At 64.0% G+C, this 57671-nt stretch carries 49 protein-coding genes (1 of these 49 running past the window's edge); 16 read left to right on the forward strand and 33 right to left on the reverse strand.

Features of this window, described 5'->3' with window-relative positions:
- Nucleotides 1–63: 63 nt before the first annotated feature.
- From ACP15K_RS10955 to ACP15K_RS10965, 3 genes are all read left to right on the forward strand, one after another.
- Nucleotides 64–1074 (forward strand): IS30 family transposase, encoded by a 1011-nt coding sequence (locus ACP15K_RS10955; RefSeq protein ID WP_424990000.1) that lies wholly within the window; start codon nt 64–66, stop codon nt 1072–1074.
- Between the two features lie 103 nt (nt 1075–1177).
- A complete protein-coding gene (locus ACP15K_RS10960) occupies nt 1178–1564 on the forward strand; it encodes a hypothetical protein (protein ID WP_193142746.1) in 387 nt (128 codons plus the stop codon).
- A 9-nt stretch (nt 1565–1573) separates the two neighbouring features.
- Nucleotides 1574–6364 carry a glycosyltransferase gene (locus tag ACP15K_RS10965; RefSeq protein ID WP_424990515.1) on the forward strand — a complete coding sequence of 1597 codons (4791 nt, stop codon included), beginning with the start codon at nt 1574–1576 and terminating at the stop codon, nt 6362–6364.
- On the opposite strand, the gene ACP15K_RS10970 is transcribed toward ACP15K_RS10965, so the two are convergent.
- The gene (locus ACP15K_RS10970; protein WP_193142744.1) at nt 6350–7453 is read right to left on the reverse strand and encodes an NAD-dependent epimerase/dehydratase family protein; all 1104 of its coding nucleotides are present in this window, start codon (nt 7451–7453) and stop codon (nt 6350–6352) included. The two genes, ACP15K_RS10965 and ACP15K_RS10970, sit on opposite strands and share 15 nt — an antisense overlap.
- 100 nt (nt 7454–7553) lie before the next feature.
- Here ACP15K_RS10970 and ACP15K_RS10975 point away from each other — a divergent pair, with 100 nt between their 5' ends.
- From ACP15K_RS10975 to ACP15K_RS10990, 4 genes are read left to right on the forward strand one after another with little or no spacing between them, the layout of a single operon-like run.
- A complete protein-coding gene (locus tag ACP15K_RS10975; RefSeq protein ID WP_193142743.1) occupies nt 7554–7766 on the forward strand; it encodes a hypothetical protein in 213 nt (70 codons plus the stop codon).
- On the forward strand, nt 7763–9616 hold the full coding sequence (locus ACP15K_RS10980; protein WP_424990516.1) for a caspase family protein: 1854 nt from the start codon (nt 7763–7765) through the stop codon (nt 9614–9616). Before ACP15K_RS10975 ends, ACP15K_RS10980 begins: the two co-directional genes overlap by 4 nt.
- Nucleotides 9613–10329 carry a formylglycine-generating enzyme family protein gene (locus ACP15K_RS10985; RefSeq protein WP_193142741.1) on the forward strand — a complete coding sequence of 239 codons (717 nt, stop codon included), beginning with the start codon at nt 9613–9615 and terminating at the stop codon, nt 10327–10329. The genes ACP15K_RS10980 and ACP15K_RS10985 overlap by 4 nt, the downstream gene beginning before the upstream one ends.
- Nucleotide 10330: 1 nt before the next feature.
- The gene (locus tag ACP15K_RS10990; protein WP_193142740.1) at nt 10331–11101 is read left to right on the forward strand and encodes a formylglycine-generating enzyme family protein; all 771 of its coding nucleotides are present in this window, start codon (nt 10331–10333) and stop codon (nt 11099–11101) included.
- Between the two features lie 86 nt (nt 11102–11187).
- On the opposite strand, the gene ACP15K_RS10995 is transcribed toward ACP15K_RS10990, so the two are convergent.
- The 7 genes from ACP15K_RS10995 to ACP15K_RS11025 all read right to left on the reverse strand — a co-directional run bounded on the left by ACP15K_RS10995 (nt 11188) and on the right by ACP15K_RS11025 (nt 20985).
- Nucleotides 11188–12123 carry a metallophosphoesterase family protein gene (locus ACP15K_RS10995; protein ID WP_193142739.1) on the reverse strand — a complete coding sequence of 312 codons (936 nt, stop codon included), beginning with the start codon at nt 12121–12123 and terminating at the stop codon, nt 11188–11190.
- Nucleotides 12113–13552 carry a hypothetical protein gene (locus tag ACP15K_RS11000; RefSeq protein WP_193142738.1) on the reverse strand — a complete coding sequence of 480 codons (1440 nt, stop codon included), beginning with the start codon at nt 13550–13552 and terminating at the stop codon, nt 12113–12115. Before ACP15K_RS11000 ends, ACP15K_RS10995 begins: the two co-directional genes overlap by 11 nt.
- A gap of 11 nt (nt 13553–13563) precedes the next feature.
- Nucleotides 13564–14232: a hypothetical protein gene (locus tag ACP15K_RS11005; protein ID WP_424990517.1), complete on the reverse strand. Its 669-nt coding sequence runs from the start codon at nt 14230–14232 to the stop codon at nt 13564–13566.
- Nucleotides 14233–14339: 107 nt separating this feature from the next.
- A complete protein-coding gene (locus ACP15K_RS11010) occupies nt 14340–15197 on the reverse strand; it encodes an SdiA-regulated domain-containing protein (protein ID WP_424990518.1) in 858 nt (285 codons plus the stop codon).
- Nucleotides 15198–15243: 46 nt separating this feature from the next.
- Complete coding sequence (locus ACP15K_RS11015; RefSeq protein ID WP_424990519.1) at nt 15244–15918, reverse strand: hypothetical protein; 675 nt, start codon at nt 15916–15918, stop codon at nt 15244–15246.
- A 373-nt stretch (nt 15919–16291) separates the two neighbouring features.
- The gene (locus ACP15K_RS11020; protein WP_226926006.1) at nt 16292–19735 is read right to left on the reverse strand and encodes an ATP-binding protein; all 3444 of its coding nucleotides are present in this window, start codon (nt 19733–19735) and stop codon (nt 16292–16294) included.
- Entirely contained in the window at nt 19735–20985 is a 1251-nt protein-coding gene (locus tag ACP15K_RS11025; protein ID WP_193142733.1) for a metallophosphoesterase family protein, read from the reverse strand. Before ACP15K_RS11025 ends, ACP15K_RS11020 begins: the two co-directional genes overlap by 1 nt.
- 366 nt (nt 20986–21351) lie before the next feature.
- Between ACP15K_RS11025 and hisD (ACP15K_RS11030) the strand changes: the two genes are divergently transcribed.
- Entirely contained in the window at nt 21352–22641 is a 1290-nt protein-coding gene (gene hisD, locus ACP15K_RS11030) for a histidinol dehydrogenase (RefSeq protein WP_424990520.1), read from the forward strand.
- A 58-nt stretch (nt 22642–22699) separates the two neighbouring features.
- Here hisD (ACP15K_RS11030) and ACP15K_RS11035 read toward each other — a convergent pair whose 3' ends face one another.
- The 17 genes from ACP15K_RS11035 to ACP15K_RS11115 form a co-directional block, all read right to left on the reverse strand.
- The gene (locus ACP15K_RS11035; protein WP_193142731.1) at nt 22700–23392 is read right to left on the reverse strand and encodes an RraA family protein; all 693 of its coding nucleotides are present in this window, start codon (nt 23390–23392) and stop codon (nt 22700–22702) included.
- Nucleotides 23389–24084, reverse strand: coding sequence for an alpha/beta fold hydrolase (locus tag ACP15K_RS11040; protein WP_193142730.1), 696 nt, complete (start codon nt 24082–24084; stop codon nt 23389–23391). The genes ACP15K_RS11035 and ACP15K_RS11040 overlap by 4 nt, the downstream gene beginning before the upstream one ends.
- A 37-nt stretch (nt 24085–24121) precedes the next feature.
- Nucleotides 24122–25246 carry a cobalamin-independent methionine synthase II family protein gene (locus tag ACP15K_RS11045; protein WP_424990521.1) on the reverse strand — a complete coding sequence of 375 codons (1125 nt, stop codon included), beginning with the start codon at nt 25244–25246 and terminating at the stop codon, nt 24122–24124.
- A 75-nt stretch (nt 25247–25321) separates the two neighbouring features.
- Complete coding sequence (locus ACP15K_RS11050) at nt 25322–26305, reverse strand: cupin domain-containing protein (RefSeq protein WP_424990522.1); 984 nt, start codon at nt 26303–26305, stop codon at nt 25322–25324.
- Nucleotides 26306–26470: 165 nt separating this feature from the next.
- Complete coding sequence (locus ACP15K_RS11055) at nt 26471–27427, reverse strand: ester cyclase (protein ID WP_424990523.1); 957 nt, start codon at nt 27425–27427, stop codon at nt 26471–26473.
- Nucleotides 27424–28407 carry a nuclear transport factor 2 family protein gene (locus ACP15K_RS11060; RefSeq protein WP_424990524.1) on the reverse strand — a complete coding sequence of 328 codons (984 nt, stop codon included), beginning with the start codon at nt 28405–28407 and terminating at the stop codon, nt 27424–27426. The genes ACP15K_RS11055 and ACP15K_RS11060 overlap by 4 nt, the downstream gene beginning before the upstream one ends.
- Entirely contained in the window at nt 28404–29414 is a 1011-nt protein-coding gene (locus ACP15K_RS11065; protein ID WP_424990565.1) for an ester cyclase, read from the reverse strand. The genes ACP15K_RS11060 and ACP15K_RS11065 overlap by 4 nt, the downstream gene beginning before the upstream one ends.
- On the reverse strand, nt 29414–30451 hold the full coding sequence (locus ACP15K_RS11070) for a LacI family DNA-binding transcriptional regulator (RefSeq protein WP_394355480.1): 1038 nt from the start codon (nt 30449–30451) through the stop codon (nt 29414–29416). Before ACP15K_RS11070 ends, ACP15K_RS11065 begins: the two co-directional genes overlap by 1 nt.
- Nucleotides 30436–31200 (reverse strand): SDR family NAD(P)-dependent oxidoreductase, encoded by a 765-nt coding sequence (locus tag ACP15K_RS11075; RefSeq protein WP_424990525.1) that lies wholly within the window; start codon nt 31198–31200, stop codon nt 30436–30438. Before ACP15K_RS11075 ends, ACP15K_RS11070 begins: the two co-directional genes overlap by 16 nt.
- 85 nt (nt 31201–31285) lie before the next feature.
- Nucleotides 31286–32617 carry a histidinol dehydrogenase gene (gene hisD, locus ACP15K_RS11080; RefSeq protein WP_424990526.1) on the reverse strand — a complete coding sequence of 444 codons (1332 nt, stop codon included), beginning with the start codon at nt 32615–32617 and terminating at the stop codon, nt 31286–31288.
- Nucleotide 32618: 1 nt separating this feature from the next.
- On the reverse strand, nt 32619–33110 hold the full coding sequence (locus ACP15K_RS11085; protein WP_424990527.1) for an ester cyclase: 492 nt from the start codon (nt 33108–33110) through the stop codon (nt 32619–32621).
- The gene (locus ACP15K_RS11090) at nt 33107–34162 is read right to left on the reverse strand and encodes an ABC transporter ATP-binding protein (protein WP_424990528.1); all 1056 of its coding nucleotides are present in this window, start codon (nt 34160–34162) and stop codon (nt 33107–33109) included. Before ACP15K_RS11090 ends, ACP15K_RS11085 begins: the two co-directional genes overlap by 4 nt.
- An 11-nt stretch (nt 34163–34173) precedes the next feature.
- Nucleotides 34174–35055 (reverse strand): carbohydrate ABC transporter permease, encoded by an 882-nt coding sequence (locus tag ACP15K_RS11095; RefSeq protein ID WP_193142721.1) that lies wholly within the window; start codon nt 35053–35055, stop codon nt 34174–34176.
- Nucleotides 35056–35067: 12 nt separating this feature from the next.
- A complete protein-coding gene (locus ACP15K_RS11100) occupies nt 35068–36096 on the reverse strand; it encodes a carbohydrate ABC transporter permease (RefSeq protein ID WP_193142720.1) in 1029 nt (342 codons plus the stop codon).
- Nucleotides 36097–36099: 3 nt separating this feature from the next.
- A complete protein-coding gene (locus tag ACP15K_RS11105) occupies nt 36100–37485 on the reverse strand; it encodes an amidase (protein WP_424990529.1) in 1386 nt (461 codons plus the stop codon).
- Nucleotides 37469–37630 (reverse strand): hypothetical protein, encoded by a 162-nt coding sequence (locus ACP15K_RS11110; RefSeq protein ID WP_424990530.1) that lies wholly within the window; start codon nt 37628–37630, stop codon nt 37469–37471. Before ACP15K_RS11110 ends, ACP15K_RS11105 begins: the two co-directional genes overlap by 17 nt.
- A gap of 131 nt (nt 37631–37761) precedes the next feature.
- Nucleotides 37762–38997, reverse strand: coding sequence for an ABC transporter substrate-binding protein (locus ACP15K_RS11115; protein WP_193142717.1), 1236 nt, complete (start codon nt 38995–38997; stop codon nt 37762–37764).
- Between the two features lie 402 nt (nt 38998–39399).
- Between ACP15K_RS11115 and ACP15K_RS11120 the strand changes: the two genes are divergently transcribed.
- Nucleotides 39400–40554, forward strand: a complete 1155-nt coding sequence (locus tag ACP15K_RS11120; RefSeq protein WP_424990531.1) for an ester cyclase — start codon at nt 39400–39402, stop codon at nt 40552–40554.
- Between the two features lie 69 nt (nt 40555–40623).
- Here the strand turns inward: ACP15K_RS11120 and iolB are convergent, their stop codons facing one another.
- The 4 genes from iolB to ACP15K_RS11140 form a co-directional block, all read right to left on the reverse strand.
- Nucleotides 40624–41436 carry a 5-deoxy-glucuronate isomerase gene (gene iolB, locus ACP15K_RS11125; protein ID WP_193142715.1) on the reverse strand — a complete coding sequence of 271 codons (813 nt, stop codon included), beginning with the start codon at nt 41434–41436 and terminating at the stop codon, nt 40624–40626.
- A 63-nt stretch (nt 41437–41499) separates the two neighbouring features.
- Nucleotides 41500–42294 carry an ATP-binding cassette domain-containing protein gene (locus tag ACP15K_RS11130; protein WP_424990532.1) on the reverse strand — a complete coding sequence of 265 codons (795 nt, stop codon included), beginning with the start codon at nt 42292–42294 and terminating at the stop codon, nt 41500–41502.
- A gap of 1 nt (nt 42295) precedes the next feature.
- Entirely contained in the window at nt 42296–43420 is a 1125-nt protein-coding gene (locus ACP15K_RS11135) for an ABC transporter permease (RefSeq protein WP_424990533.1), read from the reverse strand.
- Between the two features lie 77 nt (nt 43421–43497).
- A complete protein-coding gene (locus ACP15K_RS11140) occupies nt 43498–44448 on the reverse strand; it encodes a sugar ABC transporter substrate-binding protein (RefSeq protein ID WP_193142712.1) in 951 nt (316 codons plus the stop codon).
- A gap of 186 nt (nt 44449–44634) precedes the next feature.
- On the opposite strand from ACP15K_RS11140, the gene ACP15K_RS11145 reads away from it, so the two are divergent.
- Nucleotides 44635–45633: a LacI family DNA-binding transcriptional regulator gene (locus ACP15K_RS11145; RefSeq protein WP_193142711.1), complete on the forward strand. Its 999-nt coding sequence runs from the start codon at nt 44635–44637 to the stop codon at nt 45631–45633.
- A 4-nt stretch (nt 45634–45637) separates the two neighbouring features.
- Here ACP15K_RS11145 and ACP15K_RS11150 read toward each other — a convergent pair whose 3' ends face one another.
- Genes ACP15K_RS11150 through ACP15K_RS11160 form a run of 3 tightly spaced genes read right to left on the reverse strand, consistent with a single transcriptional unit; the run spans nt 45638 to nt 48803 of the window.
- Nucleotides 45638–46771, reverse strand: a complete 1134-nt coding sequence (locus tag ACP15K_RS11150; protein ID WP_424990534.1) for a Gfo/Idh/MocA family protein — start codon at nt 46769–46771, stop codon at nt 45638–45640.
- A 13-nt stretch (nt 46772–46784) separates the two neighbouring features.
- Nucleotides 46785–47678, reverse strand: a complete 894-nt coding sequence (locus ACP15K_RS11155) for a TIM barrel protein (RefSeq protein ID WP_193142709.1) — start codon at nt 47676–47678, stop codon at nt 46785–46787.
- 12 nt (nt 47679–47690) lie between these two features.
- The gene (locus tag ACP15K_RS11160) at nt 47691–48803 is read right to left on the reverse strand and encodes a Gfo/Idh/MocA family protein (RefSeq protein ID WP_424990535.1); all 1113 of its coding nucleotides are present in this window, start codon (nt 48801–48803) and stop codon (nt 47691–47693) included.
- A gap of 123 nt (nt 48804–48926) precedes the next feature.
- On the opposite strand from ACP15K_RS11160, the gene iolD reads away from it, so the two are divergent.
- The 6 genes from iolD (at nt 48927) to ACP15K_RS11190 (ending at nt 55665) form a co-directional block, all read left to right on the forward strand.
- Complete coding sequence (gene iolD, locus ACP15K_RS11165; protein ID WP_424990536.1) at nt 48927–50792, forward strand: 3D-(3,5/4)-trihydroxycyclohexane-1,2-dione acylhydrolase (decyclizing); 1866 nt, start codon at nt 48927–48929, stop codon at nt 50790–50792.
- Complete coding sequence (gene iolC / locus ACP15K_RS11170) at nt 50792–51775, forward strand: 5-dehydro-2-deoxygluconokinase (protein ID WP_193142706.1); 984 nt, start codon at nt 50792–50794, stop codon at nt 51773–51775. The genes iolD and iolC overlap by 1 nt, the downstream gene beginning before the upstream one ends.
- 27 nt (nt 51776–51802) lie before the next feature.
- The gene (locus ACP15K_RS11175) at nt 51803–52645 is read left to right on the forward strand and encodes a 5-deoxy-glucuronate isomerase (protein ID WP_424990537.1); all 843 of its coding nucleotides are present in this window, start codon (nt 51803–51805) and stop codon (nt 52643–52645) included.
- Nucleotides 52642–53481, forward strand: a complete 840-nt coding sequence (locus tag ACP15K_RS11180) for a class II fructose-bisphosphate aldolase (protein ID WP_424990538.1) — start codon at nt 52642–52644, stop codon at nt 53479–53481. The genes ACP15K_RS11175 and ACP15K_RS11180 overlap by 4 nt, the downstream gene beginning before the upstream one ends.
- Nucleotides 53482–53487: 6 nt before the next feature.
- Nucleotides 53488–54486, forward strand: a complete 999-nt coding sequence (gene iolG, locus ACP15K_RS11185) for an inositol 2-dehydrogenase (RefSeq protein ID WP_424990539.1) — start codon at nt 53488–53490, stop codon at nt 54484–54486.
- 198 nt (nt 54487–54684) lie between these two features.
- Nucleotides 54685–55665, forward strand: a complete 981-nt coding sequence (locus ACP15K_RS11190; protein WP_424990540.1) for a substrate-binding domain-containing protein — start codon at nt 54685–54687, stop codon at nt 55663–55665.
- 809 nt (nt 55666–56474) lie between these two features.
- Here the strand turns inward: ACP15K_RS11190 and ACP15K_RS11195 are convergent.
- Nucleotides 56475–57671 carry the 3' portion of an SBBP repeat-containing protein gene (locus ACP15K_RS11195; RefSeq protein WP_424990541.1) on the reverse strand. The gene runs 999 nt beyond the window's last position, so 1197 of the gene's 2196 nt are visible here — the last part of the coding sequence; its start codon lies beyond the right edge, outside the window; its stop codon occupies nt 56475–56477.

Consider the following 57671-nt stretch of genomic DNA (forward strand, 5'->3'; position numbering starts at 1 on the left):
GGTGGATTCACAAACGAAGTGCAAATTTTGTACGAATACAGAGAGTTGCATGGAGTATGAAGAATGGGAACCCACTATTGTCACCTGAAGCTGGACGAACGGCGCAAGCTCGCAAAGTGGCTGGAAGCCAAAATGCCGGTCTCAGAGATTGCGGATAGATTGTGCCGCGACCCCTCGACGATCTACCGGGACATTAAGCGGAACCGATATACTGACGAAGAAATACCGGAGCTGAACGGCTATCACGCTCTCGTCGCTCAAGACAAATACGAGCAGCGCCGTGCTGTCCATCGCAAGATGATCGCTCATCCTGAACTCAAGGCCGCCATCGAGGATCGGCTGAAGGCTGGCTGGTCGCCAGAGCAGATAGCCGGTCGCATGCGATTGGAACGTCATCCGATCCGCGTGAGCCACGAGACGATCTATCGCTTCGCCTATTCCAAGGACGGTCGCGAGGAGCAGTTTTATCGGCACCTTCCCGAACATCGCCGCCGCCGCAGGCCGCGTGGCTATCGCAAGCATAACCGGACCCACATCTTCGACGTTCAAAGCCTGTCCCACAGGCCTGAGCGCATCTCTGAGCGTGCCGAGTTCGGCCATTGGGAGTGCGACCTGATGATGTTCCGCAAGGAGCATGGAAAGGTGAACGTGACGTCTCTGGTCGAGCGCGTCAGTCGTTTCGCCGTTGTCATGCGCAATGAGGATCGCCAATCCAAACCGATCATGGAGGCGCTGATCCAGGGGCTAGCTCCCCTGCCCGCCGATGCACGCCAGTCGATCACCTTTGATCGCGGCACCGAGTTCTCCGCCTGGCGGCACCTGAAAGCCGGGATAGGTGCAGATGCATGGTTTTGTGACCCACAAGCTCCGTACCAGAAAGGCACAGTCGAGAACACGAACAACAGGCTGCGGAAGTATCTCCCCAGATCCACCGAACCGACGGCGCTGACAAATCGATACTTGAGGTCGATTTGCCACCGCGTCAATTCCACGCCGCGCAAGTGCCTCGGCTACCGAACGCCCGCTGAGGTGTTTCAAAGCGAGCTGATGGAGTTACAGAACCGGCTGGAGTAAAACGACATATCAGGAACTGCACTTCACCGTGAGCTCACACTGCGACAGCCAAAAATTGACCTGCGGCCCAAGTTGACGTAGGATCAAGCAGGAGGCCGGTAACATGGCGGACAATCACAATATTCGGAAAATCGGGGCTGCGGCACTTCTTGGCGCCAGCGTGGTCATCATCCCTGTCGGATGTGACATGGTCCCGACACCGGCCGGGAGTGCATCTTCCACTGCGCAGGATGCGGCCTATCAAAAGGCCCTTCAGTCCAAGTCCGCCGCCGATGTGACCGGCTTCATCGAAGCCTACAGCAGCAGTTCGCAATCCGCCAACCTGCTGAACGCAATGCCCGCGTCAACGCTTGCCAACGTACCGCGCAGCAGTGTTCTCGGGCTCTCGCGCGGCGTGCAACGGCAACTCGACTACTCGGTGCAGAACCTGTTCGGCTTGACGAAGGTTGCCGACTCCAATGGCGGCTCCAACGGGCGCAACGGGTCGTAGACCCGGCGCATGACCTGCCGACAGATGGCCGCCCCCAGCCTGAGCGTTGTCATCACCAATTTCAACTATGGACCGTACCTGGGCGCGGCGATCGACTCTGTCCGGGCACAAAGCCTGCCGGTCGATGAACTGATCGTCGTTGACGATGGCTCCGGTGACGCGAGCCGCGAAATCCTTGACCGCTATGACGACCGCCTGATCGCAATCCGCAAGCCGAACGGGGGGCAAGCCTCTGCGTTCAATGCCGGACTTGCCCGTACCACCGGCGAGATCGTCGTGTTTCTGGATGCCGATGACGTGTTGGAACCGGACGCCAGTGCGCTGATCCGGGCAAGCTGGAACCCCGCATTGGCGGCGCTTGGCTATCGCATGTCCCTGATCGATGAGACCGGCGCGCGGATCGGGGCCTATCCGCTTTGGCCGCCGTCCGGTGACATGCGGCCGGACCTGCTGTCTCGCGGCCAGTTTCCCTTCGTTCCCACGTCGGGAAATGCCTTCAACGGCGCGCGTCTCAGGCCGTTCTTCCCGCTTCCCGAGGCCCGTTGGCGGATCAGCGCAGATGCGGTTCTGTTGCGGCTTGCCGCAATGCTGGGGCCGATCCGTCAGTTGGACATTCCACTTGCGCGCTACCGGGTTCACGGGGGCAACGGGTACTATCGCACTGCCGAGCCGCAGCAGGCGGTTCTGGACCGGGCAGCGCATGATGCCGTCGATGCCTGCCTCGCGACCGCCGATGTTCTGGCGGCCGCAGGAGACAAGGGCGGCGCGACCCCGGCGGCGGTGTTCGAGTTGCGCCGCGCCGCGCTTGGCCTAGCGCTGGACGCCCGAAGAGGGGGCGATCCACGGATGACACTTGCGCGGATTGGCGGGATCGCGCGGCGCCTGAGCGGGGGATCGTTGCGGCTTGCGATGGTCATGACCCTGTTTCGCGCCACACTCCGCACGACTGGCGGTTTGACGGTCGGTCTGGCGGATCGATCGGGTCGATCGGCCCTTGCACGCGCTCTGGCAGAATTGAGCCAGGGTGCCCGAATGCTGGCCGCGCGCAAAGCCCTGTACCCCAGCCGCTGGCTTGTACCGTCGGCATCGCAAACCCGCCCTGCGAATCATCTGGCGGCGCGAAGCGGCTATAACCACTTCGATTGGACCCGCAGCGACGATGGCATGGTGTTGCACCGTCGGGCCGGAGAGATCTCGGTGCTTCCCGCCGACCCGCCCGACGACGGCCTGAGCATCGCCTTTGACATGCGCGCACTTGGCAGTGCGCCGATAGAGGTCGAGATCCGGGCCGGTGAAAAGCGCCTCGTTGTCGGGCGGATCGACGAAAGCGGCAGGCTGAAGGCGGTCCTGGGGCCCGCGCAATTCGGCACCGACGGTGTCGCCCGGCTGGTGGTGTCCGCCCGGTTGGCAGCAACCAGTTGGAGGTCCCGACTGGCCGCGCCCTTCAGACCCGCCGCCCTGCTGTCCGTCGAGGCCGTGACCTGCGCGCCGCTGATCCCGGATGTTTGCCTGCCGCTGCTGTGCAGCGGTGAGACCCTGGACGTTGACGCGTCCTTGCAGGGAATGATGAAGGAGGCGGATGGCACGCTGACCCTGCGGGTGGCGCGCCCGGATCCCATGCGCCGGACCGCCCTGGAGCTTTGCTTCGGGCCGGAACAACCATCAGGGCTGCTGACGGCCACCGCAGATGACGGCATGGTCACAAGGGCACATGTCACCGCCTCGGCACGCGTGGTGTTGGAGGTGCCACCAGCAAGGGCCGATCGGCAGGGTCCGGCAACCCTTGCCCTGCGGTTGACCCCGGAGGAGCCGGGGGATCCGGCGGAACTGCATCTGACTTCGATCCGTTGCCCTTACAGGACGCCGCCCTGGCCGCGCATGCTTGCCCCGGGCGTGATCCATGATGCGGCTGATCTCGCCGAAGAAGGGGGCATCTTCACGGGCGGCTGGGACACCACGCGCGGGGTGGAGCTTGCCGATTTTTCCGGGATGATCGCCTTTTCCCTGCCGCCGGATATTGGCCCGTCGCCCGAGTTGGAGATGGTGGTGCTGCTGCCGCAGGCCACAGACGACCGCCAGCCCCGCCTTGCGGTGACCGTCGGCGCAGAGGTGGTGGCGGGCGTGACAATCGCTGAAACCGGCGTGCTGCGCATTCCCTTGGATGGGGCTGTGTCTCAGGGATGGCGTCGCCTTGATGTTGGCGTTCATGTGGCGGGCGGCCCGGTGGAGAAACCGGAGCGTATCCGGTTGCGGATCCTGTCGCTGACGCTCAACACCAAGATGCCCGCGCTGCCACGGGTGCAGACAGTGGCCCGGCATGACACCCCGTTCACCCTGATTGCCGATGCGGCGGCTGCTCTGCGACGATCTCCGGACCTTGTCAGCGACGGCGAAACCGTGGCGCGGATCGACACGGCCCTGCAAACCTGCACGCGCTGCGGCGCGGTGCTGTCACGCCCGCAGATGCTTGAGGATCTGTTGACCATTGGCGCGGCACGGGCGGCGACGGATGGCGCCGGGACAATCCCGATCCCCGTTCAGGGGGCCGGGGAGGAGATGCCGCGCCAACTGGCGCGGGCCATCCTGCAAACTCCGCCCTGGCAGGCGCTGGAGGCGGGGTCGTTCCTCGACACCCTCGGCAATCCGCTGCTGTCCCGCCCTGAACAGATCGCCCGCTACCTCACCGCAGATTGGCACCGGGTGGAATCGGACGCGGACCTGCGGGCCTATGAACGGCATGTTCTGGCACTGGCGGGCTGGGTGGCCACCTGCTTTTCCGCCCGGCCGCCCGGCAGCCCCCGCTACCGGATGGCCGAAAGCCTGCTGCACCGGTTGCGTCCCCTGCCGCTGCTGTTTGCGGGTCACAACATGCGGCCTGTTTCCCAAGCCATGGGGCGGGCGCTGGACGCCTATCACCTGAGCCGCGATCGGCGGATCACCCTGACCGGAGCGCCCGTTGCAGGGCCGCGCATCCGCATTGCTGCGCTTCTGCGGCAGCAGGCCGATGTGCCGGAAACCCGCATTCTGGCAGGGATGCTGGGCGCTCTGCCATCAGCGGATTACGAGATCACCGTCTATACGCTGGAGCGCGAGGAGGAGCCGCATCCGCTGCCCCCCCAATTTCGGATCGTCCCGCTGGACTGGCTGGAAACCGATGCCGCCATGGCAACCATGCGGTCCTTGCAGCCGCATATCTTCTGGCTGGCCTCGCATTTCAGCGGCCCTGACAATCTTGCCGCGATCTGTGCCCATCGCATCGCGCCATTGCAGATTGCCACGACCGCCGTCTCGCCGGCCACCACCGGATTGGGCAGTTTCGACGTAATGCTCGGCGACAGGGAAACCGCCGATCCCGATCTTTCCGGGCAGTATACCGAGACGCTGGTTCTGGCCGACCACCCCGTGCAGCGGTTCGCACCATCGGAACACCGACCCGACCGGACCCAGGCCAGTCCGCTGCTTCGGGCGCGGTTAGGACTGTCCGGGCAGGCCGTGATCCTTGTCAGCACGGCGCACACCGACAAGATTTCGCAGGCACTTCTGACGGCTTGGCTGAAGGTTCTGGCCGCCGTGCCCGATGCGGTTCTGGTCCTGTATCCCTTCGCCGCGAACTGGCGTCTTGGAAGATCGCGGTCGGGGTTCGTCGCCCGCGTTCAGGCGGCCTGCGCGGAGCAGTCCATCCCGGTGACGCGTGTGCGGATCGAAGCGCCCGTTCCCGCCGGGACAATCCCCGACCTGCTGGCGGGCGCCGATGTGTTTCTGGACAGTTTTCCTTATTCCGGCGCGACCACGGTGGTCGAGGCGCTGCAAGCCGGCACCCCGGTCATCAGCCTTGACCGGAAACAGACCCAGGCGGGACGGCAAGGTGCTGCCTGGCTTCGGGCATGGGGTCTGGGCCACCTTGTTGCCCAGACGCCGGATACCTATTGCACCCTCGCGGCAAGCCTAGCCGGGTCACAGGAAGCCCGCGCCGCAGCCCGTGCTGCCATCCACCCGCCCCGAAGCATGGATCGCGCCATCTATGGTGCCGCGCTTGCCGCGACCATTGCCGGTCTGCCCGGCGTGCCGCGCCCCGAACAGCGCCCCCGGTACGTGTTTCACCACATGGCCAAGGCCGGCGGCACGACCTGCCGCAAGGTCTTCGCGGACTGGTTTGACGTGGTCATCGACGAGCGTGATCCCTGGGCGGAAGAGGCGCCGGGGCCGCCCGTTGACCCTGCGCAATTGGACCCGACGCAACTGCTGTGGAGCCATTTCAACCCGGCCAGCCAGCACTTGCGGACGCGCTATCCCGCGCTGCTGTCCGACCCGAATTTCCGGATCCTCACCTTCGTCCGCAACCCGCTGGATGCGGCGCTGTCGTCCTATTTCTTCGAATGCCGGCACCGGGCGGATCACGATCCCGGATTCGAACCGATGCCCATCGACGACCACCTGAGCCGCGCGCCGCTGCATCCCCTGATGTATCACCTGTCCTCGATCGACACCGACTGGCGGCGGGCGCTGGACCGCTATTGGTTCGTCGGCACGCTGGAGAACATGGGGCCGTGCCTGTCATGGCTCGCGCAGGCTTTTGGCCGGCCCGCACCCAAGGATCTGCCATGGCTCAACCGAACGCCGCGCGACCTTCAGCCCTCGCCCGAGGCGGTGCGCCGGTTTCGGAGGCAGGCCGCGCTGGACTACGAGATCTTCGCTGCCGCGCGCCAACGGATGGAGGCCATGCTGGCCAGCGATCCTTGCAAGGTCATGGCGCACCATGGGCTACAGCCCGTCAATCCATCGGGATCAGGGGGTGCATAGACCGTCCACAAGTTCCGCAATCAACTCGCGCGCGTTTCGCGACGGGGTCCACTGAGGAAAGGCTGCACGAAAGCGCCCGGTGTCCGATATCCACCACTTGTGATCGCCATAGCGGGCCTTGGGGTCGATCTCCAGCCGGGCCGCGCGCCCGGACAATTCGCCGGCCATGTCAAGCGCCTCCAGCACGGACACCGAGGCCGCTGGCCCACCGCCGAGGTTATAGACACCCAGTCCCGGCCGCCCTGCGGCCAGCCAAACGGCTTCGGCCACATCCTCGGCCAGCAGGTTGTCGCGCACCTGATAGCCGCCATACCCGCAAACCCTATAGGTGTCCCCGGCCAGCACCGTTCGCACCAGATGGTTGAGAAACCCGTGCAAGGCGGTCCCGCGATGCGCAACCCCGGTCAGGCACCCGGCCCGGAACACCGTCGCATCCAGCCCGAAGCGCAACGCGTATTCCTGGGTTAACAGGTCGGCCGCCGTCTTGGACACGCCGAACACCGAATGGCGGCACTGGTCGATCGACATGCCCTCGTCAATGCCCGACGCGGCATAGGGGTGGTCTGTCGGCAGCACCAGCCGCTGTCCTTGCCGGTCCAGCGGCAGCTCGTTGGGGCGGTCGCCATAGACCTTGTTGGAACTTAGCAGCACGAAATGGGCCGATGGGGCGTGATTGCGGACCTGCTCCAACAGATCCAGCGTTGCCACCGCGTTGATGGCAAAATCCTGCACCGGATCGAGGGCGGACCAGTCGTGCGAGGGTTGTGCGGCGGCATGTACGATTATGGCAAAGCCCTGGCCGCGCTCTTGAAACAGTCGGGACAGGGCTCGCGTGTCGCGCAGATCAATGTCGAGGGTCCGGTAGGTGGGGATATCCCGGCAGAGCGCCGCGCCCTCTGCCCGCGTGCTGGCCGCGGCCCCGAAAAACTGCGCCCGCGCGTCATTGTCGATGCCGATCACCTGCAGCCCGGTCCGCGCCAGTCGGCGCACCACGGCGCTGCCCACCAGTCCGTGTGCGCCCGTGACCAATGCCGTATCGCCCGGACCCATCGCTGACCCACCCCCGTTTTGTGCCTTGTCGACCGGCATGACTGCCCGTCCGAGCCTTGCGCCCAGATTGCGGAAAAATTGACGAAAATGCCGATTTATGGCTATAGTGTTAATACTTTTTGGACCTCGAGGCTATGCAATGCTGAAGCGAACGACGGTCATCATCCTCGCAATCCTTGTGACGCTGGTCGGCGCCTATCTTTATTTCGCCTACCGTGTCCCCGCCGGTGTGACGCCGCAAAGCGGCTCGGGCGAAACTCTGGCGCTGGTCGGACTGGCGACTTCGGTCGTCGGATTGCTGACCTCTGTCGTGGGACTGATCGGAAAGGTGCTGGACGCGCGCAAGTCATGACCTGTCACCGGGCGCAGATGCGGGCAATCCTGACCGGGGCCGCGCTTTGGGCCGGGTCCGGGGCCTTGGCGCTCGACCAGTCCTACGAAAAGCCCGGCGGGCTGGAGGATTGGGGGCGGCAACTTCAGTATTTCGTGCAGGGCAGTGAATTGGGCTATCGCCGCAGCTATGCCCTGGTGATCGGGATCAGCCAGTTCGAGCATTTCACGACGCTTCCGACTGCATCCGATCCTATCCGCATGAAGGATTTCCTGCTGGATGAGGCGGGCTTCGACTATGTGCATCTGTTGACCGAAAAGGATGTCACCCCACAACGCGTGCGCCAGTTGATGCTGGATGATTTTCGCCAACGTGTCGGGGCCGAGGACAGGATGCTGTTCTACTGGTCCGGTCATGGCCACACCGAATTGAACAGGCGGGGGGAGCCGTCGGGTTATCTTCCGGTTGCCTCGGCGCAGGCTGGCCAGTTGAGCCAGATGGTCAGCATGGAACGCCTGACGGAATGGGATTCCCACATCAAGGCCAATCAGGTGCTGTACCTGCTGGACAGTTGTTTCAGCGGCTTTGCCGGCACCGTCAGCAAAAGCAGCACCCGCGACATCACCCTGTCGCAGATGGCCCGGCCCAGCCGCCACATCATCACCGCCGGAACCTACGAACAGGAAACCATTGCCACCGAGCGGATTTCGGGCAGCATCTTTACTTATGCGGTGCTGGAAGCCCTGCGCGGCATCGCCGATACCGAAAGCGGCGGTTTTGAAAGGGACGGGTTGGTCACGGTCAACGAGATCGAGGACTACGTGAAGAAACGGGTGAAGCAACTGGCCGATGCGGCCGGTTGGCGCCGCCCGATTACGCCGCAGGTCTGGGATCTGGGCGCCAATGAAGGTGAATTCTTCTTCGTGTCCACCAACCGCAAGCAGGAAACGCTGGCAAAGCAGGGCGGTCAGTTCGTGGGCATGGAATACGGCATTCCCAAGTCATCGGACGGACGCGCGATCCGGCCCTATCACATGGGCGACGATCCCATATCCGGGCAGAGTCTGTTTGTCGAAGCGGTCCTGACCTCGAACGCCGCCGGGCTGGAGCGTTATCTGGCCACCTTTCCCGACAGCGACTATTCCGATCTGGCCCGCAACGCGCACCGGAACCTCGGGGCTTTGGGCGGGCGCCCGCACGATGATGCCGACACCGACACGCTGTTCTGGGAATCGATCCGGGCCAGCGTGCTTCCGGTCGAATTCCAGCTCTACCTCGATCTGTTCCCGGGCGGTGCCTACCGCGATCTGGCAAGGGCGCGGATGAGCGCGCTGGAGCGTGCCGGAGAGGTTCAGGAATTCCTGCTGGCCGGGCAGCCGATGTCCACCCATGCGCGTCTGCGGCAGGACGCGCTGAACAAGGCACGCGAATTGCCGCTTGAATTCGTTCAATACGGGTTGATCGCGCTTGGCTATCCCATCGATGATCCTGCCGGGGTGATGACCTCGCAAACCCGCCGTGCCGCGCGGGCCTATCAGGCGTCCGTCGGGGCCGAACAGACCGGTGTGCTGACCCCGTGGCAGCGCGTGGATGTCGTGCTGAAGGCCGCGCAGATCGGGGATGATCATGCCGAAACCGCCACCGGCATCATGATGGCCGAAGGCATGGGCCTGCCAAAGAACGAGGCGATGGCGCGCAAATGGCTGGAACGCGCGGCGCGCAAGGGCAACGGCTATGCGCAGGCCAATCTGGCGATCCTTTATCGGGACGGTCGGGGGGGCGACGCGGATTCCGACCGGGCCCGGACCCTGCTGCAGCAGGCCGTGGACCAGGACATCCCCGGTGCCGGTGAGCTGCTTGAAACGTTATGAGACGGGCCCGGTTCATCGCCTGGCTCCTGCTGGGGGTTGCGGCCGCGGTGTCGACCCATGCGCAGGGGCTTCTTCTGCCCGGACCAAGGGAACGGCTGGTGCAGGACTGCGACCATTGCCCGGTTATGGTGGTGTTGCCTGACGGGCTGATGATCAGCCAGACGCCGGTCACTCGCGGTGACTTCCGCGCCTATGCCGAGGCCACGGGCTGGAAGCGGGAAGGCTGGGGATGCGACTGGTCCTTTGCGCATATCGCGCAGACCGATGCGCATCCGGTGGTCTGCGTCTCTTACCAGGACGCGGCGGGCTATGCGGACTGGCTGAGTGATCTGACGGGACACAGCTATCGCCTGCCCACGCGCGCCGAGGTACGCTACGCGGCGCTTGGCGGCAGTCACGGGAACTACTGGTGGGGGCAGTCGGTGGGGGTTGGCCGCGCCAATTGCGACGGCTGCGGCGGGGCGGATGCCGGGACCGGGACGGTGCCCGTCGGCACCTATGACAAGAACCGCTACAACGTCGCCGACGCGGTGGGGAATGTCTGGATCTGGACCAACGACTGCGCCACCCCCGATTGTGCAGAGCGCTACCTGATCGGCGGCGGCTGGTCCAGTTCCCCGGCCGCGCTGCGCATGGATGCCGAAATCTGGAACCGGGTGGATGCGCCCTACAACCACTACGGGATGCGCGTCATTCGAGAGGGAGAGTTGTGACATGAGGCATGCTTGGATCAAGCTGGCATTGCTGGCGGTGACGCTGGCACCGGTGGCACTGTCCGCACAGGGCATCAGGGATTGCACCGAATGCCCAGAACTGGTGGAACTGCCCGACGGCACGCTGATCGGGAAATATCCCGTCACCCGTGGCCAATATGCGGTCTTCGCCGCTCAAACCGGCCATTCGGGAAACGGGTGTTCGCTGCGGCGTGGCACCCGGCGCGGCTGGAGCGAGACATCCGACTGGACCAACCCCGGCTATCCTCAACAGGACGATCATCCGGTGGTCTGTGTCAGCTGGAATGATGCCGTGGCCTATACCGATTGGCTGACCGAGCGTACCGGCCATCTGTACCGCCTGCCCACCTTGGAGGAATCGGCGCGGGCCGCCGCAGGGGGGGCCACGACCGAATTCTGGTGGGGCGACGATTACGACGCGATCTGCGGGTTCGCGAATACGGCAGATGCGGCCTTCAAGACCGGTTTTCCCGAAGATGAGCGCCCGCTTCAGACCTGCGATGATGGCTATGTCAACACCGCCCCCGTGACCGCTTTTCCCGCCAATGGCTGGGGTTTGCACGATGCGGTTGGCAATGTCTGGAACTGGACGAATTCCTGCCTGCGCGGCGATTGCTCGAACGCCATCTTCCGGGGCGGTGGCTGGGATACGCCGGTGCGCAAGTACTTTCGACCGGCGGAGTATTTCGGCGACAGGATCGTGCTGCGCAACGACGTGATCGGCATTCGGGTCTTGCGAGAGCCGGAGTAGGGGCCGCCTGCCAAGCCGTCTGGGTCCGGCAAGGTCGGGCGCGTCCGTTCAAGACCCCGGGCTGTTTGGACCGGGCCATTTCCCTGTCACTTCACAAGGTCAAGACGCTTCAGCGTGGCTTGTGGCGACACGATCTGCTTGGGCAGGCTGGCCGGGTTCAGCGGTGTCTGAAACCCCGCACCCGTATAGGCGGTGACCGCGCGCAGTTTGTTTCGGTCGAACTCCAGCACCGTAAAGCTGTGGGCGCTGCGCCCCGCGTCGCCGATCAGCACCCGCGGGCCACCGCCCAGGCAGGCCTGCGAGATGTAGGCCACACCATCCTTCCAACCCGGATAATAGGCGTGATGGTGGCCTGACAGGTGAATGTCGACGCCCAGCTTGTGATAAAGCGCCTCAAGCTTCGGGTCGCCGATGATCTCGCGCTCGCGCTTCTGGGCGAAGGGCCACAGCGGCAGGTGGCTGAAGGTGACGGCCGGCCCGTCGCCGTCGACAACCGCCGACAACCGCGCCATCTGATCGCCGCGCAAGGGGCCAAGGGTGGTGGCGTCGAGCGAGACGAAGCGCACACCCTCCATCTCGAAGGCATAGAAATACGGGTAGTTCGCATCGTCGAGATAGCGCAGCTTGGGTTTGCGGGCGCGCCATTCCTCGCCATAGATCCGCCGTTCCCCTTCAAACCCGCCATAGGCCGAAGCGTCATGATTGCCCGGCGTCACCGCCAGCGGGATGCCCGCCTTTGCCAGCGGATCACTGACCACGCGGTGAAACCCCGCCCACATGGCGCGCACCTGCTTGGCGCTCAGGGCCGGCGAGCGTTGACCGGCCACCATATCGCCGGTGGCAATGACCAGATCGGGGTTCAGGGCAATGATCTGCTGGACCGCAACGGGCACCCGGCTGGAATAGGTGGTCGAGCCGTAGGAGCCATTGAGATCAGAAATCACCACGACCCGCAGCGCCGCCGCAGGACTGGCCAGCAGCGTCAGAAACAGCAGGGCGGTGCCAAGAAGATTACGCGCCATTGCAGCTCACCTCGATCGCCTTGGCCGTGCCGGTCAGGAAATAGGCGTCCGGATCCAGATCGAAGGTCAGCTTTCCGTCGGCGCAGCTTTGGCGCAGGATGCCCGCCGCCAGAGCGGTGTTCTTCACGATCTGTCGCACCTGCCCGTCGTCCAGCCCGACCGAGGTGGCCACCCATTGATACAGCGGACCCTGCGCCTGAAGATCGGCATCCAGCGCCATCAGCTTGCGATAGGTGTCCGGCCTGAAGTGCCGCAGCTTTTCCAGCATCTGCGTGGACTTGGCGAAATTGGCGTATTGCACCCGACCGCCCGCGTCATTGTCGTTCAGGTTGGTGCGGCGCAGCAACTGCGCCGTGGCGGGCACATCGCCGTCGCCGGCTTCGTGATGCTTGGCCTTCTTCGTCTGCACTTCGCCCGCCTCGGTCCAATAGTAATATGGCGTGAAGTCGATGTTGCCGACGCGATCCTGCTGGCTGAAGATGTAGTCCAGAAGAACGATCTCGCTCAACTCGGTCATCCAGTAGACCATCTGCTGCGGCGTCCCGTCATCGCCCAGATCACGGGCGATCTGGCGATCCTTGCGCCCCTCGTGCAGACCGTGCGCGATGGCCTCATCCAGGGGCAGATCCGAGCGCAGGGCAAGGAAGGCCGGGGTTTGCTGGAAATCCTCGTTCTGGCCCTTGCCCCAGCCGGACTTACGGGTGCCGTTGACCTCGGATCCATAGCGATGGCCGGGGCTGGACAGAAGCACGCCGTAGATCTGGCTGCGGTCGGCGGTGAACAACTCGTCCGTGGGGCTATAGCTGGACGGGTTGCGATCGGCGGCAGCGAAGGCCTGCCAGCCAGCGTGGTTCATCCGTCCACTGGACCGGCTGCCCGACAGCGCAAGACCGGGCTCGGCGACCTCGGTCTGATGCATCTTCGCGTCCATGCTGCGCCAGACCGCCACCGGCACGATCACCGTCGCGTCGAAGTAGCGGGAGAAATGATAATACAGCAGCGAGGACGGCGCGAAGGTGCCACTGGTGCCCTTGGCATTCATCGTGGATTTGAACTTGGCCAGATCGTCGGCGGCCAGATCCTTGGCCGATTTTCCTTCCTTGCAGGCATTGCGCTCGAATTCCGCACGATTTCCGGCATAGGCGCCTTCGCTGACGTCATAGACCATCATGCCGGGGCTGGTGCTCCAGGTCTTGGGGCAAAGGGCGACGTCGGCGGCATAGAAGTCGATGGCGCAATAGTCGGCTTCTTCCTTGGCATCATGCTTGCTGTAAGTGCCGCCGGGGATCGGCGCGATCCGCACGCAATGTTCGCTCACACCGTTGGGGCTGGTAAAGGCCGTAGCTTCGCCCACCACCGCGTCCGAGGCCTGCGCCGCCCCGGCCATCAGAACCAGGCCGGCAAGGCCGGGGATCAGGTTTCTATGCATCAGGTGACGTCCTATTTGGGGCAAATGGCGGCCTGTTCGGCGCTGGAGATCTTCAGCGACGGATCCACCTTGAACTTTGCGAAATGCGCGTCGATCCATTGTGAACACCCGCCCGAGCAGCCGGCGCCGTTTCGGGCGTCGTCCCAGTATTTCTTGGCACGCTCCTCGCTCCAGCCGCAGAATTGCACCAGCGCCATAGCCGACACCGCACCCGAGGAATGCACCCCCCACATGCAATGCACCAGAACCGGGCCGGACGCGGGGTTCTTGATCGAGGCGTGGATCTGCTGCATGAGGTCGGCGGTTCGGGTCGATCGGCCCCCTTCATAGACCATGCTCTGGCCGCCGCACTGGGTGGTGCCATAGGTGGTGTTCTTGCCGAAATCGATGTAACGCGCGCCGGAAAACCCGGCTTCGCACAACTCTTCGCGTTGCGCGGAATTCAGCCCGGTGCGGGCCTTGTCGCCGCCGTGGAACCCGGCCCGGTAGAGCACGCCGGACATGACCGGGCGGAAGAAGGCCAGCCCGTCGGCCGGACCGCTGGAGCGTTCCAGCATCTGCTTGCTGCTCGGCCCGCCGTTGCGCGCTGTATAGTCCGAGGCCATGGCGGCTGCACCAAGCAACAGGCTTGCGATCAGCGCGATGCCGAACAGGGGTTTGCGGGGGCAGTGTGAATTCATCTCGATCCTCTCGCGCCTTGGACGGCAGAACGCTGTTTTCGCTACGGGCCAGACTAACCCGCAGGGCGCAACCGTCCACCGGTTTTCTGCGCTGGCCTTGCCCTTTCCTAGCCGGGGGCACCGTCCCTGAGAACCTCGAAGACAAACAGACGCGAGGACTTGCCGTCGTCGTTCACGATCAACAGGCGATCGGTCTCCGGGTCGTGGGCAATGCCTTCGGCATGGGGCAGCGGACGCGGTTTCTTGTCCTTCAGCCAACCCAGTGCAAAACTGTGGGCCGGGCTGTCGCCGGAGGGGTCGAAAAGAAACAGCCGCTGGCCCCGGTCGCTGACGATCCACAGGCAGCCGGTCGGCCGGTCCACGCTGACCCCCGAGACATCCAGCGGACCGTCGCCCTGGTCGTCATCGACAAAGCCAAGCGCCGGGGTCAGTTCGGTGGCGCGCAGGATTTCTGTCAGGTCGGCGGAAATCTCCAGCAGCAGGCGGGGTCGCTTTTCCTTCAGCACGAAAATCCGGTCGCGGCCGGGATCGACAGCAATGCCTTCCAGAAGGTCGTTGCTGTCCGAGGTGGCGAAGGCGCGCTCGACGGCCGAATACCCCGTCATCTTCGACAGCGGAAACGCCGTACTGTCCCAGGTTTGCGGGTCGGTCGCGAGGATTTCAGCAGCACCTTCGTTCACCGTCAGGATGCGGTTGCGGGCTGCGTCCCAGGCAATCCCCTCCAGATCGGGTTGCTTGAGCGCAATATCATCGCGGCCCTTCAAGCCGCCTTTCGGCCCCAGGCTGAAGATCGCTGCCGTATCATCGCTGACGCTGAGAAGCGCGCGCCCATCTTCGGACAGTGACAGGCCAGAGGGTTCTGAATAGCCCTTTGACGATTTGGCGATCTTGTCGCTGTCCAGATATCGCACCGCCGGCGCGCCGCAATCGGCCTGGGCATGGCTTCCGAGCCCGACCAGGAGCAAGGCGATCCGCACGCTCTGTGGGGCGCGGCATATCATCCAGGGCGGCTCATGCGAGATGCCAATCGGAAATATGCCCCGGTTGTGAAGCCTCCAGATCCATCATCGCATGAACAAGCCCGTCCTGGGTCGAACCCTTACTGCCCACAACGCTGAAGGCAAAAGTGTGCTTGGCCTTGGACTTGCGCACCCCCGTGATCCGGTAGCCGGAGTGTTGCAACTGGGCTTCCAGATCGGATCGTGCCGTCGGGATGCTGTGTTTGTCGGCGAACTTGATCTCGATCACATGGCGCGGAACGCCCCCGAAGAAATACATGATTGTCCAGGCGCTGGCCGTGGTGATCACCGCCATGACTGGCAGATCAAGCCCGACGCACAGCCCGATCAGCGTCACAAGGATCAGACGCATGGTGTCCGTCATGCTGTCCATATCGGTGCGGAACCGCAACAGCCCCCCGATGCCGAAGATCACGAAGCCGATGATTGCCCCGTGGTTCATGACCAGGAACCCGACAACCATGCCGATCAACGCATAGACGAACAACGTTCCGGGCAGATTGTACTCGCCGCCCTTGCGGCCACCGGTGCGGTTGGCTGGATGATAGGCGATCGCGGCGGTCATTGCGGTGACCTCCAGCAGCCCCAGCAGGAACTGGCCCATTTCGCGCCATTCGGTCAATTGCGCCCAACCCTTGCCCGTCACGTTCAGGTTGTCCGTCAGCATCCCCGACGGGTCGATCTGCGCCCATGCGGCACTTGCAAGGCCAACCGCGGCAAGCAGAAAAGCCAGGGCAATAGCCGCCCGTCCTGAACGAAAGGAACCGTACCGGACGGGGTCGATGTCATCAGCGGGCATTGTCAGAAGGTCTCCAGGGGCAGTTCATGCAGAGGGTATGGCGCAACGACGAAATGAAAAGCAGGTCTTTCGCAGGGATACAACATCGGTTGGGCTTTGGGGGCCATTCTTGCCCGATGAAACTGACCCCATGTTGAAAGGCCATGTCGGTCTTTTCGCGCGTGGCCGGTCTGGGCAAGCTCGGTTGCAGCCGGCGGAACCGGCGGTTCATTCCGTTTGCCGCACAGCGTCGGGCACAGCGCTAGGCGCGGGAAATGTCATGCACCTGCAGATCCGTGCCGCAGATGTCGCGAGCCAGATCCACCACATGTTCGTGGTGGGTAAAATACAGCGCCTGACCGTGGCGCCCCATTTCCCGCAACAGGCTGATCGCTGCCGAAGTGCGGGTGTTGTCGAAGGTTTCCATGATGTCATCGGCCAGAAACGGCAGCGCGATCCCCTTGGTGGCGTATTCCCTGTACCCGGCCAGACGCAGCGCGAGATAAAGCTGGAACCGCGTGCCCTTCGACATCTCGGCGGCCGAGACCGACCGCCTGTCTCCGGCACGCAGGGCCAACAGGATCTCCTTGTCACCATCGGTCTGGGTTTTCAGATCCTCGTAACTTCCCGACGTGAGGGTGCGGAAGGCCTCGGCGGTCGCGGCCAGCATTCCGCTGCGATGGGTGTCGCGGTAACGGCTCAGCGCCAGTTCCGCCGCCGCCAGACCGATCTGCACCCGAAGATAGCGGCGGGATTGATCGGCCAAGTCCAGCGCAAGGGTCGTTGCCTTTTCCGACAGGCGGGCCACCGCGTCGTCGCCGCCAAGCGCCTGAAGCTCTTTCTCCGCGAGGCGCAGGTTGCCGATCGCCAGATCGACAGCCGAGTCCGCCGTCGCCAGATCGCTTTCAAGGGTGGCGCATTGGGCGGTGATTCCGGGCAGGTCGTGGGTTTCCAGCAATGTGACGGCGGTCGTGAAATCCTTGCAGCCCAGCCGCGCGGCGATGTCGTTTTGCTGCGCGGTGATCTTGCCGCGCAGGTCCGCAGCGGCCCGCGCCTTTGCGACCACATCGACAAGGTCGGCGGCTGTCTGGATGTCCTCGGCATTGGGAAAGTCCTTGGCCATCTTCCGAAGGGCAATGCGCAAGTCGTTCAGCTTGTCGGCGGCGGTGCCCTCGGTCTGGCGATGCCGGGCGATCTGCTCCAGCCGCGTGGCTTGCGCCGATGCAGCAGCCTTGGCCGTATCAAGCCGCCGTTTCAGGGCAGACGCAGTAGCAAGCGGGTTGTCATGGGCAGGCTCTTCCAGATCATCGGCCAGGCGGTCGATCGACTGGCGAAAGTTCTCCAGGTCCTGCTCCATGGCCGCGATGCGGCGCTGTAATTCAGCGCGCTTGTCGGAGGTTTGCAACAGTTTGCGCAATCGGGGCAGAGCGTCAAGGAACCCGGCGGGCGCGCGCAAGAGGGCGGGCATGGCGTTGCTGGCAGCCTCCCACGCCGTGATTGCGGCATCGAACGCCTCTTGGGCATCCTTCAATGCCATTTCGCGCTGCGCATGGGTGCGGTGCGCGGTCTGCAGCGATTTGCGCGCCTCGGCATTCCGTGCGGCGCGTTTCGCGCGCCGGTCCCGTTCCTCCGCCGCCAGGGCGGCAAGCCGCGCCAGCGGGGTCCGGTCGTCTTGCGGCAGGCCCAACAACCCGCGCAGGCGTCCTGTCGCTACGCTTGCCGCCGCTTCGCAGGCCGCCAGCGTGTCTTGCGCCTGCCCGCGCTTCGCCACTGTATCGTGCGCGCGGTACAACTGGGCGTGCCAGTCTTTCAGGTCCAGCGGATCGAAGTTCTCCGGCAAGCCGAGGTCTGCGAACAAGGCCCGAAATCCCGCCAACAGCGCGTCGCGTTTTGCGTTGGCTTCCCGGCAGGCGGTTTCAGCGTCGGCCAAGACCACCCTGGCCTCGGACAGGGCCACCTTTGCATCACGGATCCGGGCGCGATCCTGGGCCATGCCAAGACGGGCATCCTGCACCGTGTCATGCACAAGCATCTGTTGGTGAAAGGCCTGGGCGGTGTCGCGCGACAGGGTCTTTTCGTGTGTGTCCCACAACGCGTCGCGCTGGTGGCGCGCGGCCTCGGCCTGAGCATCGGTGATCACCCCGGTGTCCCGCTCAAGCTCCTCTAGGCGGGTTTTCGATCTTTCCAGATCCAGCCTGGCATTGGCGTGCCTGTCTTGCGCTTTTTCGACCGCTTGCAGGCAGGTGCGCCACGTCTCAAGACGTCGTGCAAGTTGATCGTCCGTGACCAGCAGGTTCGGCAGAGCCTCGGGCCCACCGACCCACGGCAGAAGGCCGGCGCAGTCGCGGGCAAGATCGGCCGCGATGGTGGCGCGCGCGTCTTTCGCCCTCTCGACACGTTCGGCAAGCAGGCTTGGGGTCAGCTCATTCAAGACAGCCGCAAGGTCGGGCAGTTCGGTCTCTTCCTCTGATGGGGTCTCCTCAACTGCTTTGGCAAGGGCCTCGGCGGCCTCGGCGTGATCCCGGCGGCGATCTTCCAGCGTGCGGCGCGCGGTCTCGACCGCGCGGGCGAGGGTTTCATTGGCGGCCAGCACGATTTCGCCCATCGGGGCGGTTTCTGCGGGCCAATCCAGATCGCGATGCAGGGCGCGAATGTCAGCCTCAAGCGCCACGCGTTCGTCACGCCGCTTGGGCAGATCCCGTTCGGCGGTCGCGGCGCGGGCCCAGGGATCACCCATGACCAGCTCGATCCGGTCGCGGTGCTCCAGCGCCTTCGGATCGGGCTCTGCCGCCTCCGCATCCTTGGTCATCTGGGCGATGGCGTGTCGCGCCTCGGATTGCCGGGTGCGCGCCGTGGCCTCGGCGTCTTTCAGGCGGTCGGCCTCTTCGACCCATGGGTCGGGCAGATCGGGATAGGCGGCGAGGGGGGCCAATTCGCCCTCGGCTTGCCGGACGCGAACCAAAAGCGGCAGGCATTCCGCAATGGCGCGGGCCTGCGACAGCTGGGATTGAAGGGTTGCGCGGGCCGCACGGGCCGCGGCCTCCTGCTGCCGGGCGGTCTCATGCTCTCTCTTCAGACGATGATAGCGGCTCGCCGTCAGATCGATGTCCCGGATCTCTGCGTGCAGGTCCGCAAGGGCGCGCTTGCCAAGGGCCAGACGTGTCGTGCGGCCCCTTGGTTTGTGAAACGCCTCGGCCTCGGACCGCAAGCCTTCCAGAACCCCGCTCAGATCCGACAGCCCTGCCGCCGCCGAGAACAGAAGCTGGCCAAGGTTGCCGCCGCTGGCCAGGATGTTGTCGCCGCCTTCCTCGATGGTGTCATCGTCCAGCGAGAACATGGCGCGGTACTGATCGCGGGTGATGCCCGCAAGTGCTGCTTCAATGATGGTCTCGCCCACGGGTTGGTCGTTGGCATCCAGAAGACTGTTTTGCCGCCGCTTGATCCGGTTCAGTTCTACCGGGTTTCCGTCGATCTCCAGCACGCCGCCCAGACGCATCCGGTCATAGTCGTGCAGGAAGTTATAGGGGCTGCGCGTCGGCATCCCGTACAGCAGATCAAGGTAGCCTTCGAAGGCGGTCGTCTTGCCGGCCTCGTTGGGGCCATAAATCACATGCAGATCGGACCGGTCCGGATTGTGCGCGCCGAAGTCGATGGAGAAATCGGTGAAATGGCCAAAGCGGGTCAGATCGAGACGCCGAAGCCGCATCACGACGCGCTCCCGCCCTGCGGGGCCGCAAGGCAGGCTGCGATATCGTCGGCCCCCTCGGCGGTCAGGGTTTTGGCCAGTGCGGTCAGTTCATCCTCGCTCGCGCCTAGGGCGTCGCGGATGTCGGGGGGCAATTCACCGGCCAAGGCGCGCACAAGCTCTACGGCACGTTCCTCGAAGGCCGGGGTTGCGATCAGATCTTGCATGATGCCGGCAAGCTCGGCCCCGGCGCTGCCCTCTGTCCCGGACCGGGGTTGCGCGGACAGGGCGACCTCCAGCGTCTCGATGGCAATGCCGCCGATCCCGGTCAGGGCTTGGGAGAGTTCATCCCGGAACAGATCCTGATCGCGGCGGATCCTCCAGGCCAGGTCGGTGGTGCCGGTCAGGGTCACACGAGCCACAAGAAAGGCTTCGCCGTTGTGCCGCGCACAGGCACGCACCTGGTCCAGAACCGCGTGCCGGGCGTCGCGCCAGTCGTCGATCTGGCCCAGATCACAGGTTACCGCGTCAAAGATCACGACCGAGGTGGGGATTTCCTCAAGCGTGGCGTCGCCATCCTCGACCGTGACCAGTGTTGCGCTTTTCGGTCCGGCTTCACCGATGTCGCGGCCCTGTGGCATGCCGGGCATGACGATGAACGGGGCTTCGGCGTGGACCCTGCGGCGATGGATATGGCCCAGGGCCCAGTAGTCGAAGCCATGCTCGGACAACTCACGCAGGCTGCAGGGGGCATAGGTGTCATGGCCCGCCGCCCCGGCAAGACTGGTGTGCAGCAGCCCGATATTGAACAGCCCCGCCACCGGCGCCTTGAACCGGGGCAGAAGGCTGTCCGGGGCAGAAGGCTGGCTGAAGCTGACCCCGTGGATGGCCACGCCATGCTCTGGCAGCGGCACGACACCCCCATGGCCGGTGAACAGGGTCACGTTTGGCGGCATCTCGATCTCGCGCGACGGCGTGCTTTCGGCATCATGGTTGCCCCGGATCAGGAAAACCCGAATGCCCGCGTCGTTCAGGCGCTCGAACTGGCCGGTGACAAAGGCCGCAGCCTTCATGCTCTTGATGTCGCCATCGAACAGATCGCCGCTGATCAGTAAGGCGTGGGCGTCGCGCGCGATACAGGTGTCCGTGATGCGGCTCAGCGCCTGACGGCTGGCCGATCCGACGCGTGCGGCAAGATCCTCGTCCTTCAGGGCGAGGCTCTTGAGCGGGGAGTCGATGTGAAGGTCGGCGGAATGAATAAATCTGAACATGCAGGGGCAGCATCTGGAAGGCGTCGAGTCGATGCAACGGCCATTCTGCGGCTAATGTCAGATTGGCGCAGCCTGTCGGTTTGGAAACCGGGGCGGGTTGATGCGCGGCTGAGAGCGGTATCTTGCCTTTCGGTTCGTCCCGGTCTCGGGGGGGGTGTTCTAAGGCAGGCGGAAGAAAGGTGCATTTCCGGCAGCGGGAAGCACAAGTTTTGACAACGTGTGCAATCGTCCATTTCATAACAAAATGGCAGATAATGGCAGATAATGGCAGATCAATACCAAGCACCATCGTTCCAATGCGAATACGTTTGCAAAGCAGCCCCACGGCGTCTAGCTTTTCCCGAACTCCAAAGAAGGACCCTGACCGTGGCCGATTCCGACCTGTCATTTGCTGGCATACAGCATCGCAAAGCTCCCACGCGCAATGCCGCGTCCGATGCACAGGATGTTGCGGCGACGGTGGCCGAGGTGTTGGCTGCGGTCCGCGCGCAGGGCGACGGGGCCGTGCGCGCCTATGCCAGGAAATTTGACCAATCCGACCTGGACACTTTCGAAGTCAGCATGGCACAGCGCGAGGCCGCCGTTGCGGCGCTGGACCCCCAGACCCGCGCAGACACCGAATTTGCCATCGCCAATGTGCGCGCCTTTGCCGAGGCGCAGCGCGCCACCATGTTGCCGCTGGAAGTGGAAATCCGGCCGGGTGTGCATCTGGGCCACCGGATTATTCCGCTGGAACGGGTGGGCTGCTATGTGCCTGGCGGGCGCTATCCGCTTCTGTCCGCGCCGATCATGACCATCGTTCCGGCCCGGGTCGCAGGGGTGGAAGAAATCATCGCCTGCCTGCCGCCCAATGCGCATGAGGCCATGGTCGCCGGGTGTCACCTGTCAGGTGCCGACCGGATCTTCCGCATTGGTGGGGCGCAGGCGATTGCCGCGATGGCCTATGGCACCGAAACCGTGCCGCGCGTCGACAAGATCGTCGGCCCCGGCAATGCCTTCGTGAACGAGGCCAAGCGACAGGTCTTCGGCCCCATCGGGATCGATCAGCTGGCCGGCCCGTCCGAGATCTACACCCTTGCCGACAGCACCGGTGACGCGGAAACCATCGCCACCGATCTTCTGGCGCAGGCCGAGCATGACGTGCGCACGCGGGTTGGCCTGATCACCACCGATGCCGCTTTGGCCGACCGGGTTATTGCCGAGGTTGCGCGGCAGTTGGGCGCGTTGGAAACGGCGGCGACCGCCAGCGTCGCGTGGCAAGACTATGGCGAGATCGCAGTGGCCGAAGATGAGGCGGCGATGCTGGCCTATTCCGACCACATCGCGGCAGAGCATCTTCAGGTCCACACCGCCGATCCGCAGGCCACCGCGAAGAAGCTTCGGCACTATGGGTCCCTGTTCATCGGGGAGCTGGCCAGCGTGGTCTATTCCGACAAATGCTGCGGCACCAACCACACCCTGCCGACCATGGCGGCCGGGCGGTATACCGGCGGGCTTTGGGTCGGTGCCTATGTGAAGGTGGCCACCCATCAGTGGATGGAGCCGGAGGGCGTGCGCGCCGTGGCTCCGCCCGCCGTGCGCCAAAGCCGCAGCGAAGGGCTGGATGGCCACCGCCGTGCCGCGCAACTGCGGCTGGATCGGTTGCAGGACGGGTAGGCGGGGCAGCACCCCCGGACCCTGTCCAGAAGCGCGCTATTTTCGGGTCACGGGTGCGCTAGGTGCGGGCCTTTTCAAAGGCTGACCAGGCCGCTTCGAACGCCGCGAAATCGAAGTTTTCGCCGCGGGCCGGATCCAGCACCAGCCGCTCGGTCGCCTGCATGGTGGCAATGGCGGCTTCCAGGTGATCCACCACCTCGGGCGGGATCACCACCGCGCCGTGGCGGTCGGCGTGGATCAGGTCGCCGGGCCGCACCTCCATCCCGAAAACCGTGACGGGTACATCCAGCGCCGTGACATGCACGAAGCCATGGCTCGGCCCGATGGACCCTGCAACGACCGGATAGTCCGGCGCCATGTCGCCCAGATCGCGCATCACCCCGTTGGTCAGCGTTCCGGCCATGCCGAACCCCTTGTGGATGGTGGTGTTCACCTCGCCCCAGAAGGCGCCGATGGCGTTGGGCACGTCTTCATCCTCGATCACGCAGACCGAGGGTTTGGGCGCTTCGGCCATGGTCTTGTAGTATTGCATCCGTCGGGCCCGGATCACGTCGGGGGCCTCGTTGGGGGGCGACAAGGCCCGGATTTTCGCGGTGACCGCATGGCCGACCATGACCCCCTTCGGGTCGCTGGCCAGCACGGTGCCACGGGTAAAAGCGTTGAAGCCGCGCTTGCCTTGCGCCACTTCGATGGCATTGCACACCGTGGGCGTATCGACGGAGTTCAGCAGGGTCAGAAGAGAAGGGGTCATACGGCCTCCAGCCAGCGGCGCAGGGCCGCGTTGGTCGCGTCGGGTTGTTCCAGGGTGGGCAGATGCCCGGCGTTCGGGATGATCTCGAGCCGCGCGCCGGGCACCAGATCCCGGATCAACTCATGCCGGTGCACGGGGCACAGCGCGTCCTCGGCCCCGCACAGGGCAAGCGTAGGCACGGACACGGTGCGCAGGGTGTCTTGCTGGTCGGGGCGGCTGGCCAGCGCGCGGGACTGGCGGACAAACACCTCTGGCCCCAGATCCTCGGCCATCTGCATGCACAGCGCAAGGATCGCCGGCTTGTTTGGACCATCGGCCAGATAGAGCGGCTTCATCTCGTCCCGCATCACGGCGCGCAACTCTCCGGCCAGTGCCTTGGCCATCTGCGGATCCCGCATTGCGGCAACCTCGGGCACCTCGGCCTTGGGGTTGGTGTCAAGAAACGCCGCCCCGGCGATCCGGTCGGGCGCTTGCCGGATCACTTCCATCGCGACAATGCCGCCCATGGAGAGCCCGCCAAGGGCAAACCGGTCCGGGGCGCGATCCAGCACCAGGCGGGCCAGATCCTGAACCGTGTCGGCCTCGGTGATCGGCAGGACGTGAACCGGGCGCGCGCCCTCGAAGGCGGCGATCTGCGGGGCAAACAGGCGGGCGTCGCACATCATGCCGGGCAGCAGGACGAGCGGGGTCACGGGGTTGCCCCTTCGCTGTCCGGGGTCAACGTGCCGATCATTTCACCAGTCCCGCACCTTCGGCAAGCGCGCCCAGCTTGGCATAGGCAATCTCGGGATCGACCGCGCCGAAGCCCGCGAAGGTGCCAAACCCGCAGTCCGATCCGGCGATCACCCGGTCCGCACCGACGATATCGGTGAAGCGCGCGATCCTCTGGGCCACCAGCTCGGGGTGCTCGACGAAATTGGTGGTGGTATCCACAACCCCCGGCACCAGGATCTTGCTGTCGGGAATGTCCGCCTTGCGATCCCGGAAGGTTGTCCATTCATGGCCGTGGCGCGGGTTCGAGGTTTCGTACAGAACGTAGTCCGCCTTGGCAGACATCAGCGTGTCGAACATCTTGGCCATCGGGATATCACAGACATGCGGGCCTTCGTAGTTGCCCCAGCAGATGTGGATGCGGATCTTGTTGGCGGGAATGTCCGACAGCGCGTGGTTCAGAGCCTCCACATGGCTGGCCGCGATTTTCAGAAATTCGTCATCCGTCAGATCGTTGAACAGCATGTGCCGCGACAGGGCCAGATCGGGGCAATCCAGTTGCAGGTCCAGCCCGCTGGCGACGATGGTTTCGTATTCCGCCTTCATCGCGTCGGCGAGCGCGGCCAGATAGGCCTCGCGCGTCTTGTAGAAATCGTTCTGCAGGAACAGCGAGATCACGCCGGGCGAGGCCGCGTTCATGAAGCCGCGCTCCACCCCGTGTTTTTCCATTGCGGCCTTCAGGTTGGCGATGTCCTTTTCCAGCTCGCCCTGACCTTTCGAGCGCACCTCGCCCACACACATGGGACGGGCGTATTGCGGGGTTCCGCCATCGGCGGCCAGACGCTTCAGAAAGCTGGGAAATTTCTTCAGATCGGCGGGCGCATTGCGGGGGCTGTCGCCGTCAAAGCCGGTGTAGCGATCCTTCACATAGGTGGCATAGCTGATCTTCGAGGTTTCGCCGTCGCTGACAATGTCGATCCCGGCGGCGACCTGTTTGGCGACCGTATCATCCACGGCCTGCGTCATGGCCGCGTCGAATTCTGCCGGGTCATAGTCGGTGCCGCGTTCACGGGCAAAGATGAAGTCCACGACGGTCTGCGTGCGCGGCAGAGAGCCGACATGAGTGGTGAGGATGTTGCCCATCGGGAGCCTCTTTAGAAAGGATTGGAAGAAGAAACGGGCGCGGCGATCCTGCCGCACCCGGGGTCTGTCAGGATCTCAGCCTTGCCAAGTGTGGCCCGCCGGATCATCGGTGGTGACCACATGGTACAGGCTGGCCTCTCCGGTCATCGAGGGCACTGCGTTGTGGCGCAGGTTCTCGGGTACCGACATGGTGTCGCCGGGGGCCAGCACCGCTTCGCCCGCCGCATGGTCGCCATTGCCGTCCCAGCGCACGCGCCAGTGGCCGCGCATCGGCATCAGGACCGAGGGCTTGTCATGGGCGTGCATTTCTTCGCTGGCGCTGTCGCGGGTCATGAAGCCAACCTCGAAGCCGGGCCTGTCGCGCAGCACCCCGTTCTCTCCGATCACCAGCGCCGGGGTCTTGTCGGCCAGCGCCACCAGATCCCAGTACCGGGCGACGTGGTTGGGCAGCACATCGGCGGTGGTGGGCTCGGGCCGTTTGGCCAGCTCAGCGTCGCTCATCAGCGGCATCGGGTTCACACCGTCGGGCAACTGCTGGCCCTTCTTGGTGTCATAGAGCTTGCCGTTCTCACCCAGAACGAGGCCGTGATCGGCGGCATCCTCGATCACCTGCGGCGCCCACATGACGCCACCCCCGGCATCGTCGCCGCCGAGGATCGCCATGATCATGCCGTAATCGGTGCCGATGTTCTCGAACCCGCGAAAGATGCCGGTGGGAATATTGAAGATGTCGCCTTCTTCCAGCACCACCTCGCCGGCGGTGCCCCAGCGGCCCCAGAAAAAGCGCCAGCGGCCTTTCAGGACGAAGAAGACTTCAGCGGTGTGATGGTCGTGCAGCGAGTTGCGGCAGCGCGGCGGCTGGCCTGCGGCCCCGATGTTGAACCCGTGCGGCAGGCCGATGTGCACGTGCTGGTCGGGGCTTTCCGAGACGCCGCCGCCGATGATGGTAAAGTTCTCTTTCTGGTCGCTGCCCGGCGTATGGGCGTCGATGAAGGCGGTCTTGCAGGGTTGCAACTCGCCATAGCGCACGATGCGCGAGGTCATGTCTTGGGATGTCATGTCGGGTTTCCTTGGTGTGCCGAGCCCGTTGCGTGCCGGCGGGGGGAACAAGTGTCATCGAACCTGTTGGCCACGCCGGGTGGATGGTTGTTCAGTCGTCGCGCGCGGCGGCTGGCCAGATAGACATGCAGGGCACAAAGCGCAGGGGTGGGGCGGGGCATGGCGTCAGGCTCCGGCCAGCAGGATCTGTTTCCAGATCGCGGTTTCGTCCCAAAGGCTCCATTCCCGGCGCAGGCCCCAGGGGCCGAACTCGGCATGGGTGAAGCCCATGATGTGCACCTGCGCCCCCGTGGGCGCGCCAAAGCGGCCATGGCCGCTGTGCGTGCCGTCCAGGCTCCAGCGGATGGCGGCGCGGTCGGGTTCGCCGCAATCATCGCGGCCGATCTTGTGATGAACAGTGAAACGGGCGTCGGGAAAGGCCGCGCGCAGTTGCATCCATTCGGCTTCCAGCGCCGGACGGCCCCAGCCGGTGACGCCGCCTGCATGGTAAAAGTTCACGGCGCGGTCGTAATCCCGCCCGACCGTGGCGACGTCGTAGTCCATGATGCGGCTCAGGATGTCGGCCAGACGGTCGCCCAACGCGTGACCATTGCCGGTGCCTGCATAGGGGCCGGGACGATCCTGATCCGGGGTGAAGGGCCGCGTCGCCGTGTCCGGCCCACCTTCGCGGGCGATCTGCGCCGCCGCCCAGTCACGCGGGCTGTGGCCCAGTTGTTGCACCATCGACGAGACATCATAGCAGAGCCATTCGTCGGTGATGACGTCATCCTGGACGAAGCAATCGGCGATGCAGCGGGTGGTGACGCGCTGGCCCGTGGGCGCGCCGAAAACGCCATGGCCGCTGTGGGTGCCGGTGATGACCGAGCGGTGCGAGGACAAGTAGCCTTCGGCCTCGGTCCCGCACCAGATCACATCATCGCCAAGGATTTCCCGGTCGGGAAAGGCCGCTTGCGCGGCCAGCGTGTCCTTGATGACGCCGTCGGTCCCGAGGATCAGCCCCTGGGTCGAGCGCATGACCATATCGGCGCCGTAACTGTCGCGCAGAGATGCGATCTGTCGGCCCTCCCATATCTCGAAGGTCACGCCTTGAATGTAATCCGGAAGCGTGGCGAAGCGGCTCATTCCACGTTCCCGGTGTGCAGGTGGATCTGTTTCCAGATGGCGACCTCGTCGATGATCGAGAACTCGCGACGCAGGCCCCATTCGCCCCATTCCGCGTGGGTGGCGCCCATGACATGGACTTCGGCCCCGGTGGGGGCGCCGAAGAAGCCGTGCCCGCTGTGGGTGCCGGTCAGCGACCAGCGCACCGCGGCGCGATAGGGGGTGCCGGGATCCTCGCGGCCGATGACATGGTGGATCTTGAACGCGGCGGTCGGGAAGGAAGATCGCAGCCGCATCCAGTCGGTTTCGGCGAAGTCATAGGACCAGCCGCCCCGCGCGCCCCAGTGTTCGGTGCGCGCCGCGCGGTCGAATTCGCGCCGGATGACGGCGAAATCCTTATCCATCATCTGCGTCAGGATGCTGGCCAGCCGCTGGCCCCATTCGTTGTCGTTGCCGCGTCCCATATAGGGTCCGTCCACATCGTGATCTGGGTGGAACGGGCGCTGGCATTTGTCAGGACCGCCTTCGGTCTGGATCTGGTAGCGGGCGTATTCCGCCGGATCCCAGCCCAGTTGCCGGGCAATGCCGCCCACGTCGCGGATAAGCCACTCGTCGTCGATGACATCAGCCTTGGCGGCGCAATCGGCAATGACGCGGATTGTGAAGCTCTTGCCGGTGGGCGGCCCGAAGGCGCCATGCCCGGTATGGGTGCCCATGGTCACCAGCCGGTGCGAGGACAGGTAGCGGCCCGTGTCCTGCGTGTCCTGCGACCAGATCACATCCTCGCCCAGCAGCTGCCGGTCGGGGAATTCACACAAGGTGGCCAGCGTGCCGTCGATCACTCCTTCGTTGCCGCGCACCAGACCGGAGGGAAACCGCATCGGGATGTCCTTGCCATAGTAGTGATGCAAGGTTGACAGGCCGCGATCTTCCCAGATCTCCCTGGTGATCTTCAGGATGTAGTCGGGCAGATCCTTGAACTGGTTCGAGAAGTCTTTCATGGGTGAAGTCCGGTCTTGAGCAGGATCTGTTTCCAGATCGCGGTTTCATCAATCAGGGTCCATTCGCGGCGCAGGCTGGGGGTGCCGTCGCCGAAGGGCCCCCATTCGGCATGGCTGATGCCCATCACATAGACCTCGGCCCCGGTCGGTCGTCCAAAGCGGCCCCAGCCGGAATGCTTTCCGTGCAGTGACCAGCGCACCGCCGAGCGGGGCGGCATCAGCGGGTCGTCGCGCCCGATGACGTGGTCGATGGAAAAGGCGGCATCCGGAAAGGCCGCGCGCAGGCCCATCCAGAACTGATCGGCCTCGCCCCGGCCCTGCGTCGTGACATGGCCGGGATAGTGCAGGGCGGCGCCCCGGTCATAGACCGCAGGAATCCGATCCAGATGGCCCGCCATGATCGCGGTCAGCAGATCGGCGTGCTTCTGGCCCCAGGGATTGTCGTTGCCGTGTCGGTCGTAGGGGCCGGGCACGTCGTTGGCGGGTGTCATGGGCGGAACGCAGTTTTCCGGCCCGCCCTCGCGCGCGATCAGATCGCGGGTCCAGTCCACCACGTCAAAGCCCATCTGCTGGACAATGGCCGACTGGTCGCGCACCAGCCATTCGTCATAGACCGCATCGTCGCGGATCGCGCAATCGGCCAGAATGCGATAGGCCAGCCGCTTGCCTGTCGGCGCGCCGTAGGCGCCGGGACGGCTGTGCGTGGCCGTGCAGATCAGTCGATGCGACGACAGAAACGCCTCCGAGGTCTCGGTCCGGCCTTCCGGATCCTCGCACCAGATCACATCCTCGCCCAGCAGTTCCCGGTCGGGAAACTCGGCCAGCGTGGCCATGGTCGCGGCAATGACATTGGTATTGTCGATCAGCACCGAAGCGGGCGAGCGCACGATCAGCCCCGGCGCGTAGCGGCTGAGCAGGCTGCCGATCTGGCGCGCCTCCCAGATCTCGTAGGTGATGCCGTTGATGAAATGCGGCACGTCGCGCCATTTTGGGTTGAAGCCGCGCATCATGCCGGGGTCTCCGTCGTCTTGCGGGTGCTGCCGCGCACCACCAGTTCACCTTCGATGGTGATCCGTTCGGGTGCGATCTCGGCGTCCTCGATCCGGGTCATGATGGCCTCGACGGTGCGGGCCACCATCTTGTTGATCGGCTGGCGATAGCTGGTGAGGTCATAGGCCGGCCAGGCGGCGATCGGCACATCGTCGAAACCCACGATCCCCACGTCTTCGGGGATTTTCAGGTCCAGCTTGTGGCGCAGGGCATCCATCACCGCAAAGGCCATGTGATCGTTGGCGACAAAGGCCGCCTCGGGCCGGTCGCTGCCGGCGAACATCTCCAGCGCGGCGGCCCGCGCCTTGGCGTAGACGAAGCCGCCATCCTCGCGGGCGCAGATCTCCAGCCCGGCCTCGGCCAGCCCCTCGCGAAAGCCCTTCTCGCGATGCTGCTGGGTCGAGGCACCTTCGAACCCCGCCAGATAGCCGATCCGTCGATAGCCGCAATCGATCAGATGATGCGCCAGCACCTTGCCGCCCAGGTGGTTGTCGGCGGTCACGGAACACAGACGCGGGTCGTCCTGGTCGCGGTTGAACAGCACCACCGGAATGCCGTGATCGGTGCAACGCTGCGCCAGGTCCGACGACATCGACACCGAGGCCAGGATGATCCCGTCGACCTGGTAATCGAGGATTTCCTTCATCACATGCTGCACATCGCCGACCGTGGGGGCGGCCATGAAGACAAGCGCGTGATAGTTCTGCTGTTGCAGGGCGACCGACAGTTTCTGGATCGCTTCGGGGTAGAACTGGTTGTCCAGATAGGCCACCACGAGACCGATGATCCGGCTGCGCCCGGTGATCATCGCGCGGGCCACGCGGTTTGGGCGATAGCCCAACGCCTCGGCGGCGCGCATCACCTTGTCGCGCATCTCCTTCGAAGCACTGGCACCGGGGGTGAAGACGCGGCTGACCGCGGACTGGCTGACACCGGCCTTTTCGGCGACTTCCAGGGATGTGATCCGCGGGTTGTGCATCAATCTGCCGTCCATCCGCCGTCCAGCAACAGATGCGTGCCGGTCATCAGGCCCGAGGCATCCGAGGCCAGATAGACCACGGCACCCATCATGTCGGTAACCTCGCCGACCCGGTCCAGCTTGATCTTCTCCATGACCCAGGCCAGGCGATCGGGATTGTCGAAGGTTGCCTGCGTCAGTGCCGTGCGCACGAAGGTGGGGCAGATGGTGTTCACCCGGATGCCCTGCTTGCCCCATTCCAAAGCCATCGCCTTGGTGAAGCCCTCGACCGCATGTTTGCTGGCGCAATAGACCGCCCGGTCGATGCCGCCCACATGCGCCATCTGGCTGGAGATGTTGATAAGACTGCCGGGGCGGCCTGCCGCGATCAGGCCCTTGGCGACCGCGCGGGTCAGGAAATAGGCACCCTTGATGTTCAGACCCGCGACGGCGTCGAAATCCGCCTCGGTGGTGTCCAGCGCCGGGCCGTGCCGCGCCAGACCGGCCGAGTTCACCAGCACGTCGAAGGGTCCGGCTTCGGCCACGGCGCGTTCGGTGGCGGCCACGTCGGCCACATCCAGCGTCAGCGCCTGTGCGGTCATGCCCGCCGCCTGCATCTGCGCCACCACATCGGCCAGCTTGTCTGCCGACCGCGCCGCCAGCGTCACCGCCGCCCCGGCCTGGCCAAGGGCCACGGCACAGCCCAGCCCGATGCCGGAAGACGCCCCGGCGACCAGCGCGGACTTGCCGTCAAGGCGGAAGGAAGGGGTCTGGGGCAGGGCCATCTGGGCATCCTTGTCAGCTGGTACACGGGAACACTCGGGGCTCGGGCGGGCCGGGGTCCGCCGCGTCGGTTTCGGGTTTGGCGGGTTATTCCTTTGCCTGCCTGTCGGGCGCGGCGCCGCCATAGGGGACATTGATCCCGCCGTAGCGGCGCACGCGCACGTTGCATTGTTCCGCGTGGCCGACAAAGCCTTCCAGCAGGCACAGGCGCGAGCCATAGGCGCCGATCAGGGCCGCGGCCTCATCCGTGGTGACCTTCTGGTAGCTGTGGGTTTTCAGGTACTTGCCGACCCAGAGCCCGCCGGTATAGCGCCCGGCCTTCTTCGTCGGTAGGGTGTGGTTGGTGCCGATCACCTTGTCGCCATTGGCCACATTGGTGCGTGGCCCCAGGAACAGCGCGCCATAGCAGGTCATGTTCTCAAGGAACCAGTCGTCGCGATCGGTCATCACCTGCACATGTTCGCTGGCGATCTCATCGGCCACGGCCAGCATTTCTTCATAGGTGTCGCAGACGATGACCTCGCCGTAGTCCTCCCAGCTTTTGCCGGCGGTCTCGGCGGTGGGCAGAATGGCGAGAAGGCGATCAACCTCGGCCAGGGTGTCGCGGGCCAGCTTGTCGGAGTTGGTCAGCAGCACCGCCGGCGAATTGTAGCCATGCTCGGCCTGGCCCAGCAGGTCGGTCGCGCACAGTTCCGCATCGGCGGCGGTTTCGTCGGCGATAACCATGGTTTCGGTGGGCCCGGCGAACAGGTCGATGCCGACCCGGCCGAACAGCTGGCGCTTGGCCTCGGCGACGAAGGCATTGCCGGGGCCGACCAGAAGATGCACCGGGTCGATGGTTTCGGTGCCGATGGCCATGGCGCCCACGGCCTGGATGCCGCCCATGACATAGATCTCATGGGCGCCGCCCATGTGCATGGCGGCAATCACCGCCGGATTGGGTTCGCCCTTGAATGGCGGGGTGCAGGCGATGATGCGCGGCACCCCGGCCACCGCCGCGGTGGCCACCGACATATGCGCCGAGGCGACCATGGGAAACTTGCCGCCGGGCACGTAGCAGCCCACCGATTGCACGGGGATGTTCTTGTGGCCCAGGATCACGCCCGGCAACGTCTCGACCTCGATGTCGTGCATCGAGTCCCGCTGCGCTTGCGCGAATTTGCGCACCTGATCGTGGGCAAAGCGGATGTCGGCCATCTCGCGGTCCGAGACCTTGGCGATCAGCGCCTGGATTTCGTCCTCACTCAGCCGGTAGTTGTCGCGGTCGAACCCGTCGAATTTGTTGGACATCTCGCGCACGGCGGCATCGCCGCGGGCCTCGATATCCTTCAGGGCTGCTTCCACGATGTTGCGGGTCTTGGCGTCATCGGCCGCACGGTCCGCCTCGGGCTTGCCGGTCTTCAGATGTCGGATGGTCATGTCAGGCCTCTTGCGGTGTCGGAGGGATGGCGGTGCCGTCGTCATAGGCTTCCCAGCCACGGCCACCGAAAACGTCTTCGCCCAACTGGGCGAGCACATGGGCGAAGTCCACCGAGACCCAATTGTCCGCGATGCGCCCGTCCACGATCTTCCAGAAGTCCATGTACGGGATCTTCACGCGCTTGCCGGTGGGGGCATAGCCCATGAAGGGGCCCGAATGCGTGGCCTCGATATGGCCAAAGCACGACGCCCAGTCACCTTCACAGATGAAGCGTTCGGTCTTGTAGTCCCGCTCGGTAAAGGCGGCGCGCAGGGGCAATTGCCAATTGCTGCGGAAGGCCTGAAGGCCGTGTTTGGTGCCGCAGCCCTGGTTGCCCATCCAGCGAAAATCCTCGTGAAAATGCGCGCCCATGTCGTTGGAATTGGCCCCCAGGGCCGCCTCCATGCGCAGGATCACCTGGCGGGTTGCCTCGGCTTGTTCTTCCGGTGTCATCCGTGGGCTATCCTTTCTCCCGAAGCGGTCTCGAACAGATGGCAGATTCCGGCGGGAATGCTAGCTTTGACGATATCGCCGATCTCGGCGCGGTATTCCTTGTGGGTCTTGATCGACACCAGCGATCCGGCCAGGCGCCATGTGATCATCGACGCCTCGCCCAGAAGCTCGATCGAATAGACCGGCGCGGAAATCTGGCCCTCGCTTTGCGTGATCTCGGCGTCCTCGGCGCGGAACCCCAGGGTCACATTGCCCGACGAGGTGCGCGGCAGGCCTTCGACCCGGATGCCCTCGGCGGTGAAGACGCCGTTGTCCAGACGGCCCTCGACAAGGTTCATCGCGGGCGAGCCGATGAAGCTGGCCACGAAGGTGTTGGCCGGGTTGTCGTAGATGTCCGTCGGGGTGCCCACCTGCTGGATCTTGCCCGCGTTCATCACCACGACGCGGTCGGCCAGGGTCATCGCCTCGATCTGGTCATGGGTCACATAGACGGTGGTGACGCGCAGCTTGGATTGCAGGTTCTTGATCTGCGCCCGCGTCGAGACCCGCAGCTTGGCATCGAGGTTGGACAGCGGCTCATCCATCAGGAACACGGTGGGCTTGCGCACGATGGCACGGCCCAGGGCGACGCGCTGGCGCTGGCCGCCCGACAATTCCGCCGGCCGGCGGTCCATGAAATCTTCAAGTTCCACCATCCGGATCGCCTCCATCACCTTGGCGTCGTGCTGGTCCTTGGGAACCTTGCGGACGCGCAGCGGGAAGCGGATGTTTTCATAGACCGACAGGTTCGGATAAAGCCCGTAGGACTGGAACACCATCGAGATGTCGCGATCCTTGGGCTCCAGATCATTGACGACCTTTTCGCCCATGATGATCTGGCCGTCGGTCACATCCTCCAGCCCGGCGATCATCCGCATGGTGGTGGATTTTCCGCAACCCGAAGGGCCCAGAAGCACGAGAAACTCCTGATCCGCGATATCAAGGTCGAAGTTGTCGACGCCGACGAAGTTTCCCCAGCGCTTGTTGACGTTCTTGAGTTGAAGTCTGGCCATGAGGGCCTCCTTTATCCTTTGACGGCGCCGGCGGTCAGACCGCTGACAATCTGGCGCTGGAAGAAGAGAATGAGCACGAAGAGCGGCAGGATAGCCGAGACCACCGCGGCAACCGCGTACATCACCTTGCCCTCTTCCTGGGTGGAGCCGAGGAAGGCGTTGATCTTGGGGATCATCGTCTGGTTTTCCTGGCTCAGCAGCATCGAGGTGACGGTGAAGTCGTTATAGGCCAGCAGGAAGCTGAACAGCCCCGTGGTCACAACCCCCGGCCACATCACCGGGATGATCGCCAGGCGGAAGGCCTGGAACCGGGTGCAGCCGTCGACCATTGCCGCCTCGTCCAGATCCTTGGGGATGGACAGGAAGAAGGAATGCAGCATCCACAGGGTAAAGGGCTGGTTGATTGCCACCAGCACGATGATGGTGGTGGGCAGATAGCCCCAGATGTTGAGCTGGAAGAACGGCAGCAGGTAGCCCGACACCAGCGTGACATGTGGCATGGCCCGGAACACCAGTGCGGCCATCAGAAGCCAGAAGGTGTATTTGAACCCCGACCGGGCCAGCGCATAGCCGCCCAGCGTGCCCAGCGTCAGCGAGATCACCACCACGCAGACGGTGACGATGGCGGTGTTGATGACCGCGCGCCAGAATTCCTGCTGGACCCAGGCGCCGTCATAGCCTGCCAGTGTGAAGGCCCCGCCGTACTGGCGTTGGGTCACGGGGCCGGTGATGGCATTCATCCAGTCGGCGCGGCTGAAGAAATCGCCCTCGACCTTGAAGCTGCCCCACATGGTCCACAGGAAGGGGAAGGCGGCGATGACCAGCCACAACAACACGATGGTTGTGGCCAGCAGCTTGAGCGGTAGCGGTCTTTGATCTGCCGGATTTGACATCACGCGCCTCCCTTACGTCTTGCGATTGAATTCGCGCCAGTTGCGGCGCAGGACAGGCAGCAGCAGGATGATGACCCCGAGAATGGTCAGCATCGAGGTCGCCGCCGCCGATCCGAAGAGCGGCGATTCAGCGGCCCGAAGATCGTTGTAGATCAGGTAGCTGAGCGAGGTGGCGCTGGCCGCCGCCGAGAAGCCGATGATCGGTTCGAACACCCGGAAATTGTCCATCAGCTGCATCAGCGCGATGAAGGTGGCCAGCGGCATCAGGTAGGGAATGGTGACGAAGCGGATCCGCTCCCACCGGCTGGCCCCGTCGACCATGGCGCTTTCCATGGTGTCCTTCGGCACGGTTTGCAGACCGGCGTAGAACACCACGAAGGCGAAGGGGGCCGAGTGCCAGACCCCGTAGACGAACAGCGTGATCCACGTCAGCGTCGGCGAGGCTTTCAGCGACAGCGTCGGATCCCCGAACAGCGCCTGCAACCCGGCCCCGATGATGCCCCGGCTGTCAATCATCCAGAACAGCACCAGCGAGCCGACCAGCGGCGTCACCAGCATCGGGATCAGCGAGAAGAAGATCACCGGACCTTTCAGCAGCGACGGCACCGAGTTGACCACCACCGCGATGATGAACCCCAGGATGATGACCAGCGGCGTCACGACGAACGTATAGGCCAGGGTGAAGGCCAACGCCTTGTAGAAGGGCAGGTTCATGATCCGGGTGCGGATCTCGGAGAAGTTCTCTGAGGTCGCGAAGATCTCGCTGATCTCATCCGTCGCCAGGTGGCTGGCGTTGGAATAGGTGCCGAACCCGTTGAAACGCCCGGCAGGCTGATCGGCGCGCAGCTGGGACATGGCCTCGGCATCCACGCTGACTTCCTGGGTGCAGCCGAAGGGTCCGCAGGATTCGCCCACCACGAGGATCTGCTCGTGTTCGACATAGAGGGATTGATACGCCACCGAGATGATCGGCAACGCGATGAACAGGATCATCGCCAGGAGCGACGGCCATATGAAAGCGAGAAACGTCTTGTGCGGCATGGCCTATGTCGTCTCCTCAGTCATGAAAACAGGGGCTTGGCGGGCAAGGGACGCGGCATCCAGCGCGCCGTGATCGGTGGTGTGCTCGAAACTGGCTGCGATTTGCAGCAGCAGGGGTTCGGCGTCGTGTCGTCCGGCGATCTGCAACCCCAGCGGCAGCCCGTCGGCAAACCCCATCGGTACCGACAGGGCCGGATGGCCGGTCATGCTGAACGGCAGGGTGCACATGGGGCTCCATCGGGCCAGGCCGTCTGCGAAATCGGCGAAGGCCGGGGCCGGGGTCAGGGTTGTTGGCAGGATCAGCGCGTCGACCTCTTGCAGCAGGGCGTCGATACGGGCGCGCAACAGATCGGCGGCGCGGCGCGCCTGCGCGATATCGGTTTCGGTCAGGACGGCACCGGCGGCCATCGACTGGTAGGCCATCCGCCCCATGCGGCCACCGTCGCGCGCCAGATGCGCGCGATGGGTCTGCAACCCCTCGGCGTGGATCAGGACCGCTGCCGCGGCGGTCATCAGGGACAGTGGCGGCAGGGTCACCCTGCGAATTTCGGCCCCACACAGGCTGAGCGTCGAGGCCGCGGCATCCGTCGCATGGACGATCTGCGGATCGGCGTCCGGCGACAGGCTCCAGGTACGGTCATAGCCGATGCGCTTGCCATCAAGGGACAGGGCGGGCAGTTTCACCGGGTTGCCGCGCAACGCGCCATAGAGCAGCGCGGTTTCGACCACGGTTCGGCCCATGGCGCCGGGCACGTCAAAGGAAGGGGCCAGCGGCAGCACGCCGTCCAGGGGCAGGCCGCCATGGGTGGGCTTCAGCCCGACAATCCCGCAATAGGCCGAGGGGCTGCGCACCGATCCCCCGGTGTCCGAGCCAAGCGCCACGCGCACCATTCCGGCGGCAATCGCGGCGGCAGCCCCGGACGACGATCCACCGGTTACACGGGCCGGGTCCCAGGGATTGCGCGGCTGCGGATACAACCCGTCGTCACCGGGACCGACAATGGCCAGATCGTAGGTGGCCACCAGCCCCAGCGGCACCGCCCCGGCGGTCCGCAGGCGCGTCACCAAGGTACAGTCGGTCGCGGCAATCCGGTCGGGATAGAGACGCGAGCCATGGCGCACCGGCCAGCCCGCCACGTCGAAGATATCCTTGATGGCCACGCAGATCCCGTGCAGCGGACCACGATCGATACCGCAGGCAAGCTCGGTATCGGCGCTGCGTGCAGCGGCGAGAACCGCCTCTGCGTCAAGATGCACGAACGCACCGATACCTTCGTCACGGGCGGCGATCCGATCCAGATGCGCCTGCGCCAGCGTCTCGGCAGTCAGGCGGCCATCGCGCAGGCGCGCGGCCACGACAGGAAGGGTCAGGTCAACGGGGTTGGTCATGGTCAACTTCCGCCAGCCAGTGTTTCACCTGGTCTGCCCAACTCCTCAGGAAGACAGCCGTCCGGGTGATGCCGTCAAGATCGGCCTCTCGTGCAGGGCGAATACCAACCTTGGCGAGCGCGGCGATCAGCGTCTGGCGTTCCATGGCGACCTCCCCGTCGTCCTGGCAGCAGGTAAATCTCTCCGGTTTCGCCGCGCGGGCGAGTGGCGATGCCGACAATTCCGGAAGGGGTGAAATGGGGAACGCCCGGTCAGGCATTCCCCGGTATCAATGGTTTACTTGAGGAAACCGGCCTCGGTCGCAGCCGTGGTATAGGCTGCGGTCACATCGGCCAGCGCCTGTTCGGCGGATTCCTTGCCCTGCAGGTACTCGGACAGGTTGTCCCCCAGCGCGGTGTGCAACATGCCCATGTAGGGCAGCATCGGATAGGGGCGGGCGCCCTTGCCGAGACCGTCGATCACGCCAGAGGCTGCCTTGGTAGGCTCGTAACCTTCGATAAGCCAGACGGCGGCACTGGCGTTTTCCGCCATCATCTCGGGCGAGATGCCATTCATCATGGCAATGAACGAGGCTTCCGCGTCTTCATCCGAGATGTTCTTGGCGATCGCGAACCCGTCCCACCACAGGGCGGCGGTCGGAATGTTGTTGTCGCCAAGGGCCGGGGACGCCGCGAAGGCGGTGCTGGCCGCGACCTCGGGTGCCGGGCTGTCGTCGGCGATATAGGCGCCGGCCCGCGAGCCCCAGGACAGCGACAGCACGGACTCGCCGGCTTCCCAGACGGGTTTCTGCGCGTTGGAGTCGAAGGTCGCCCAATCCGGGCTCATGTAGTCGAGCATGCGCTTCATGTTTTCCAACACGGCGATGCCATTTTCATTGTTGATGTCCAGTTCGGCGCTGCCGGGTTTGAAGAAGTCGGCGCCGGTCCCGAGGTAGGTGTTCACGAATTCAGCGGCAATGTTCCAGCCCGGCATGAAGTTCGAGGACAGGGGCGTTGCGTATCCGGCAGCCTGCAGTGTGTCGGCGGCGGCAAACACCTCATCAAAGGTGGTCGGCACCTCAATGCCGTGTTCGGCCAGCACATCCTCGCGGTAGAACAGGTGCTGCGAGTTTGCCATGAAGGCAATCGCCATGATCTTGCCGTCGACAATGATCTTCTGGCTGTTGGTCAACTGGCCACCGTGCTTGGCCACCAGATCGTCCAGCGGACGCACCAGCCCGTCATTGAGCAGCGGTACCAGCGAGTTTGTGGCGACAATCGCGACGGTATAGGTGGCCGGGTCGATCGACAGGGCCGGCACCTGGATGTTCTTGTGCTCTTCGGTCTGGTTGCGTGTCACCTCAACGGTGTCCGAGGCGCATTTCTCGGCCCAGTCGGCGACGGCGTGCAGCGCTTCGAAGTCGTTGGACAGAATGCGGACCGAACCGCTTTCGATACCGCAATCGGCAAAGGCCATGCCGCCCGCAACGATCAGGGCAGAGGCGGCGGTCGCCGATTTGAAATGGAAATTCATGAGTGGTTGCTCCCGTTGGACAGACTGAAGAAGGTGCCGGATGTTTCTTGTTCTCGATGCCGGCGCAGCATGGCACCCCCGAAACCGTAGTCAGGCATGAATTCGATTGCAAATATTTTGTGAAGCGCATTGAAAATTGCAAAAGGCGAGGACAGGCGCAGCGGCTAACGCAAGGGAAGAAGGGTGAATTCTCCCGCGGACGCCGCGTGTGAAACAGAGTTTTCATGCGCCTGTGGTGGCTGGATGGCCCGCATTGCAACGCCTCCCTTCGTATTGGGTGCCAAAACCGTGTGGCGAGTCGCGGCGCGCCAGATACATGTCACCGACGGCCAATCTGTCTTGCAAACGAATGCAAACTATGCGTTGCTGGAGTCTAATCGACAGTCAGGGACGGAGATCGACATGGCGACCAAAGGCACAAACGGCAGCGAAAAGGGGGCCGATGCTCCGCCCGCCGTGCTGCAGTCCGAGCGTCGGGATTTCGTTGACATGGTGCCCACCGACCGACCGCGCGCGCAGCCCATGCGCGGCTTCGATCCGATCTATACCGACATCGTGGACTATATCGTGCGCTGCACCCATCGCATCTGGGACGAGCGCGACGTGGGCCTGATCTATACCCATTACACGCACAACTGCGTGGTCTATGGCGCCACCGGCACCATCTACAATCGCGAGGACGTGGTGCATGACACCATCAAGCGGCTGTTCATGCTGCCCGAGCGGCGCGGCATGGCCACTCATGTCATCTGGAATGGCAACGAGGATGACGGCTTCTACACCTCGCATCTGGTGACCGGGGCCGGGCGGCACAGCCAGCCGGGCATCTATGGCAAACCGACGGGCCGCAGTTTTGTCGCGCGCACCATTGCCGACTGCATGGTCTACGAGAACAAGATCTATCGCGAATGGCTGGTGGTCGACAGCATGGCGCAGATCAAGCAGATCGGCCTGGACCCGCAGGTCTTTGCCGAGGATCTGGCCCGGCCCTATTTCGAAAAGGGGCTGCTGGCCGTGGATATGGGTGAAAACCGCCGGATGATCGGGCAATACCCGCCCGAGACCGAGTGCGATACTTCAATCGCCAACACCGCCGAAGAAGCCGAGGTGCTGCGCTGGCTGCACGAGATCCACAACCGCCGCATGTTCGGCCAGATCCGCGAGGTCTATGCGCCCACCGTGCAATATCACGGCCCGCTGATGAAGGAACTCTACGGCCACGGCGCCATCACCCATCAGACCGTGGGTCTGTATGCGACCATCCCGGACGGGTTTTACATCCCCCAGCACATCTGCTCGACCCCTTGCGAGGAGGGCGGCACCAAGGTTGCGGTGCGCTGGATCGTCGAGGGGCATCACCTGGGCTGGGGTGTCTTCGAAGAACTGGGCGCCCCAACCGGCAAGCGGCTTCAGGTCATGGGGATGAGCCATTTCCACATTCGCGACGGCAAGGTCGTGGACGAATGGACCAACATCGACGAGATGTCGCTGCTGATGCAGATCAAGCTGGCGCAGATGGCAGATCGGGACAGCGCCGTTTTGAGGGACGAGATCTAGTCCGACCCTCGACCCGGCAGCGGGTTATGAACGCGCGTTCGGGCCGGGGTCTTTCGCGTCATTGCGCTGTCAGGGCGCGCTGTCACGCTGATAGATCCAGTCGTGCGCCGGGTCATTGGCAAAGCGCCACTTGCGCAGCGGTCCGGCCATCACGTTCAGGTAATACATCTCGTACCCATAGGGCGCGGCACAAGGATGATGGCCACGCGGGACCAGCACCACGTCACCATCGGCCACGGCCATGGTTTCGTCCAGATCGCCGTTTTCGGTATAGACCCGCTGAACCCCGAAGCCCTGCGCCGGGTTCAGGCGGTGATAATAGCTCTCTTCCAGATAGGTCATGCGCGGGAAGTCATCCTCGTCATGGCGATGCGGAGGATAGCTGGACCAGTTGCCACTGGGGGTGAAGACCTCGGTCACCAGCAGGCTGTCGGCTACGTCCCGATCTTCCATGGCGATGTTATTGATATAGCGGGTGTTCTGGCCCTTGCCGCGCGGGGTGGTCTGGATGCCGTCAGGGTCGATGCGCTGTGCAGATCGGCCCGTGCCCCCGGGAGCGGTGCAGACCGCCAGCTTGCACGATGTTGTCGCGCGAGCCTGCCAGTCGCTGCCTGCAGGCACATAAAGGCAATGGGGCGGGGTGCGGTCGAAGACGTTCATCCGTTCGCCCATCTCCCCGAAATCCTCGCCGACCGCAGCCAGTTCGGCGCGGCCTTCGACCAGCACGAGGATCGCTTCCCGGTCGCCGGTCTGGGCCTGAACACGCTGTCCCGGTTCAAGGATGTGAAGCGCGAAACCGACATATGTCCAGCCGGCACTTTCCGGCGTGATGTCATGAACAAGCCCGGCAGAACCTGTGGGGCGTCGTTTGAGATCGGGCACGGGGAAACTCCTTTATTCAGCGAATGTCCGGGAACTGCCGCCGGTGTCCCGGCGGCAGCAGGTTCAGACGGTGCCGCCGAGCGAGCCTTCAAGCTTGACCAACTCCTGACCACCGGCCATGAGATCCTGAAGTTCCTCGGGGGTGATCTGGCCGCGCTGCGCCGTTCCAAGGGTCTTGCCCCGGTTCAGCACGGTAAAGCGGTCGCCCACGGCCATGGCATGGCGCACGTTGTGGGTGATGAAGACCACGGCGATATCCTGCTTGCGCACCTTGTCGATGGTCGCCAGCACGTTCGCGGTCTGGCGCACCCCAAGCGCCGAAGTCGGCTCGTCCAGGATCAGCACCTTGGCCCCGAAATGCACGGCGCGGGCGATGGCCACGGTCTGACGCTCGCCCCCTGACAGGGTACCGACCGCCTGATCGGGCCCGCGCAGATTGATGCCCATCTTGCGCATTTCTTCCATGGTCACGCGGTTCGCATAGTCATGGTCGAACAGCTTCAGCGGCCCGACTTTCTTCAACGGCTCGTTGCCCATGAAGAAGTTTCGGCTGACCGACATCAGCGGGATCATCGCCAGATGCTGGTGCACGGTGGCAATCCCGGCCGCGATGGCATCGCGCGGATCTTCGAAGTGCATCGGCTGGTCTTCGAAGAAGATCTCGCCGCTGGTGGGCTTGTGAACCCCCGACATGGTCTTGATGAAGGTCGATTTGCCCGCGCCATTGTCGCCCAGAAGACAATGACACTCGCCAGGATAGACATCGACCGAAACCCCGGCCAGGGCGATCACCGATCCGAAATGCTTCTGGATCTTGACCATCCGGATGATGGGTGCATGTGTGCTGCGGGTGTTCATATCAGCGTTCCCCCGTGATCAGGCGGCGAATATAGGTGTTCAGAACCACCGCAAAGAGCAGGATGATACCCAGGAAAACCCGGAACAGCGAGCTTTCGACACCGGCAAAGAACAGACCCTGCTGGACGACGCCGAAGATCAGCGCACCAAGGGCTGCGCCCAGCACCGACCCGTAGCCGCCGGTCAGCAGGGCGCCGCCGATGACCACCGCGATGATCGCCTCGAATTCCTTCAGAAGGCCGCGATCCGCACCGGCCGATCCGAACTCCATGACCTGGCAGGTGGCAAACACCACCGCGCAGAAGGCGGTGAACATGAACATCAGGATCTTGACGCGGTTGACCGGCACGCCCGAGTTGCGGGCGGCTTCGGCATCGCCACCGGCCGCGAAGATCCAGTTTCCGAACCGGGTCTTGGTCAGCAGGAAGTGACCGAAGATCACCAGCACGATGGCCCAGACGATCAGCATCGGAATGCCGTCGACCACCGGCTGCCCTTCACGGGTGCCGCGCGAGAATGTGGCGATCATCCCGTTGTTGCCCATCCAGGTGAACAAGCCACCCAGGATCTTGCCGCCGAAGATGGCCGCCAGCCAGTCGCCTTCGGCCACGTCACGGACACCCCCGATGATGGTTTTGCGTTCGATGGTCTGGGGCAGGTAGATGGTGAAGCCGCGCAGGATGAACAGGAAAGCCAGCGTGACGATGAAACTGGGCAGCCCGGTACGGATCACGATGTAGCCGTTCAGCGCGCCAATGGCGACGCAGACGACGAATGTGACAATGATCGCGCTCCAGACCGGCCAGCCGAAGGTGACCGAAAGAATGGCGATCATCATGCCGGAAAAGCCGATCATCGAGCCGACCGACAGGTCGAATTCGCCGGCAATCATCAGCAGGCAGGCGCCCACGGCGATGATCATGAATTGTGCCGATACCGTCGACCAGTTGAGGATGCCCTGGCTGTTGAACATGCCGCTGTCGAGGGCAAACAGCAGGAAGAAGGTGAACACGGCTATTGTTCCGACGATACCGCCTAGTTCGGGGCGGATGAGGGCGCGGCGCATGGCCGACATTTCCTTGACCCGTTCATCGGCAACAGTTTTGGACTGCGCTGTCTGTGACATCGCTCGGGCTCCGTTCTGTGCTGTGAGAAATGTGGGGAAGGGGCGGGCGCCGTTTGTCGGCGCCCGCCCGGGATGCCTTAGCGGTATTCGCCGGCGAACTGTTCCACCAGTTCCAGGCCATCAGCGGTCACGAAACCCGGACCCGAGTTGATGTTGTTGCCGGGCAGAACGCCGTAGCGATGGTAGTTGGTCATGATCACGATGGGCAGGTAGCCCTGCAGGAACGGCTGCTGGTCGATGCCCCATTGGATGACGCCACCCTTGATCGCTTTCACGATTTCCGGACCAAGGTCGAAGGTGCCAAAGTAGATGTCGCCGGCCATGCCGTTTTCATCCAGCGCCTGGATCGTCGGATCGGCGGACACCGGGCCAAGGGTCAGGATCGCATCGGTGTCCTGGTTGGCCGACAGATAGGCCAGAACCTTGTTCTTGATTTCGGCCGGGTCGGTGCCGCTGTCGAGCATGGCGTTGCCCAGTTCGATGCCCAGACCGTCTGCGAAGCCCTGGCAGCGCTGTGCCAGCGTCGGCTGCTGGATCGAATGGTTCACGCAGAGGAACGAGCCAATGCCGTCACCCTTGGCGCGCAGACCGGCGGCATAGCCGGCATCGTATTCGGGCTGGCCCACGTACATCAACGCGCCAACCTCACGCGCCTGATCGGCAGAGCCGGTGTTCATGATGATGACGTCGACGCCGGAGGCGACCGCATCCATGATCGGGCCTTTCAGAACATCGTAGTCCGCCAGCGTGGTAACGATCCCGTTCGGGCCAGAGGCGGCGGCCTGTGCGATGATCCGCGCCATGTCGGCGATGTCACCGGTGGGCGGGTTGCGATACTCGACCTCGACATCCATCTGCTCGCCCGCAAGGGCAATGGCGTTCTTGATCGTGTTCCACCAGCTGTCGGAATCCGGTGCGTGGCTGACAAGCACGTATTTTTCGCCCTCTGCCGCGGCCGTTGTTGCGCCTGCCATTGGCAAGGCAGCAACCGCCGAGCCAAGGATGAGCCCGAGAATGTTGCGCTTCATGGTATCCTCCCTAAAGTCCATGGTCGTATCTTCGCGGCTCGATGAACCGCTCACCGAGAGAAAACCACGAATCGACGCATTTTGCAACCGGTTGCAAAACTGTTTCGGAAGATTGATGCTGCGGAGCGTGGCCGGGTCGTATAGAAAGACCGGCGGAATTGATGTTGAGCCGCGGAGGACCGTTGGATGCCGGTTACCTTGAAGGATGTTGCCGAACGGGCGGGGGTCTCGCGATCCGCGGTTTCGCGCACCTTCACGGCGGGCGCTTCGGTGTCGGCCAAGACCCGGCGCAAGGTCGAGAAAGCCGCAACCGAACTGGGCTACAGCCCCAACGCGCTGGCCAGCAGCCTGACCACCGGGCGCACCAAGCTGATAGGGCTGATTTCCAACAACTTCCACAACCCGATCTTCCTGGAAGTCTTCGACCTGTTCACCCGCGGGTTGCAAGAGCGTGGGTTGCGCCCGCTGCTGGTCAATCTGTCGGATGAGGTTGCCCCGGACAATTCGGTTCAGATGCTGCGCCAGTATTCGGTGGATGGCGTGGTTGTTGCCTCTTCGACGCTGCCGCCGGATTTCGCAGAGGCCTTTCGCAGCGCCGGCATCCCGGTGGTGCACAGCTTTGGGCGGTATTCCAGTTCCCCGAAGGTGCATGTGGTGGGCATCGACAACATCGAATGTGGGCGGCTTGCCGCGCGGGCGCTGGTGGACCGGGGCTATGACACCGTGGCCTTCCTGGGGGGGCCGGAGCGCGCCACCTCGACCCAGGATCGTTTCGCGGGCTTTCGCGAGGAAATGCTGCGCCACCCGCAAATTCGGACCCGGCACAGCTTTGCCGCCGCCTATTCCTTTCAGGCCGGACGGGCCGAAATGCTGCGCCTGATCGCCGAGGGTCCGGCGCAGGCCTATTTCTGCGGCGATGACGTGTTGTCCATCGGGGCGCTGAGTGCCGTGCGCGATGCCGGGCTCAGGGTGCCCGAAGACATCGGGATCATCGGGCTGAACGACATGGAAATGGCCGGGTGGGAAAACATCAACCTCACCACCATCCGCCAGCCCATCCAGCAGATCATCCGGTCATCGATCGAACTTGTGGTGGCGATGCTGGACGAGCCGGACCGCTATCCCGAGGCCCGGCTCTTTCCCTGTTCGCTGGTGGAAAGGGGCACGTTGCGTCCGCTTTCCTGAGGCTTCAGCGAAACATCGGCGGGCGGGCATCGACCCAGGCGCCGTCCTTGCTGGCCGAGGACACGGCTGCATGTACGGCGGCCATCGACCGCACACCATCGGCCGCCCCCGGCAACCCGTCGCGCACTTCGCCCCGGATCGCATCCGCCAGATCGCAGTAGATGTTCGCCACCGCCAGCGGGAACCCTTCGGGATGGGCAATAGATACCCGCGACAGCCGCTGCGCGTCGGCATGCAGCCCGCCTTCACCCTTCTCGATGATCTGGGTGCGCCCGCCGACCGGGGTATAGATCAACTGGTTGGGCTGCTCCGATGCCCACCGCAACCCGCCGGTTTCACCGAACACCTGGATGTCGAATCCATGCTGCCGCCCGATGGCCACCGAAGACGTCCACAGCCGCCCGACCGTGCCCCCGGCCATGCGGAAGTTGAGCATCGCATCGTCCTCCAGCACCCGGCTGGGAATGGTCGAGGCAAAATCGGCCGCCAGTTTTTCGACCTCATCGTCACAGATGAAGCTGGCCATGTGCAGCGCATGAATCCCGCAATCGGCGAATTGCCCCGAGACACCCGCCATCGCCGGATCATAGCGCCAGCGCACGCGCGGATTGTCGGCATCGGTGGCGTCGCCGTGGTGGCCGTGGCTGAAGTTCGTCACCACAAGCCGAACCATGCCGATCTCGCCCGCCCGCACCATGGCCCGCGCCTGCCGCACCATCGGGTAGGCCGAATAGCAGTAGTTGACCGCACAGATCTTGCCGGTCGCTTCAGCAACGCGGACAATCTCTTCGCCTTCCTCGACGGTCATGGTCATCGGCTTTTCGCACAGCACGTTGAACCCGGCCTCAAGAAACGCCTTGGTGATTTCGAAATGCGTGGCGTTGGGCGTGGCGACGGTGACCAGATCGACGCGGTCGGGCCGGTCGCGTTCGCCGGCCAGCATCTCGGTCCAGTCGCCATAGGCACGATCGGCTGCAATACCAAGGCGTTGCGCATAGTCGCGCCCCGCGTCGGGGCGGTGATCCAGGGCCCCGGCGGCAAATTCGAAATGGCCATCGGCCAATGCGCCAAGACGGTGCGCCGGGCCGATCTGGCTGCCTTCGCCGCCGCCGATCATGCCCCATTTCAGCTTCGTCATCTGTTCGGCCCTTTCACTTGAAACCGATGGATTCGAGGTATTCGCGGTTGTCCCGGTTGTCCGCCATGGGCGTGACATCCAGCGTCGGATCAATGTCCTGTTCGACCGTGCACCAGCCTTCGAAACCGTGATCCAGAAGCACTTGCCGAACGGCCGGGAAGTCGACATCGCCAAGCCCGAGCTTGCAGAAGATCCCTTTGCCGCAGGCATCGTAGAACCCGGTTCGGCTGGCAATGACATCTGCTTTAACTTTCGGCTCGATGTCCTTGAAGTGCATGTAGGAAATGCGATTCATGTGGCGCTTCATGAAGGCCACCGGATCGAAACCGGCATAGGAGTGATGCCCGGTGTCGAAGCAGATCTTCAGGATCTTCTCGTCTACCTCGTCAAGCAGTCGCTCAAGTTCCGGCTCGAAATCCATGAAGCCCGCGGCATGGGCGTGGATACCGACGGTCAGGCCGTATTCCTCGGTGCCGATACGGGCAGATTCGGCCAGCCTGTCGCGGTAAGCGGTCCATTCGGCCTTGTCCATCTGCTCGGCCTCATCCGCCCGTCCGGCGGTCGGGGCGCGGCGCGGCGAGATGGAATCGATCAGCACCAGATGCTGCGCGCCATGCGCCACCAACGCCTTGCAGGTGCGATGGGTGCCGTCCAACACGTCATCCCATTGCGCCGGGTCGTGATACGCCCGGAAGACAACGCCGCCGATCAGTTCCAGACCGTGCTGGTCCAGCGCCTCGGCCAGTTCCACGGGATCCTCGGGCATGAAGCCGACCGGACCCAGTTCGATCCCCTTGTAGCCCGCTTCGGCGCATTCCTTCAGCACCGTCTGCCAACTGGGATTACGCGGATCGTTGGCGAATTCGACGCCCCACGAGCAGGGCGCATTGCCTATGCGAATGGTCATTCTGGAAGCCTTTCAGATGGTCGGGTCTTGGGGAACGTCCTGCCACGTCCGGGTCCGGGACGAGGTCAGAGCGGCCTGAACAACGCGCATGACGGCTAATCCGTCGCGGAACGTGGGCCAGGCCGGGGTGCCGGTTTCGATGGCGCGCAGGAAATGATGCGCCTCGATGATGATCTGATCCTGATAGCCGGTGCCGTGGCCCGGCCCTTGGCAGAACGGCAGATAGTCGGGATGCGCCGGCCCGGTCAGGATCTTGCGAAAGCCGCGTTCGGCCTCTGGCCCCTCGGCCCGGTACAGCCACAACGCGTTCTGGTCTTCCTGGTCGAACCGGATGGACCCGCGGGTGCCGTGCACTTCGTAGGCGTAGCCCATCTTGCGGCCCGTGGCGATCCGGCTGAAATGCATCTGGCCCATGGCGCCATTGGCGAACCGGCACATGACCTGGGCCTGATCATCGTTGGTCACCGCGCCACCGGGCCGTTGGGCGTGCACCGTCTCGACCTCGGCCACAAGACTGCGAACCGGGCCGATCAGGGCCAGGGCGGCGTTGATCATATGGGGGGCAAGGTCACCCAGGGTGCCATTGGCCATGCCAGAGGTGCGCCATGTCGCCGGGGCTTCGGGGTCGGCATAGAAATCCTCGGTATGCTCTCCGCGAAACCAGGTGACGGTGCCGATGGCCCCCTCGGCGATCAGCTTGCGGGCAAACTGGCTGGCCGGGGTGCCGATATAGTTGTAGCCGACCATGTTGGCGACGCCGCTGGCTTCGGCGGCAGCGACCATGGACTCGGCCTCTTCCAGCGAGGCGCCCATGGGCTTTTCGCACAGCACCGGCTTGCCCAGGGCCAGGGCCGCCTCGGCAATCTCGCGATGCAGCTTCTGCGGCGTGGCAATGACCACGGCCTCGACAAGTGGATCCGTCACCAGCTGCTGCCAGTCATCGGTGCCGCGCCGGGATCCGAAGGCCTGCCGATACGCCTCGGCAGAAGTTTCCGTGCGTGCGGCAACCATCTCGAGACGCGGGCGCAGGGCGGTGTCGAACTGCGCGCCGACCGCTGACATGGCAACGGCATGTGCCTTGCCCATATAGCCGCCACCCACAATTCCAATGCCGATTTCAGCCATGTCGTGCTGCTCTCCAAAATCAGTTTGCAACCGGTTGCAAAACTAGTATCCTCAGAATCAACATCACGCAAGCAGCAATCGTCTACGGCAGGCTGCAGACAAGACAAGGGAGGACCGACGGGCATGAGCGAGACGACATTCCGCCTGACCACGGCGCAGGCCATCGTGCGATGGCTGGCAAACCAGTACATCGAGATCGACGGCGAGGAGCATCGCCTGTGCGGCGGCGGCTTTGGCATTTTCGGGCATGGCAATGTCCCTTGCCTGGGCGAGGCGTTGTACCAGTATCGCGACGCGCTGCCCCTGTATCGCGGCCAGAACGAACAGAGCATGGGGTTCGCGGCGGCGGCCTATGCCAAGACCTGGCTGCGGCAGCGGTTCATGTTCTGCACCGCTTCGGCGGGGCCGGGCACCAGCAACCTGACCACCTCCTCGGCGCTGGCCCATGCCAACCGTCTGCCGATGCTGATGCTGTGTGGCGATACCTATGTGACCCGCCTGCCGGACCCGGTGCTGCAGCAGATGGAGAACTTCCAGGATCCGACGCTGGGGGTCAACGACGCCTTCCGCCCGATCACCCGCTACTGGGATCGCATCACCCATCCGGCACAGGTGATCCAGTCGCTGCCGGCGGCTGTGGCGACCATGCTTGATCCCGGCGATTGCGGCCCGGCCTTCATCGGCCTGCCACAGGATGTGCAGGGCTGGGCCTATGACTATCCGGCGGTGTTCTTCGAGAAGAAGGTGCATCGCATTCGCCGGATCATGCCGGATGTGGCCGAGGTGGCCGACGCGGCAGCCCTGTTGAAAGCCGCCGAACGCCCGATGATCATTGCCGGGGGCGGGGTCCAGTATTCCGGTGCGGCCGCCGAACTGACCGCCTTCGCCGAGGCGCATCAGATTCCGGTGGTCGAAACCATCGCCGGACGCGCCAACATGCTGGCGACGCATCCGCTGAACATCGGGCCGATCGGCGTGACCGGCTCGGACAGCGCCAATGCCATTGCCGAACAGGCGGATGTCATACTTGCCGTGGGCACGCGGTTGCAGGATTTTACCACCGGATCGTGGACTGCTTTCGCAAAGGATGCCCGGCTGATTTCGATCAATGCCGCGCGCCACGATGCGGGCAAGCACGGCTCGGTGCCCGTGGTGGGCGACGCCCGCTGTGCGCTGGAGGCACTTGGTGCTGCGGCACAGGGGTATACCGCGCCAGACGGCTGGACGGAACAGGCGCAGGACGAACGGCGCAAATGGGATGCCTACGTGGCCGACAACGTCGCACCCGGCAACAAGCCCAATTCCTATGCGCAGGCCATCGGTGTGGTGAACGCGCTGTGCGACCCGCGTGACCGGATCGTGACCGCTTCGGGTGGGCTTCCTGCCGAGGTCACCGCCAACTGGCGGACGCTGGACATCGGTACGGTGGATGTCGAATTCGGCTTTTCCTGCATGGGGTACGAGATCGCCGGTGGCTGGGGCGCCCGGATTGCCCAGGCCGAGCGCGAGCCCGACAAGGACACCATCGTTCTGGTGGGCGACGGCGCCTACATGCTGATGAACTCCGATATCTATTCGTCGGTGCTGACCCGCAAGAAGATGATCGTGCTGGTGCTCGACAACGGCGGCTGGGCAGTCATCAACAAGCTGCAGAACAACGTGGGCAGCGAAAGCTACAATTGCCTTTACGAGGATACGCCCACCATCCCCGAAGCCTTCGACGTGGATTTCGAAGCCCATGCCGCCGCGATGGGGGCCACCGCCGAAACCGTCGAAAACCCGGCAGAACTGGCCGAGGCATTCAAACGCGCCAAGGCGTCGGACAAGACCCATGTGATCTGCATGAAGGTCGCCGCCTACGGGGCCTGGACCGACAAGGGCCACACCTGGTGGGAATGCGGGACGCCAGAGGTCAGCGATAGCCCGCGCGTGCGCGCAGCCCATGAAGATTGGGAATCCTCCCGCCACCTTCAGCGTCGGGGGGTGTGATGGGCACGTTGATCGACGGCATCCGGAAAAGCCGCTTTGCGGTCTTCGGCCGGGCGGGGATGGACATGTTCGCCGACCCGCCGGGCACCAAGGCCGAACACGCCCAGACCTTCCGCGCGGATCTTGGCGGATCGTCTGCCAACATCTGCGCCGGGCTGTGCAAGCTGGGGGCGCATTCGGCCCTGGTCACCTCGGTCTCGAACGATTGCGTCGGGCGGTTCTGTACCAACCGGCTGAACCACTATGGGGTCGATACGCAGTATCTGCGGGTTCTGGACGGGGAATATCGCATCTCTCTGGCCGTGTATGAAAGCACGATGGAGGACTTCCAGAACTGCATCTACCGCAACAACGCAGTGGATTTTCAGGTCACGCCGCAGGACGTGGATCGGGTCGACTACAGCGCCTATGGCGCGCTGATCACCGCCGGGACGGTTTTCGCGGCCGAGCCGTCGCGCGGGGCCACTTTCCGCGCCTTCGAAAACGCCCGTGCAGCCGGTCTGCCCGTCATCTTCGACATCGACTATCGCCCCTATTCCTGGCCATCGCCGGAAGTGGCCGCCGAGGTTCTGTCCCGCGCCGGGGCCGAAAGCGACATGATCGTCGGCAACGATGAAGAGTTCGGCTTCATGGCCGGCGGCCTTGACAAGGGGCTGGACAAGGCCCGCGAACTGGCCGCGCAACCGGGCCGCATCGTGATCTACAAGATGGGGCAGGAGGGCGCGATGACCCTTGCCGATGGGCAAGAGATCCGCACCGGTGTCTTCCCCGTCACCGCCGTCAAACCCAATGGCGCGGGCGACAGCTTCATGGCCGGCCTGCTGGCCGCACTGGCCGAAGGCCGCGAGCTGCGCGACGCGGTTCTGCGCGGGTCTGCCTGTGCCGCCATCGTCGTTTCGCAACCGGGCTGCGCCCCGGCGATGCCCACCACGGCCGAACTTGAACAGTTCATTGCCACCCATCCTGGCCCGACTTCGGTCTGACCGCGCCCCCAATACGGAAGATCCGCCATGCATATTCCCCCCTTTGACAACGCCAACGCTCCGATCGTCGATGCCGATGATCCGCGGGTTCCGCTGAACTACTTCAACATCGTCAAACTGAAATCCGGCGAGGCCTTCGAATACCAGGTGCCGGGGTATGAAACCTGCATCGTGCCCGCCACCGGCACCGTCGATGTGGATGTGGAGGGCGTAAGCTTTGCTGCCCTTGGCAGCCGGGGCATCGATGTCTGGGACGGCGAGCCCGAGGGCATCTATGTGCCTTCGGGCGCAAGGGCCCGCATGGTGTGCCAGTCCGACAGTGCCGAGGTTTTCGTCGCCGGGGCAAAATACGACACGGTGCTGGAGCCTTTCGACGTGCGCGCCGATGGTATCGACTTCGTGCAATACGGCTCTGACGACACCAAGACCCATCGCAAGATCAAGCACATCCTCGGCCAGAAGCAGCATGACAAGGTCGGCCGCCTGCTGGTGTCCGAGCTGTACACCGTGGGGCAGGGAGGCTGGTCGGGGTTCCCCTCGCACAAGCACGACACCGATCGTCTGCCCGATGAAACACGCCACGACGAAACCTACAATTTCCGGTTCCGGCCCAATCACGGCTCGGGCCTGCAGATGCTGCAACGTGTCGACAATGAACCCGGCGATGCCTATCACATCGTCGATGGCTCCACGATCCTGATCGACAATGGCTATCACCCGTGCTGCGCCCTGCCGGGATACGAGATGTATTATTTCACCATCCTCGGCGGGCTGAGCCAGCGGTCCCTGGTGCAGTTCTTCCAGCCCACCCATGCCTATCAGGTGGAAACGATCCCCGGGATCAAGGACATGGTGGCGAAGTTCAAATGACATTGGCAACTCTTGCAGAGGTCCTGCAACCCGCTTTGAAACAAGGGTATGCTGTGGCCGGTCTGGTCACGCTGGGGTGGGAGGACATGCGCGCCTTTGTGGCCGCCGCCGAAGCCGAAGGCACGCCGGTGATCCTTCAGGCTGGCCCGAGCTGCCGCGCGCACACACCGCTGCCCATTCTGGGCAAGATGTTCCGGCATCTGGCCGAGGGAGCATCGGTGCCGGTGGTGGCCCATCTGGATCACGGCTACACCATGGAAGAGTGCCGGCTTGCGCTGGACAGCGGGTTCACCTCGTTGATGTTTGACGGGTCGCGCAAGCCGCTGGAACAGAACATCGCCGAAACCGCCGCAGTGGCCAAACTGGCCCATGGTGCAGGCATTTCCTGCGAGGGCGAGATCGGCTTCGTCGGCTATTCCGGCGGCGAGAATTCCGCCGGGACCGACCCCGAGGAAGCCGCGCGCTTTGCCCGCGAAACCGGGGTGGACGCGATGGCGATTTCGGTCGGCAATGTGCATTTGCAGACCGAGCGTGACGGCGGTCTGGACGAAGCACGCATCCGGGCCATAGAGGCCGTGACCGAGGTGCCGCTGGTCATTCATGGCGGATCGGGCGTGCCCCATGCCCAACGGCTGAAACTGGCCACGACCTCGGCCATCTGCAAGTTCAACATCGGAACGGAACTGCGCATGGTGTTTGGTCAGGCGCTGCGGGACGCGGTCAATCACGACCCCGACCGGTTCGACCGTGTGCAGATCCTGCAAGAAACCCACGAGCCCCTGATTGCCGCCGGGCGCGAGGTCTTGCGCGGCTTCGGCGCCCCCAAAACAAGGTAACATCAGATGCGGATAGGACTTCTTGGATGCGGACGCATCGGCGGGGTGCACGCCGACAGCATTGCCCTGCTGCGCGAGGTGACGCTGGTGGCCGTGGCCGATGCCTTCGATGCCCCGGCACAGACGCTGGCCGCCCGCACCGGGGCCGAGGTGCGCAGCATCGATGCGCTGGTGGCCTCGGACGATATCGACGCGGTGGTAATCGGCACGCCGACCGACACCCACTATGATCTGATCCACGGGCTGGCCGCACACGGCAAGGCAATCTTCTGTGAAAAGCCGATCGACATGTCCGCCGACCGCATCCGAGACTGCATCCGCGCAGTCGAGGCCGCAGGCGTGCCCTTCATGACCGGCTTCAATCGGCGGTTCGATCCGAATTTCCGGGACTTGCAGCAGACGCTTCGTGACGGTGGTCTGGGGAATGTCGAGATCATCACCATCCTGTCGCGCGATCCCTCGCCGCCGCCGCACGCCTATGTGCGCAGTTCGGGCGGCCTGTTCAGGGACATGATGATCCACGATCTGGACATGGCCCGCTTCCTGTTGGGAGAGGAGCCGGTCAGCATCCACGCCATCGGCGCGGCCCTGGTCGACCCCGAGGTCGCCACCCTTGGCGATGTGGACACGGCGGCGGTCAACCTGATTACGGCCAGCGGCAAGATCTGCCAGATTTCGAACTCCCGTCGAGCCACCTATGGTTACGACCAGCGGATCGAGGTGCACGGCTCAAAGGGGATGCTGCGCGCCGGGAACGTTCACAAGACCACGCTGGAGCGTGCAGACGAAAGCGGGTTCTGCAAATCCCCGGTCGAGGATTTCTTCCTGCAGCGGTATCGGGCCGCCTATGCCGCCGAAATGGCCGTCTTCGTGGACAGTGTCCGCGCAGGGCAGCCGCCGCAGCCATCGATCCACGATGGGTTGAAAGCACAGATCCTTGCCGATGCCGCGACCCTGTCCTGGCAAAGCGGTCAGGTGGTGCGCCTCGAGACGGGCTCGGCCTAGCCTTCCGGCAGCGCGCCAGGTGTCGGCGGCGTGCGGGCCAGACGGAATACGAAACCAACGCCATCGGAGAGCTCTCCGGTGGCGCTTTTCTTTGTTTCACACCGGACCTGGCAAAGCAGGACCACAAGACAGCCCCGTTGATTAGTTTCAGCAGGTGGGCTAGGTCAGAACAAACCGTGTAATTTCTGGTCTGAATTCATGAAATTTACAGCCAAAGATGTCGCCCGGCGTTGCAACACATCGACCGCTGCCGTGTCGCGGGCCTTTCGCCCGGAATCCTCTGTCGCGCCCGATGTTCGCAGTCGGATCCTGGAAACCGCCCGCGAGATGGGCTATGCGCCGCCGCAGCTCCGCCGGTCCGGCCCGCGCCGGATCCGCGCCCTGTCCCTGGTCGTCGGCGACATCACCAACCCGTTCTATCCGGCCATCCTGGATCGGTTTGCCACGGAAATCTCGAATCAGGGCCGCGATATGGCGGTGCATTCCGTTCCACCGGGCCAAACGGTCGACAGTGTCATGCCGCAGGTGTTCCGCATGCGCACCGATGCCGTGGTGGTGACTTCGGCCAACCTGTCGTCACGACTGGCGCGCGAATGCAAGCTGCGCGGCATTCCAGTGGTGCTGTTCAATCGGGTTCAGGCCGACGCGACGATCAGCGCTGTCTGCACCGACAACTACAACGGCGGCCGCATGGTGGCCGAACACCTTGCCAACAGGGGAAGTCAGACCATCGCCTTCATCGGCGGCATTCGCGACACCTCGACCCATCTAGAGCGCCGGCGCGGGTTTCGCGACGCGCTGAACGATCGCGGCATGAAGGTGGCCTATGAAGGCGCAGGGCAATACGACTATGGCGTGTCGCGCGCTTTTGCCGATCTTCTGTTTCGCGACCCCAAGCGCCCCGACGGGGTGTTCTGCGCCAATGACATCACCGCCATTGCCGCCATCGACTCGGCGAAAGAGGCGGGCCTCGTCCCCGGTCGGGATGTGGCCATCATCGGCTTTGACGACGTTCCGATGGCAGCATGGGCGTCCTACAAGCTGACCACCGTGCGGCAGAAGACCAACCAGATGGTGCGCAATACGCTGGATCTGATCGAGGAAACGGTTCTGGATCCCGATGCGCAGGGCAGCGTGCGCATGGTGCGCGGTGAGCTGATCCTGCGTGAAAGCGGGTGAAATAGCCCGCAATTTTTCATTCGTGACTTCCGAAAAATTGCGCATGTGGATGGAACAGGTACGGCCCGCTTCATCTTGGCCCACGGCGGTCATCCGACGTGTCAGGCATTTCACCTTGCAGGGGACACCTGTGCCCCTACATCACATCGGGCTTCTAGATCGCCGTCGTTGCCCGTTCCGATTTGTCCGAGACGTGGCCCGCAACTTCGTCGAGGCAATCATGGAAGCGCCACCGAACAGGCCGTGACCTTGCCACGCCGATCCCCGCTTCGGACGGCGGCGATGACCGTCAATTCGGAATTCACGGCCCGGCTTGTCGCCGGACAGATGATGCATGGCATGTTCGTCAAGACGCCCATCCCGTCATGATCGAGATCCTCGGCCGGTCCGGTCTGAGTATCATGGGCAACGACGCCTCTGCCTGCTGAAGCAGGTTTCGTCGGCCACGCGGAACAATGCAAATTGTGCGTGTGCCACTTCTGCGGGATCAATGTCCCCAATGGCGGCGCCGCGCCCGACAGGCAAGCGGGGGAATAGCACGCGGCGGATTCCAGTGGGCTACGGTGGGCGGGGTAGGAGGACGAAAGGCCGGTGCGCCGACTCCCGGACACGGCAAGGGGGTAGATGCATCTGGCGATACCCAATCGAGAGCGCCCTGCTTGATCCAGTCAGAAGAGAAGGAACCCGGCGCATGGCCTTGCACGCTGCAGCCTGTTTGGTGGCAGTCTCAACACCGGATCCCGTGCCGTGAAACAGCAGCGGCGCCACGGAAACCCGCAGCGCCGCTGACGATCTTCTGTTGCGCGACCTCAGAGGTTCAGATCGACATCCACCGAAATCAGACCGCTGGCAACATAGGTCGAAGCCAGTTGATGCAGCGCGATGCCTTCCAGTTCGGCGATATCGACGAAGTCACCGCCCTGGCCATCCTGATCGACCAGTACAAGCGTGTCGGCACCGGTCACCTGCAACTGGATGAAATTGTCGATCCCGGCAGACATGTCCTGTCCTGCGAAGATCATGGTCAGGTTCAGCGCGTCGCCTTGCGCGATGTTGAAGTCGGTGACGCTGTCGCAATAGCGATCCTCGACAATTGCGAACACGAAGGTGTCCGCGCCAGCGCCGCCGGTCAACGCATCCTCCAGGGTTCCACCATCCAGAATGTCGTTGCCGTTGCCACCAACCAGCGTGTCCTTGCCCTTGGCGCCGATCAGGATGTCGTTGCCGTCACCCCCAAGCATCGTGTCGTGGCCGTTCTGACCGTACATCTTGTCATCGCCGGCGCCGCCATTCAGATCGTCGCTGCCGCCCTCGCCGTAGATAATGTCGTCAAAGTCACCACCGATGACGGTGTCGTTGCCGTTCCCGGCCTGGATGAAGAGATTCTGGGTGCTGCCAGAGTAGTCCAGAAAGTCACTCTTGTCGCCGCCGGAGACGGTCAGGTTGCCGGTACCGGTGCCGCCGGTGCCGCCACCTGTGCCACCACCGGTTCCTCCGCCGCCGGTCCCGCCGCCGGTACCGCCACCGCCATTGCCACCCGAGCCGCCGCCGCCGCCCACCGAGGTATCGACTTCGTTCAGCTTGGTGACAAAGCCTGCACGGCTTCCGGCCTTGTTGCCGTCGTTGGCATTCAGAAGATCAAAATCGTTCGACATGGTCTGACCGCCGATGATCACATCGCCGTTGTCTGCCACTTCGATGGCACGGGCCGCATCGTCGCGCGAGCCACCGATATAGGTCGCATATAGCAGGGTCGAAAGATCCAGGCTGAACACCGCAAGAAAGCCATCCTGCCCGCCGCCGTAGCCACCGAAGGTGGTGTAGTCCGTGACCGGAAGATCGGCAGAATTGGTGGAGCCGGTAATATAGACCGCCTGGTCGGTCACGACGATGCCTTCGGCACCTTCACCGCCCGAACCACCAAAGTAGGTGGCGCCCAGCAGGGTGGTCCCATCCGCCGAGATATACGTGATCATGGCGTCGCTGGGGCCGTTCAGGCTGGATTG

It is taken from the genome of Fluviibacterium sp. S390 (assembly GCF_049800695.1).
In the GTDB taxonomy this organism is placed as follows: Bacteria; Pseudomonadota; Alphaproteobacteria; order Rhodobacterales; family Rhodobacteraceae; genus Meridianimarinicoccus.

Bases quoted from the DNA above. Each gene is read 5' to 3' on its own strand.
- ACP15K_RS10955 (WP_424990000.1), top strand. From the start codon at position 64: ATGGGAACCCACTATTGTCACCTGAAGCTGGACGAACGGCGCAAGCTC.
- ACP15K_RS10960 (WP_193142746.1), top strand. From the start codon at position 1,178: ATGGCGGACAATCACAATATTCGGAAAATCGGGGCTGCGGCACTTCTT.
- ACP15K_RS10965 (WP_424990515.1), top strand. From the start codon at position 1,574: ATGACCTGCCGACAGATGGCCGCCCCCAGCCTGAGCGTTGTCATCACC.
- ACP15K_RS10970 (WP_193142744.1), bottom strand. From the start codon at position 7,453: ATGCCGGTCGACAAGGCACAAAACGGGGGTGGGTCAGCGATGGGTCCG.
- ACP15K_RS10975 (WP_193142743.1), top strand. From the start codon at position 7,554: ATGCTGAAGCGAACGACGGTCATCATCCTCGCAATCCTTGTGACGCTG.
- ACP15K_RS10980 (WP_424990516.1), top strand. From the start codon at position 7,763: ATGACCTGTCACCGGGCGCAGATGCGGGCAATCCTGACCGGGGCCGCG.
- ACP15K_RS10985 (WP_193142741.1), top strand. From the start codon at position 9,613: ATGAGACGGGCCCGGTTCATCGCCTGGCTCCTGCTGGGGGTTGCGGCC.
- ACP15K_RS10990 (WP_193142740.1), top strand. From the start codon at position 10,331: ATGAGGCATGCTTGGATCAAGCTGGCATTGCTGGCGGTGACGCTGGCA.
- ACP15K_RS10995 (WP_193142739.1), bottom strand. From the start codon at position 12,123: ATGGCGCGTAATCTTCTTGGCACCGCCCTGCTGTTTCTGACGCTGCTG.
- ACP15K_RS11000 (WP_193142738.1), bottom strand. From the start codon at position 13,552: ATGCATAGAAACCTGATCCCCGGCCTTGCCGGCCTGGTTCTGATGGCC.
- ACP15K_RS11005 (WP_424990517.1), bottom strand. From the start codon at position 14,232: ATGAATTCACACTGCCCCCGCAAACCCCTGTTCGGCATCGCGCTGATC.
- ACP15K_RS11015 (WP_424990519.1), bottom strand. From the start codon at position 15,918: ATGCTGACGGACAACCTGAACGTGACGGGCAAGGGTTGGGCGCAATTG.
- ACP15K_RS11020 (WP_226926006.1), bottom strand. From the start codon at position 19,735: ATGCGGCTTCGGCGTCTCGATCTGACCCGCTTTGGCCATTTCACCGAT.
- ACP15K_RS11025 (WP_193142733.1), bottom strand. From the start codon at position 20,985: ATGTTCAGATTTATTCATTCCGCCGACCTTCACATCGACTCCCCGCTC.
- ACP15K_RS11035 (WP_193142731.1), bottom strand. From the start codon at position 23,392: ATGACCCCTTCTCTTCTGACCCTGCTGAACTCCGTCGATACGCCCACG.
- ACP15K_RS11045 (WP_424990521.1), bottom strand. From the start codon at position 25,246: ATGGGCAACATCCTCACCACTCATGTCGGCTCTCTGCCGCGCACGCAG.
- ACP15K_RS11050 (WP_424990522.1), bottom strand. From the start codon at position 26,305: ATGACATCCCAAGACATGACCTCGCGCATCGTGCGCTATGGCGAGTTG.
- ACP15K_RS11055 (WP_424990523.1), bottom strand. From the start codon at position 27,427: ATGAGCCGCTTCGCCACGCTTCCGGATTACATTCAAGGCGTGACCTTC.
- ACP15K_RS11060 (WP_424990524.1), bottom strand. From the start codon at position 28,407: ATGAAAGACTTCTCGAACCAGTTCAAGGATCTGCCCGACTACATCCTG.
- ACP15K_RS11065 (WP_424990565.1), bottom strand. From the start codon at position 29,414: ATGCGCGGCTTCAACCCAAAATGGCGCGACGTGCCGCATTTCATCAAC.
- ACP15K_RS11070 (WP_394355480.1), bottom strand. From the start codon at position 30,451: ATGGACGGCAGATTGATGCACAACCCGCGGATCACATCCCTGGAAGTC.
- ACP15K_RS11075 (WP_424990525.1), bottom strand. From the start codon at position 31,200: ATGGCCCTGCCCCAGACCCCTTCCTTCCGCCTTGACGGCAAGTCCGCG.
- hisD (WP_424990526.1), bottom strand. From the start codon at position 32,617: ATGACCATCCGACATCTGAAGACCGGCAAGCCCGAGGCGGACCGTGCG.
- ACP15K_RS11085 (WP_424990527.1), bottom strand. From the start codon at position 33,110: ATGACACCGGAAGAACAAGCCGAGGCAACCCGCCAGGTGATCCTGCGC.
- ACP15K_RS11090 (WP_424990528.1), bottom strand. From the start codon at position 34,162: ATGGCCAGACTTCAACTCAAGAACGTCAACAAGCGCTGGGGAAACTTC.
- ACP15K_RS11095 (WP_193142721.1), bottom strand. From the start codon at position 35,055: ATGTCAAATCCGGCAGATCAAAGACCGCTACCGCTCAAGCTGCTGGCC.
- ACP15K_RS11100 (WP_193142720.1), bottom strand. From the start codon at position 36,096: ATGCCGCACAAGACGTTTCTCGCTTTCATATGGCCGTCGCTCCTGGCG.
- ACP15K_RS11105 (WP_424990529.1), bottom strand. From the start codon at position 37,485: ATGACCAACCCCGTTGACCTGACCCTTCCTGTCGTGGCCGCGCGCCTG.
- ACP15K_RS11110 (WP_424990530.1), bottom strand. From the start codon at position 37,630: ATGGAACGCCAGACGCTGATCGCCGCGCTCGCCAAGGTTGGTATTCGC.
- ACP15K_RS11115 (WP_193142717.1), bottom strand. From the start codon at position 38,997: ATGAATTTCCATTTCAAATCGGCGACCGCCGCCTCTGCCCTGATCGTT.
- ACP15K_RS11120 (WP_424990531.1), top strand. From the start codon at position 39,400: ATGGCGACCAAAGGCACAAACGGCAGCGAAAAGGGGGCCGATGCTCCG.
- ACP15K_RS11130 (WP_424990532.1), bottom strand. From the start codon at position 42,294: ATGAACACCCGCAGCACACATGCACCCATCATCCGGATGGTCAAGATC.
- ACP15K_RS11135 (WP_424990533.1), bottom strand. From the start codon at position 43,420: ATGTCACAGACAGCGCAGTCCAAAACTGTTGCCGATGAACGGGTCAAG.
- ACP15K_RS11140 (WP_193142712.1), bottom strand. From the start codon at position 44,448: ATGAAGCGCAACATTCTCGGGCTCATCCTTGGCTCGGCGGTTGCTGCC.
- ACP15K_RS11145 (WP_193142711.1), top strand. From the start codon at position 44,635: ATGCCGGTTACCTTGAAGGATGTTGCCGAACGGGCGGGGGTCTCGCGA.
- ACP15K_RS11150 (WP_424990534.1), bottom strand. From the start codon at position 46,771: ATGACGAAGCTGAAATGGGGCATGATCGGCGGCGGCGAAGGCAGCCAG.
- ACP15K_RS11155 (WP_193142709.1), bottom strand. From the start codon at position 47,678: ATGACCATTCGCATAGGCAATGCGCCCTGCTCGTGGGGCGTCGAATTC.
- ACP15K_RS11160 (WP_424990535.1), bottom strand. From the start codon at position 48,803: ATGGCTGAAATCGGCATTGGAATTGTGGGTGGCGGCTATATGGGCAAG.
- iolD (WP_424990536.1), top strand. From the start codon at position 48,927: ATGAGCGAGACGACATTCCGCCTGACCACGGCGCAGGCCATCGTGCGA.
- iolC (WP_193142706.1), top strand. From the start codon at position 50,792: ATGGGCACGTTGATCGACGGCATCCGGAAAAGCCGCTTTGCGGTCTTC.
- ACP15K_RS11175 (WP_424990537.1), top strand. From the start codon at position 51,803: ATGCATATTCCCCCCTTTGACAACGCCAACGCTCCGATCGTCGATGCC.
- ACP15K_RS11180 (WP_424990538.1), top strand. From the start codon at position 52,642: ATGACATTGGCAACTCTTGCAGAGGTCCTGCAACCCGCTTTGAAACAA.
- iolG (WP_424990539.1), top strand. From the start codon at position 53,488: ATGCGGATAGGACTTCTTGGATGCGGACGCATCGGCGGGGTGCACGCC.
- ACP15K_RS11190 (WP_424990540.1), top strand. From the start codon at position 54,685: ATGAAATTTACAGCCAAAGATGTCGCCCGGCGTTGCAACACATCGACC.